The following is a 56,375-nucleotide window of genomic DNA, read 5'->3' on the forward strand; positions in this document are numbered from 1 at the left end:
AATGCGTCGCGCATAGCAGTCATTGGCGGTGGACAGAGCGGCGGTGAAGTCGTGGAAGCGCTGCTGAACTCAAAATCGACCCTGAAGGAACTAAACTGGTTCAGCCGCCGGCATAATTTCGAGCCTATCAACGACACCGCGTTTTCCAATCAGGTCTTCTCGCCGGAATATGTCTACGCCTATCTCAATCTCAACAGCGACCAGAAGCTGGACGCACTGAAAGCTTCGATCCTGACGAGCGACGGGCTGTCTATTTCGACAATCAACGCCATTTACCGGAGGCTTTACAGCCTGCGCTATCTGGAAAACCGGAACATCGATGCAAAACTTTCGCCCAACCGCGACGTCATCCAGGTGGAAGGTGACAAGGATGGCTACCGCCTGATCGTACGCAATCGTTTCGATGGTGGCGTCGAGGTCGCCCATGCCGATGCAATTGTCCTGGCAACGGGATATCAATTCAAGCTTCCCGACGCATTTGCCGGTTTGGTGGACCGTATTCAGTTCGACCGCCACAATCGGCCCGTTCTGGACGACAGATACTGCCTCAACTGGAGCGGTCCAAAACAGAACCGGATCTTTGCGCAGAATGCCGGGCGGTACAGTCACGGGATTGCTGACTCCCAGCTGAGCCTCATGGCATGGCGCAGCGCGCATATCGTCAATTCGCTGTTGGGCCGGTCGCATTTCGATCTGGAGCCGCACGACTCGCAGGTGAACTGGCTGTCGAGCGGACACGACGCTTTGGGTCAGAACATCGCCGTCGACTATTAGTCCAACTCGCGTTGATGAAAGAGCAATTCCTCTTTTTGCGATTGTGCTGAAACAGCAATCAAACGACTGGACGGTGCGAGAAAAAGGCGGTGATGCCATAAGGCGTCATCGCCGCTCGGCACCTTATCCATGCGAATAGCGTTCGTTCCGCGATCCAGCCGGATGTTCAGTTGTTCCGGTGCGACAGTCAGGCCGGTGCCCCTCGCCTTGAGGTAACTCTCCTTCAAGGTCCAATAGCTCAGAAGCCGCGATTGACGCGCCGGACCGCGCAGCACCGAGAGCATCTCGGACTCTGCCGCCGAGCAAAACAATGAAGATGTCTCGGGTTCAATTACCGTCGTGAGCGCTTCGACGTCGATACCCAGTGCCACGGCGTCCCGGCTGATCGCGAACGCCGCGAACCCTTCCGCGTTGGACAGGTTGAAGGCAATTGCGTCGGACTGCCCGGCAAGAGCTGGTTTGCCGTGCAATCCGGAGACGATGTTCAGATCGGCCATCGGCACGGCCGTATAAAGCGAGAGGACCGATCGCTGCAAGTAGCGCCCGGCCATGAAGGCTCGGGCGTCTTTCTCGAAATGGAAGTTCGCAGCTCGCGCCCGATCGTCGGGGACCAGTGCGACGCTTACTCGGCTCCAGTCCGTATCGGGCGAATAGGCCCACCACCAGATATCAACGTCCGGTCCCACTTGATCGACGTGCGGGATTGGAACACCTGGCAAGTCCGACAGGGGATCGCACGGCAGCGTCATCATCACAGTGTTCTGACGGCGAATGCATTCTGGATCGCACGATTGACGGCAACCGGCAGCAATGACATGTGATTCTCACCGGGATGGATTTCAAATTCCGCCCGTATTGGCTGGCCTGGCAGGCTGTTCAGCCGCTCCATCAGTTCCATGGCATTCACATCGTTCAGCGTGACTTTCTTCTGCTCGAGCCTCTCCGCCTCGTCGGCCGCACCAAGCTGAAACGGCGCCAGTTTGTCGGTTTCATACTCACCGCAAGAGAGGAACAGCCGTGCGTTCTCACGCGTCTGAGGCGCGGCAGCGAATGACGGATAGAATTGATCGATGACACGGTCTTCCCAATAGATCGATGGACTGGCTGCAATCCAGGCCGTAAAGGCCGAGGGCCGAGTAAAGAGGCTGTAGAGCACGAAGAGGCCGCCAAAGGAATGGCCGAAGAGCGCCTGGCGGCTCTGGTCAATCGGATGCGTTGCCTCGACGATCGGCTTTATCTGTTCCTCGATAAACCCCAGGAATTCTTCGGCGCCGCCGGTTTTCACTTCCGGACTATTTTCGAAGAATGGCGGATAGGTCTGACCGGGCGGCGGGCTAAGATCCCAGGAGCGGCGCAGGGGATCGTATGCAGCGTCGAGCGGATAGCCGATGGTCACGACGACTCCGTATCCGACATTGGTACCGCTCGGATAGCTCGCCTGCGCCCGCATGACATCGACTGCCGTGCCGATCACCGCATTGCCGTCCGTCATGTAAAGCACCGGCCAGCCCTGCTCAGGTGCATCGCCGGGCGGAGAATAGACAAATATCCGGTAGACCGCGCCGTTTCGATCGGAAATCACATCGTGACATGTTGTGTGTCCGACCAGGGCGGGCGATGAATTCGGAAATGTTTGCATAGATCCATCGCTATGGGATTTCAGTGCAGGTTCGCTCTGGTGGAGCAGCCCTTGCCGTGTGATTATAAAACATGACTAACCTAGTCAATATTAATTTCATCGTCGAAGCGTCGAGACATACGCAAAAATAAAAGGCCGGTGCGAACACCGGCCTCTGTTTGTTGGTCGTCGTGGTTCAAGCTATCTTCTCTCGAACCGGGAGTTTCCAGCCAGGCCGGATGAAGTGGCACGTATAGCCATTTGGAATGCGCTCGAGATAATCCTGATGCTCGGGCTCGGCTTCCCAGAAATCTCCGGCAGGCGCAACTTCAGTCACCACCTTGGCAGGCCACAGGCCGGAGGCGTCGACATCCTCAATGGTGTCTTTTGCAATCCGCTCCTGCTCTTCGGACGTATAGAAGATCGCCGAACGATAGCTCAGTCCAACGTCGTTGCCTTGGCGGTTACGCGTGCTTGGATCGTGGATCTGAAAGAAGAACTCGAGAATTTGCCGATAGCCGATCCGGTCGGGATCGAAGACGATCTCGATGGCCTCCGCATGGGTTCCATGGTTACGGTAGGTCGCATTCGTCACGTCACCGCCGGAGTAGCCGACACGTGTAGAGATCACACCGTCGTAGCGCCGGAAGAGGTCTTGCATCCCCCAGAAACAGCCGCCAGCCAGCACTGCCCGTCCTTGTGTCATTGGATGTCCTCCATTCTTTGTGATGGAATTTGCAGCACCTTATGCCCTTGAGGCACACTCTGTCACTGCATTGTTTCGCTAGAGATGTCGGGATTGCGGCTTGAGAAGTCAATCCCGGGTGCCGCGAGTTGGGGCTCGCCTTGCGCGATGAATGCAGCCAGAGGCGACGGTTCCCGAGGGTCGGTGTCATACACGCATGGCGAGATCAGCACTGCCACGCCGATCAGGGATAAAATGGCAAATCGCATGATATGTCTCCTTCAAAGTTTAGCCTCGGGCCTGGCGCCCGAGGCATTGCCATCTTCGGTCAGCCCTGCTTTGCAGTCGGAGCCGGCACAGTCTTGGCCGCCTGTTGGCCTTTCGCCTCAGCCAGCAGATCCTGAATGACCTTCTCGGACTCCTCATAGTCGCCTTCGCCGAAATGGTGGTACCTGATCTGGCCCTTGGCATCGATGAAGTAGTGGGCTGGCCAATAGCTGTTGTCGAACGCTTTCCAGATGGCAAAATTGTTGTCGATCGCAACCGGATAGCCGATCTTGAATTCGCCTATGGCCTTTTTGACATTTTCAATCTTGCGTTCGAAGGCGAATTCCGGCGCGTGCACGCCAATCACAACCAAGCCCTGATCCTTGTACTTTTCAGCCCAGGCCCGAACATAGGGCACGGTGTGTATGCAGTTGATACAAGCGAACGTCCAGAAATCGACCAGCACGACCTTGCCGCGAAGCTGCTCTGTCGTGAGCGGTGGCGAGTTCAGCCACTCGACAGCTCCATCGAGTGAAGGAAACTGTCCCTCGACCGGCAGATCGCTGCGGAATGCTTCGCTGGCGTTGAGCGCAAGCTGAGGACCGTAAGTTGTGATCGCTGCAGTAGCTGATGCTGGCTTCTTGGTGTGCAATCCATCGAGCAGCGCCTGTTCGATCTTGGTCGTCCCGACGGTTGAAAGCCGCGCAAGCAAACCCGTATCGGCGCCAAGGCCAATGGCGACCACACCCGCAAGTACGGCGATACCGAGACCGCGGCGCACCCACTCACCCGCACCCAGGGATTGTTTCATGGCCGTGAACACACGGCCGCCGATGAGCAGGGCCAAGCCCAGCGAAGTTGCTGCACCTGCCGAATAAGCAAGCAGAAGCAAGGTCGTCTGAACGTTGGCTCCCTGAAGCGCGGCTCCCGTCAAAACCAGACCCAGAATCGGTCCTGCGCAAGGCGCCCAGAGCAAACCGGTTGCAATACCGAGAACCAGCGAACTGCCGGCTGTGGGCACCGTACCTGGTCCACCCGTCGCGTTCAAAAGCCTGTTGGCAAATGCAACGACGGGCCGCGTCAGGATGGTTGCAAGCTGCGGCGAGACAAGCGTCAAGCCGAAGATCGCGAGCAGCCCGATTGCAGCGTAGCGGCCATATTCATTGGCGTGAACCGCCCAGCTGCCGCCGACCGCCGCCAGCGTCGCAACCAGAGCAAAAGTGATCGCCATGCCTGCGAGCATCGGCAGTGTGCTTTTAACGAACGGCTGTTCTGCGCGCGCGAAAACGAATGGCAGGACGGGCAGGATGCACGGGCTGAGGATTGTCAGCACGCCTGCAAGGTAAGCAATAACCGGTAGGGTCATCATCGTATCCTTTGGATAGTTAAAGGAGCGCCGAAGCGCAGCGGCCGAAGTTCAACCGTTGCGGGGGACAAGACGCCTGCGACGTATCCCGCATGTGTCTCAACCAGCCAAAATTGTGGACCAATGTATCCAGGCGCAACGCGGATACATTGGCTTACAATTTTTCCAAAAGGCCCTCGCCCGTGCGCGAAAAATGCCTGCTAAAGTAGTGCGATCAATAAACGGAAGGCATTGCGCGATGGATCACATCGACCACATTCTGATCGTCGATGACGATCGCGAGATCAGGGAACTTGTTTCGGGTTACCTCAAGAAGAATGGCCTGCGCGTCACCGTGGCCGCAGACGGTCGGCACATGCGATCATTTCTTGAGACTGACTCCGTCGATCTCATCGTTCTCGATATAATGATGCCCGGTGATGATGGTCTGGTCCTGTGCCGCGAACTTCGCGCGGGCAAGCACAAGGCGACGCCAATCCTTATGCTGACGGCCCGAACTGACGAAACCGACCGCATCGTCGGACTGGAAATGGGCGCAGATGACTATCTGGCAAAACCCTTTTCCGCCCGGGAGCTGCTGGCCCGCATCAAGGCAATCCTGCGCCGCACGCGTATGCTCCCGCCCAATCTCCAGATAACCGAGGTCGGCCAGCTTCTGACCTTTGGCGATTGGCAACTCGACACCACCGGCCGGCATCTGCTTGACCGGGAGGGAACGGCAATAGCGCTCAGCGGTGCTGAATACCGCCTGCTTCGCGTGTTTGTCGATCATCCGCAGCGCGTGCTCAATCGGGATCAACTGTTGAACCTCACCCAAGGGCGCGAGGCCGAACTGTTCGACCGGTCTATCGACCTTCTGGTAAGCCGGCTTCGCCAGCGCCTTGGTGATGATGCGCGCGAACCTGCCTACATCAAGACCGTTCGCAGCGAGGGCTACGTCCTCGCAATGCCGGTCGAGATTTCCGAGGTTCGCCAATGAGCATCGGTGCCGTGCTTCGGCCGTTGCGGTTATGGCCGCGCACTCTGGGATCGAGGCTTTTCCTGATCCTGCTGGCTGGTTTGCTGCTCGCACAAGGACTCACCTTCAGCGTCCAGTTTATCGAACGATACATGGCCGCCAAGGCGGTGATGCTCAATACGCTTGAGAACGATGTCGCGACATCGGTCGCTATTTTCGATCGCCTGCCGGCGTCCGAGCGAGCGGATTGGCTTCAGCGCCTTAACCGGGGAACCTATCGATTTGAGTTGGGCACCGGACTTCCCGGCATCGACACCCTGACCGAACAGGGTGCCGGTATCGCGGCGAAGATCAGGCAAGCCGTCGATCAGCGCTTCCCGATAAGATTCCAGTCGATCCCGGGCGATGGCAAACGCCTGCAGGCTCATCTGACCTTGAGTGACGGAAATCCGCTGACAATCGATGTGAATCCGGCACCCATCATGCCGCTGGCGCAGTGGCTGCCATATGTTCTCATCGCGCAGCTGCTTCTCCTCATTCTTTGCGCATGGCTTGCCGTTCGGCTGGCGATCCGCCCGCTCGTAAATCTTGCAAATGCAGCTGACGCGCTCGATCCGAACAAGAAAACGCCGCGGTTGAGCGAGACGGGACCGAGCGAGGTCGCCTATGCCGCAACGGCATTCAACGCCATGCGAGATCGGATCGCGCACTACCTTGAAGAGCGCGTACAGATCCTTGCGGCTATCTCGCACGATCTTCAAACGCCGATAACCCGCATGAAGCTTCGTGCGGAGTTTGCCGAAGAGTCCGTTGAAAAGGACAAACTGGTTCAGGATCTGGCCGAGATAGAGCGCTTGGTCCACGAAGGCGTTGCCTATGCGCGCAGTGCCCATGGAAATACAGAAAAAGCCTCCCGTCTGGACATGGACTCTTTCATGGAAAGTCTTGTCTATGACTATCAGGATACCGGCAAGACCGTGACATTGAGCGGAAAGATCGAAACTGCAATCGTTACCCGGCCGCACGCCCTGCGCCGCATCTTTACCAACCTGATCGACAATGCCCTGAAATTCGGCGGAGGCGCCGAAGTTTCTCTTGAGAAAGACCCTCAAGGTACAGTCATCATCAAAGTGCTCGATCGTGGCCCGGGCATTCCGGAGGATCAACTCAAGGCAGTCCTCCAGCCATTCTTCAGGCTGGAACAGTCGCGGAATAGAGGAACCGGCGGCACAGGGCTGGGATTGGCAATCGCACAGGAACTGACGCTCGCCATTGACGGGATGCTTAACCTGGCAAACAGACCCGGTGGAGGTCTTTCCGCCGAGATAACATTGCCTCAAAAGCCGGTAAACTCATCGCAATAGTTGGACCGCTCATTTGTATCTCAATGTACCGGCCTTGCTTCCTTACACAATTCGTTTCAATTCCCGCCAACCCTGACACATGCGGGATACGTCTCTAGCGCCTTATGCGGGCAATGACTGGCTGCAGTCATTGCTTGAAGCAAATCAACCGTTCAAAGGACCAATACAATGACCCAAGTCGAAAAAGTGCTCTACACAGCCAGAACCCACACCACCGGCGGCCGCGACGGTGGCTCTGGCCGCAGCGATGACGGCCATCTCGACGTCAAATTCTCGACACCCGGCACCGCAGGCAGTGGCACCAATCCGGAACAGATGTTTGCAGCCGGCTGGTCGGCGTGTTTCATCGGCGCCATGGGCCTTGCAGCACGCAAGATGAAGGTAGCCATGCCGGCAGACACTGCCGTCGATGCCGAAGTGGACTTGTGCAATGTCGACGGCGCCTATTTCCTTCAGGCCCGACTCAACGTCAGCCTCCCAGGTCTTGAGCGTGACGTTGCGCAGGCGATCGTCGACGGTGCACACCAGACATGCCCCTACTCCAAAGCCACACGCGGCAACGTCGACGTAGTGCTCAACGTCGTCTAGAAAGCGCAAAGGGCCTGCCCGCGCTGAACAGACAGGCCATCCTGCTACCCATCAGTCTGCATCAACTTCAGCAATGGATACGATGAAAATGTCGCAAGAAATAGACCATCGCCGCCGGGGGCTTCTCGGCATAGCGGCCGCAACTATTGCTGCCGCACCACTCATTCAGCTCACCGGGGCGAACGCGCAGACGGGCACGACGAAAGCGGCGGCGCTGCCCACCATCAAGCCGGGGACGAATACCTCCTTGGGTCCCATCAAGCAGATCGACGCCGGCGTCCTCAACGTCGGATATGCCGAAGCAGGCCCTGCCGATGGCTACCCGGTTATTCTTCTGCACGGATGGCCGTATGATATCTATAGCTTTGCCGACGTCGCTCCTTTGCTTGCCGGCGCAGGCTACCGCGTGATCATGCCGTTTCTGCGCGGCTACGGCACCACGAAATTCCTTTCGGGCGATACGGTCCGAAATGGCCAGCAGGCCGTTGTTGCTGTCGACATCATTGCGTTGATGGATGCACTGAAGATACAGAAGGCAATCATTGCCGGCTTTGACTGGGGTGCACGCACTGCCAACGTTATTGCGGCCCTTTGGCCCGAGCGCTGCAAAGCTCTGGTCTCGGTAAGCGGCTATCTGATCGGCAGCCAGGAGGCGAACAACAAACCGTTGCCACCGAAGGCCGAGCTCGCCTGGTGGTACCAGTACTACTTTGCAACCGAACGCGGCCGCCAAGGCTACGATAGCAACCGGCACGATTTCTCCAAGCTCATCTGGCAGCTCGCATCGCCGAAATGGAACTTCGACGATGCAACGTTTGACCGGTCGGCCGAAGCGTTCAACAACCCGGATCATGTCGCCATCGTCATCCATAACTATCGCTGGCGCTTGAGCCTCGTGGAAGGTGAGCCGCAATATGACGATCTGGAAAAAAGGCTGGCGAAATTCCCGGTGATTACAGTCCCCACAATAACACTTGAAGGTGACGCCAACGGCGCGCCGCACCCGGATCCTGCGGCGTACCGCAGCAAGTTCTCAGGGAAATACGAGCATCGGACAAGTAGCGGCGGTATTGGCCACAATCTGCCACAGGAAGCACCGCGCGACTTCGCTCAAGCCGTCCTTGACGTCGATACCTTTTAAGAAATACTGCGGACTCGCCCAGGCGGGTCCGCAGCATCATTCACTCGGGGCCAGAACGGCCTGCTAATACGCGGGAAATGCTGATTGTTCGCGTGACGCAGGTCACGAGACTGCCAATCGTTATGATGGCCAATGCCACAAGCAGTGACCAGTGGCTCCCGACGAGCCACGTTTCGACGCACTGGACAACGAGACCCGCGGTGAGCACTGCCATGCGGCGCTGTTTCGCCATGATGCCGCTGAAGTCCTGAGCCAATCCCAACGATCCGCCGAAAACCCTGATGTAGGCGGTCAGGGCGGCGAGCAGCGCGCATAGCCACCCAAGCCAGGGGTAGCCCACGGCATATCCAACCGGAACAAGAAACAGCGTATCGCAGATCCTATCCGGAAATTCGTTGTAGAGAGGCCCGCCCGGTGTTTTCTTGCCGCCTTCGATCGCGACCATTCCGTCGAGAAGGTTGCAGATCAGTCTCATCTGCACGCAGGCAGCGGCGCAAAACCAAGTGATCGGATGAATCGTAAACGCGATGAGCGCGCCCCCGATGACCGCAAACACTATCGACAGCAGCGAAATGCTGTTGGCAGTGACGCCCGCTTGCGCCAGATACTTGCTGAGCCTGATGGCCCAGGGAGACGACCGGCTGGAAATCGGGCGGCGCGCGACTTCCTCCTGCAGTTTACTCATTCACTTCCCCCATCTGGCGACCACCCTGGCCGAGATTGCCCTTCTGCAATCGAAATTGAAAGTGGATGCCGGTATTTTTACTGCGCCAATGCGTTGCCGGTTGTACAGTATGCCGATCCTGGGCCGTTTCATTAAGCGGAACCCGCGTTCGAGATGTGCGTTGCACATTGCTCAAGCTTTGAAAGATACCGCCATGATGCAGATTCTTGCGGGACTGATTTTGGCTTTTGCAGTGGTGGGGGCTGCACGTGCCGACGAAGCGGCGTTTCTTCAATCCCTCGAAGGCAAGTGGGAGGGCAATGGCGCGGTACGCATACGCACGAATCTACCGTCGATGACGGTTTCCTGCACCTTCGACTCGGCGACCACGCCTTCGTCATTGGCGCTGGAGGGCCGTTGCACCGGCCTGATGGTCATGTCCCGCGCTGTTGCCGTCAACCTGACATCGAGCGGCGGCAGATACACCGGCTCCTACACCGGATCAGCCACCGGCGTAGCTCGCCTCTCTGGGACAAGGCGCGGAAACGCAATTAACCTAGGTATTCTCTGGGCCAAAAACGTCAATGGCGACCGCAAAGCACAGATAACCATGCGGAAAGTCGGCAATAACGGTATGGTGTTGACGACGACCGACATGGATCCTCGATCACGCACATCCGTTGTCACCAGTGAAATAAATCTCGTGCGCAATTAGCCGGGCGAAATATTCTCCATTCCACGACTGCAGCGTACCGTGTCACAATAATCGCGGGTCAAAAACGGCAGGCTGAAATGCACGATAAATTTCTGTTCGACGGACCGGACGATGCGCCAGTCACCATTCTACTTGCCCATGGTGCAGGAGCACCGATGGATTCAACTTCGATGGAAGCTGCGGCCAAGGCCCTTGCCGCGGCGGGCTTTCGCGTTGCGCGTTTCGAGTTCGGCTATATGGCGTCCCGTCGCACGTCAGGGATACGCAAACCTCCGCCCCGGGCCGAAAAACTCAACCCGGAATACGTTGCGGCCGTTGACGAACTTGGAGCAACAGGTCCGCTGATCATCGGTGGCAAGTCGATGGGTGGACGGGTCGCCAGCATGATCGCCGACGATCTCCATTCTGCCGGAAAAGTTGCCGGTCTCCTCTGTCTCGGCTATCCGTTTCATCCGCCGGGCAAGCCGGACCAACTTCGTACGAAGCATCTCGCCGGGCTGATGACGCCTGCGTTGATCTGCCAGGGCACTCGCGACGAGTTCGGCACGCGAGAGGAAGTTTCGGATTACGCACTCTCGCGCAAGATCGAACTTCGCTGGCTGGAGGACGGCGACCACGATCTCAAGCCTCGCAAGAGCGTATCCGGCTTCACAGCCGCCGATCATTTAAGGACTCTGGCCTCAGCGGTTACAGAGTGGACGGGCCGCCTGGCGCTGTGATGGCGCTTGTCATACGAGCCGCTCCGGATTCACCCTTGATCATTAGTCACGAAACTTGCTTTGTCCCTATTCCTGTCCAATTCCTGCTGTATTGACTGCCGCAAACTGTAGCCATCCGCGCAAAGAGCGCAGAGATTTTCAACCCATCATGTAACACGGAGCCACGATTTGTTTGGTACTCAGAAAGCTATTATCACTCTTGTTTTAGCAGGCAGCATGACGACTGCGGCAATGGCGCAGGAACCAAAGATTGTTGGAACCTATGTCAACGAGTCTGGCGGCACGAAGGTCCGGTTAAGCGAGTGTAACGCCGGCGTTTGCGGCACGATCGTATGGATGAAAAACCCGGTCAACGACGTCAACAATCCCGATGCCTCCAAACACGACCGTCCGGTGGTGGGTCTTCAGGCAGTCACGCTGAAATCAAACGGGTCTGGAGCATATACGGGCTCTCTTTACGATACCGAGAGCGGCAAGACCTATGCGGGCAAGGCAAAATTTTCCGATCAGAGCGTTCAACTCTCCGGTTGCGTGCTTGGCGGCCTCCTGTGCAAAACCCAGACCTGGCGACGCGAATAGGTGACAGGTGCGGCAAAGACGAATGGTCCTTGCCGCACTTTGCGTCCTTTAGGCAGCGACCGAGATGTCGCTTTCGAGAGGAACGGATGCGATGGTCTTGAGAATTTGCGAAGCGATCTGATAGGGGTCGCCCTGTGAGTTCGGGCGACGGTCCTCGAGATACCCGCGGTAGCCATTGTTTACGAAGCTATGCGGTACGCGGATCGATGCGCCGCGATCGGCCACGCCGTAGCTGAATGTATGAATGGACTGCGTTTCGTGCTTGCCGGTCAGGCGCAGATGATTGTCGGGGCCATAGACGGCGATGTGATCGGCGGTTGCACTCTGGAAGGCACTCATCAACTGCTCGAAATACTCTTTGCCGCCGATTTCCCGCATATATTGTGTGGAGAAATTGGCGTGCATGCCCGAACCATTCCAATCGGTATCGCCGAGCGGCTTGCAATGATATTCAACGTCGATGCCATACTTTTCGGTCAAACGCTGCAGTAGATAGCGCGCGAGCCAGATCTCGTCGGCAGCCTTTCTGGAGCCCTTTCCAAAAATCTGGAACTCCCACTGGCCTTTAGCCACTTCGGCATTGATGCCTTCGTGGTTGAGTCCTGCTGCGAGGCACACGTCGAGATGTTCTTCGACGATCTTGCGGGCAATATCGCCAACGCTGCTATAGCCAACGCCGGTATAATACGGGCCCTGCGGAGCAGGATATCCAGCTTCCGGGAAGCCGAGAGGACGGCCATTTTTGAAGAAGAAGTATTCCTGTTCGAATCCGAACCATGCATTTTCGTCATCGAGGATCGATGCGCGCTTGTTCGAAGGATGCGGCGTAACGCCATCCGGCATCATGACTTCGCACATGACAAGAGCACCGTTCTTGCGCTCGCTATCAGGATAGATGGCCACTGGCTTCAACACGCAATCCGAGCTTCTGCCTTCAGCTTGCATCGTGGAGCTGCCGTCGAATCCCCACATCGGCAGATCCTCAAGTGCAGGAAAACTGTCAAACTCCTTGACCTGCGTCTTGCCGCGAAGATTCGGCACCGGCGTGTATCCATCCAGCCAAATATACTCGAGCTTGTATTTTGTCATTTTTTTACCTTCCTTGTCTGAAGGCGTAGCGATCCAGGATATTCCGATGATCGAGTAACGCCAGCTTGCACCATGAGAACAAGAAGCACGTTCCATGCCAATTGGTCTGGCCGTCTCGAATTTCTTCAAAAGTTGCAGCGTCCAGAGGGCCAATCGTCAAAATAAGAACGATTCATGACAGGCGGGCAAACGCAGATATCCTCCCTTCTTGCGTGTGATCGAGACGTTAGCCAGTGAAACGACAACGAGTTCGGAAAAAGCGCCTCGGATTTCGGCGCAGGGTGAACCGAACCGCATTAAAAAGCATCAGAGTGATTTTAATTTGAGCATCGCAAAATCGAATTTGCCCTCAGCGAGAGCACGCGGGAGCCGAATTGGAACATCTCACAATATGATACGTTGATATCAACGTTATAATGCCATAGACTTCTCTGTGGCAGGCTCATCCCTGCGACTGGGCCGCCGGATCGAATACACAACCACCCAAAGGATCGATCATGAACACCACCCATCCACTGACACCCGCAGCGGAGCTCGTGAAGCTGAGCGAGGCGCACTTTCCAAATGAGAGCAGTGAATACCGGCAGGCGCGCAACGCGCTGTTGGCTGAAGAGATCGAATTGCGACGCCACATCGAACGCGTAGCCGAGCAACGACGGGCATTGCCACCCGGCGGCGAAGTCTCCAGGAATTATCGGTTTGAGGGTGAGCACGGCCCTGTGAGTTTCGCCGATCTGTTCAATGGCAAACAGACACTCGTGGCTTATAGTTACATGTTCGGGCCACAACGTATCCGGCCGTGCCCGATGTGCACTTCACAACTCAGCGCTTGGGATGGTGAGGCGCGTGACATCGAACAGCGCGTCGCTTTGGCGGTGATCGCGCGTTCGCCGATCGACCGGCTTGTCGCCTTCAAAAAGGAACGCGGCTGGCACGGCCTCAAGCTCTATTCCGACATGAGCGGCGATTACACCCGCGACTATGTGAGTGCGGAGGATGACGATGTCTCTGCATTTAATGTCTTCACGCGCGGCAATGGCACAATCCGCCACTTCTGGAGCGAGGAAATGGGCGTAGCGACCGCCGATCCCGGGCAGGACCCGCGCGGCGCACCGGACCCCATGCCACTGTGGACCATTCTCGATGCAACTCCCGAAGGTCGCGGCAAGGACTGGTATCCGAAGCTTGAGTATTGAAATGAGCTGGTTCTGGATAAACAAAGCTTCCGATAGAGGCTGTTGAGATTCACGCCGTGATGCGCCGAAAACGGTGGCTTTCGGGCTCGCCCTGCGACGAGCACGGCGCACATAAAGCACGCGAGCACCGGAGGCGCAGAAAGTCGCGTCAGATGACCGCGCAGTAGACTTTACGAGCGGGCTCTCAGAAGTCGACACGCGGCGTATCCTGCATGGGATTTTCAAAAAGCATCCAGAACGAAACGCCGTGAGCCTCCTCATACCAGGCCTCGAAGCGCTCAAGCGCATCATCGATGCCTGACGTTTCGCCAGGCATCTCCGCCTCGTCCGAAGCACGATGGAGCGCAATGACCACTGGCGCAAAATGCGTAAGGATTGCATCCCGCGCTTCACTTTCCGACGACCAGCCCAGCCTCGTTCGCAACAGCGCAAGCGCGCACGCGACGGCGATTTCCTCACCGGTCCGCTCGGCCGGATCACTATCGTCCCCCATTTGCGGCTTTGCCGCCTCGGCGACGGACCGCATCAGGTTCATCCGGCGAAAGGCGAAAGCACGTTCGCGCTCGAGTGCCGCCATGCGGGTTGCCGCTTCCCGCCGATAGGTTGTTTCGGCCGATTGCGCCTTGTCGGCGGCTTGCTGCAGCCGCTCGATATAGGTGGTTACCGTCGTCGTCATCGAGAGCTACCGGAGTGACCGGGCGATGGCGGAAGAGAGTGGGAGTCGAACCCACCAAAGACCGTCTCTCGGCCCCTCCCGGATTTGAAGTCCGGACGCCCCACCGGGGACGATTCTCCTCCAGAAACAGTATTTTCGCCCGTCACACCATCTGTCCGATCGGCGAAGAGATCCAGACGGTTCCGGTTGACGCGGCGAAGGTCACCACGGCGTAGTGTGATGCTATGGTGGTCGAAGAAATCAAGGATCTGGATTGCAACCTTGCGACCATTTTCGACCCGGTCGCGAAATTGCGCGGCGGTAAACCAGCCTTCATTGGAAGCTGTGCTGATCTCGACGATAATGGCAACCATTTCTGCAACCGTGCTTCGCAGGAAGAAATGGTCGTGCGCCACCTCATGCACTTTGCCAATGCGGCTGCCCAGCTTCAGTAGCCGGCGCACCTGCGGTTCCGGCATCGCGAACAACACGGCAATATCGCGGACGCGCGGCGGGCGGAACCGTTCGGCTCCGCCGAGTAGCGGCTCGATCGCATCCCACAGCTGCTCGTCAGCCGGAGCCATCGTCACTTTGTGACCGGAAAGCCGCACCCAGGCTCCATCAAGCGCGATCTCCCCGCCGCGGGCAAGACTATGCAAGGCTGCACGGAACGCAGGTACGGGTAGGCGCAGCTCAAGCTGTGTCCGCAGCCGTTCAATCCCGATCCCCAACAAATCCGGATTGTCGGCATGAAAAATTTCGAGCCGGTCCAGAAGATCTCGCTGGAAGTTCTTCCACTGCCCAAGCGATATGGCGACAACCGCAGCATCGACAGGCAACTGCACCGCGCCCATCAATTCTACCAGCGCATTGACGTCTTCCATCACCAAGGCCCTGTCACGCGCAAACGCCGTAATGTCCAGATAAAATGGCGGCACTGCAAGCAATGCTGCCAGCGCCCGGTCCGGCTCGATCAATTCGTGCGCATCGAGCTGTGTCCTTCGCTCCGGGGTGCGTCGTCTGCGGGCAGGAGCACGCAAATCCAGGAAGCGGCCACCACCAATCGTGCGGCGCGCAGACGTGTCGCGGATGACGTAACGATCGCCAACCGCTGCAGCGATCGACCGGTCAAGCACAAGTTGCACGCGGGTGCGTGTCCCGGGGGCCACTGGCTCATCACTCAGCAAAGCGATGCGAGCGCCTGTCTCGGCCGACGCATGGTGCAGCCGAACCGGGAACCAGTGACCGATCGGCTTGCGTTCGGAGCCGAGCACACGCAATGTCGCGTCAATCCGGCTCGTCGGCGCATGCAGGGTGGGGTCAAGCACCACGTCGCCACGACTGATCGCTGCCTTCGTAATGTCTGCGCCGACGAGGTTGAGAGCACAACGATCACCGGCTCGGCCAACCTCACTCGGCCGGTTCTGTGCGTGGATTGAACGGATGCGGGCGGAAAGGCCAGACGGGCTCACCGTCACATGATCATCGACGGAGATCATTCCCGAAAGGACAGTTCCGGTTACAACGGTGCCCGCCCCCTGGATTGTGAATGAACGATCGACCGCCAGCCGGAAGCGGCCAGTTGCGCGGCGGCGGGCGAACCTGCGTGCAGCGTCAATGATTTCATCGCGCAATGCCGCGATGCCGCGATCCGAAACCGTTGAAACGGCAATGATCGGAGCATCGCGAAGTGCCGTTCCGGCAAGTTCATTTCGTATTTCGATTTCGACCTCGGTGAGCCGTTCTTCCTGCACCAGATCAGCCTTGGTGAGAGCAACGACACCGCGTTCGATACCGAGGAGGTCGATGATAGCGAGATGCTCGCGTGTCTGGGGCATTGCCCCGTCATCCGCAGCAACGACCAGCAGGGCAAAATCGATACCGCTGGCCCCGGCGAGCATGGTGTGGATGAACTTCTCGTGCCCCGGCACATCGACAAAGCCAAGTATCTCAGCCCCTTCTACAGGCATATAGGCAAAGCCGAGATCGATCGAAATACCCCGGGCCTTTTCCTCTTTCAGCCGATCGGTGTCGACATTGGTCAGCGCCTTGACCAGCGATGTCTTGCCATGATCGATATGCCCTGCGGTACCGACGATCATGGCTTGCCCACCTTGTCGATTTCCGGCCCCATATCAAAATTTGCGATGCCGGCGAAATTCGCCGCAAAACCGGCCTCGTCCTCAAGACAGCGCAGATCCAGCACCAGCGCTCCGCGCTCGATACGGCCGATGACCGGCATCGGAAGTCTCCTGAGTGCAGCCGCCAGTTCAGTGAGCATGCTCCCGCTGCTCTCCATCGGCGTCAGGGCCAAGCCTGCGCTCGGCACGGTGGAAAGCGGCAGAGCCCCGGAGCCGATCTGGCTCTCACACGAAATAACGGAAACGCTGAATCCGCCTTGCAGCGCACGCCCTACGATCGGTGCCAGCCGCTGCGCCTGTGCGTCGATGTCGCCCTGTGAACGGGTAAGCAGCCGCATGGTTGGAAGCCGCTCGCTCAAGCTGTCCGGATCGCGATAGAGCTGCAATGTCGCTATCAGCGCCGCAAGGCGGATTTTGTCGACACGCAGCGCGCGTTTCATAGGGTTCTTGTTGATCGTCTCGATGAGTGACTTGCGTCCGACGATGAACCCGGCCTGCGGGCCGCCCAGGAGCTTGTCACCGGAAAAGGTCACGATGTCGGCACCCTCGGCGATCGCTTCGCGTACGGTCGGCTCGTGCGCAAGTCCGAAACGGGTGAGATCCGTCAGTGTGCCGGAACCAAGGTCATTGACCAGGGGAACGTCCTTGCTGCGGGCGATGCCAGCCAGTTCGCTCGCACCCACCTCCTTGGTGAAGCCCTCGATGCGATAGTTGGAGGTATGGACCTTCAGTATCAGGCCAGTATCTGGCCCGATGGCATTGCGATAATCCCGGGCATGGGTGCGGTTCGTGGTACCGACCTCGACAAGACGCGCACCGGCACGCGCCATAATATCGGGCATGCGGAAAGCCCCTCCGATTTCGATCAGCTCACCACGCGAGACGATGGCTTCCCTGCCCGCGGCCAGACTGTTCAGAACCAAAAGGACAGCCGCCGCATTGTTGTTGACGATGGTCGCCTCTTCCGCCCCTGTCAGTTCGCAGATCAACGAACGCAGATGATCATCGCGTTCGCCGCGCTTGCCGCTCTCAAGATCGAATTCGAGAGCAACGGCCTCGCGCATGGCCGCCGTTGCAGCCTCGATTGCCGCTTGCGCCAGCAATGCGCGACCGAGATTCGTGTGCAGTACCGTACCCGTCAGATTAAACAGGGGTCGGAGCGATGACTTGTCACCCGCCTCGAGGCTGGCTAGCGCGGCCGCCATGATGGTTTCCCCGGAGGGGGCGTTATGGCCATTACGCACGTCATCACGTGTCTCCGCCAATGCACTCCGCAAGGCTTCAGTGAGAGCCGGACGTCCAAAACGCTCGATGATGCCAGCGGCCGATGCCGACTTCAGAAGCTGGTCCACTGAAGGAAGGCGGCGCAAGTTGGCATTGCTGTCCATTTCCACCCTCCTAAAAGCCGGCTAACAGCGGGGAAAAACCGCCACGGTGATAAGGCCCCTCCCGCATCAGGAGATCGAGGCTCAGGCTCGCCACATCATCGGCAACGGGATCGGCCGCGGGCTCCCTGTCCTGATACAGTATCTTCGACCAGCCACGACATTCATCGCAAGTCTCGGCCTTGATGATTCCGCCTTGTCCGTCGATCTCCTGATAGCCGATCCCCTTGGTGGAACCGCACAGCACGCATTTGACCCGGACATAGTGCCAAAGCGTGCCGCACAGGGAACATGCGCAAAACCGCGCGCCGTGCGAACCGGGCCACCCGACGACCATCGACGACATCGGAGCGCCACCACAGACGGGACAAACGCCGTCGGCCACCGGCGCCAGCGCGGCCACATCAAGAACGGATGCAAGACGGGCGAAATACACCTGTAGCCCCGCCCACACAAAAACATGCTCGGCAATCGCATCTCCGGGCAATGTGTTGGAGAATAGAGTTTGCGCCATGGCAAGACGTTCGGCAGGATCGGCTGCTGTCACGCGAGCCAGCGCCTTGGCCGCGGCAACCGGCTTTTCGATTGTGGCGGCCGCGGCGAACAGGCGATCGAATAGAGTGCCAATCGCCGGGTCGCCCTCCATCACGCTTCGGTCGAGCGGCGGCATTTCGAACTCGCGTGCACGCGCAATCGTTTCGGCATCGGGGCTCTCCGGCAGAGGCAGATCCGTCTGGATATCGTTTTGGGCTCGGCTAAGTTCGGCGACGAAATTCAGATAGGGTGCCAGATTGCTCGTTTCAGCCAACTGGCGCAGACGCTTCGATCTGAGGGAAAAAAGCGAAGCGGGATCGGGCAGACGCGCAAAGGGCGGTGACGCAATATTCCCAATCGCTGTTGGATCCGGTACGACCGCGCTTTTGCGACTCATAAAACTCCCTCACGAACCCGCCGGGCCACGTGGACCGATGTTGAACGCCCTGTTATTCGGCGGGCGTATTCCCCGATTTGCCTTTTGGTGCCCTGCCGACCAGCTCACGCAACCACTTGCGATGATGCCTCCACGCCCAGCCGCCGGTCACGGAACCGCGGGTCATTGCCCTTATAGTACCGCGCACCCAGATCGCTGCATAGACATGGATGATCCAGACACTGATCGCACAAACAGCAGCAATCGCGTGAATGAGCACAGCCCATCTTTTCTGCTCGATTGTGGTGAACAGCGAGAAATACTGATCCCAGATTATCAGCCCCGTTGTGATCAGCACGATAATCAGAGCCGACATCGACCAGAAGACAAATTTCTGTCCGGCATTGTATTTACCGACGTCCGGCAAGCGTTCTTCATGTCCCGTCAGCACATCCCGAAGCCGCGCGAGCCAGGTGCCATCCTCACGCTTCCACAGATTGGCTTTCCAGAAGCGGAGAAACAGACCGAAAAAGCTGAAAAACAGCAGAACACCGATCCACGGATGAATGATGCGCGTCAACGGGCCTCCACCAAAGAGCCCCGTCAGGAAAAACAGGCTGGGATGGAACAAGGCAAGGCCGGACAACGCCAGGAGCACGAGGCTAACCGCAGTGATCCAATGATTGACGCGCGCACCCGCCGTATACCGGTCGACGATAACGGGCTTGCCCGGATGCACGCTATCGCCCTTCTCCACGTCATAATCCGTGCTCATGGGCGAGGTTCCTCTCCGGTCAGCTTTTCAGCGGCCTCTTCGTCCTCTTCGGAAACCCGGTTCGGACCGGTAACCAGATAGTGCATGAACCCGGCTGCAGCAGCAAAACCGACCACAGCGAGCCCGGCATATTTCGTGACACCCTTCCAGGCCTCGACGATCGGGCTAATCTTCGGATTGTTTGGCAGGTCGGCGTAAATCTCCGGCTTGTCCGCATGATGCAGCACATACATGACATGCGTGCCGCCAACGCCCGGCGGATCGTAAAGTCCCGCATTGGCAAACCCGCGCGATTTCAAATCGGTGATGCGCCCTGCCGCGTGCTCTTTCATCTCATCCTTTGTCCCGAACACGATCGCTTGCGTCGGACATGCCTTGGCGCAGGCAGGTCCCTGCCCGACGGCGATGCGGTCGGAGCAGAGCGTGCATTTGTAAGCAGTATGGTCGACCTGTGAAATGCGCGGAATATTGAACGGGCATCCCTTGATGCAATAGCCGCAGCCAATACAGTTTTCGTGGATGAAATCGACAATACCATTCGAGAATTGCACGATGGCGCCGGGGGCCGGGCAAGCCTTGAGGCAGCCAGGATCCTCGCAATGCATGCAGCCATCCTTGCGGATGAGCCACTCGAGATTGTTCGTTTCCGGGTTTTCCCACTCGGTGAACCGCATCAGCGTAAACATATCCGGCGTCAGGTCGTGCGGGTTATCGTAGACGCCGGTGTTGATTTCCATTTCCGGATGCGTGTCATTCCACTCGATACAGGCCGACTGGCAGGCTTTGCAGCCGATGCACTTGGAGACATCGATGAGCTTTGCCACCTCGGTCTGCCGTTGCGCGGGCGGCGTCACAGTTGACGCCGACCGGCGGATCAAATCCTGATCGCCAAACTTCAGGGGCTCAGGCCGGGTGGTGGGGTTTGGAACAGGCGGGAACATGGGTAACCTCCTATGCCACCGGCCCGGCGATGGGCTCGATATTGACCAGGAACGCCTTGTATTCAGGCGTCTCGATATTGGCGTCACCGACGAAAGGCGTGAGCGAGTTTGGACCGAAGCCCTTCTTCGCTGCCCCCGTGAAACCCCAGTGCAGCGGAATGCCGACCACATGAACCGGCTTGCCGTCGCAGATCAAAGGTTTGATCCGCTTCGTGACGACCACCTTGGCCTTGATCGATCCGCGCTTGGACCACACGCGTACCCAGCCACCTTTGACGATGCCTTTCTCCTTCGCGAGTTCTTCCGATATCTCGACGAAGAATTCCGGCTGCAGGACGGCATTCACCCAGACATGCTTGGTCCAGTAGTGGAAGTGTTCGGTAAGACGGTAGGACGTTGCCGCATAAGGAAACTCCTGCGAAGCGGGTTCGGCAAACTGCGCAAAATCGCCCTTGAATACTCGCGCCGCTGGATTGCCGCGGACCTTCGGAGCGATGAGGTTTGTGACCGGCGACTCGAACGGTTCGTAATGAGCCGGGAATGGTCCATCGCGCATCATGCCACGTACGAAGAGGCGCGACACGCCCTCCGCATTCATGATGAACGGACCGACGTCCTGCGGCTTGGCTGTCGGCGCAATATCCGGCACGTCGTAGCCTGACCATTTCTGACCGTCCCACTCGATCAGCTTGCGGCTGGGGTCCCAGGCCTTGCCATTCAGGTCCGCCGAAGCTCGGTTGTAGAGGATGCGGCGGTTGACGGGCCACGAAAATGCCCATTTCGAGTAGGCTCCGGTCTCATCGGGATCCGACGTATCGCGCCGGGCCATGTTGTTGCCGTTCTCGTTGAAGCAGCCGGAATAAATCCAGCAGCCGCTCGTCGTGGAGCCGTCATCCCGCAACGCGGCGAAGCTTGGCACCAGCTTGCCGGCTTCAACCACCACTTTGGTAGGATCAGTCGGATCCATCACCGGGGCCAGCGCTTTGCCGTTCAGTTCCTTGGCAAGCTCTTCGGCAGTCGGCTCACCCGGATCGGCATAGGACCAGTCGAGATTGACGATCGGATCGGGGAACGCTCCACCCTCCTTGCGGTAAAGGTCCCTGAGACGCGTATAGATCTGCGCCATTATCCAGTTGTCCGTCTTGGCTTCACCGGGAGCCGTACCGCCAGGCCAATGCCACTGCAGCCAGCGTCCGGAATTGGTGAGGGAACCCTCGTCTTCAGCAAAGCAGGTCGAAGGCAGTTGATAGACCTCCGTCTGGATTTGCGAAGGATCAACATCGTTGAACTCGCCGTGATTTTCCCAGAACCGCGATGTTTCCGTATCGAGCGGATCCATCGTCACGAGGAACTTGAGCTTCGACAGCGATGCGGTCAGCTTCGTTCTGTTGGGCGCTGCAAGCAGAGGGTTGAACCCCTGGCAGATGTATCCCGTCATCTTGCCTTGGTTCATAAGTTCGAAAGCGCGCAGCACATCGTAGCCAGGCACGTCGAGCTTTGGCAGCCAGTCATAGGCGAAATGGTTTTCCGGCGTCGCCGCCGGGCCCCACATCGACTTGAGGAAACTGACGAAGAACTTCCTGTAGTTCTGCCAGTAGCTCATCTGGTTTGGCCGGAGTGGCTTGAAGCCGCGTGTCGCCATATAGCTGTCGAAATCCACCTCTTTCTCGGTTGGTAGCGTCATGTAGCCCGGAAGCAGGTTCGACATCAGGCCTACATCGGTCAGCCCCTGGATATTGGAATGCCCGCGCAGTGCGTTCATGCCACCACCGCGCACGCCGATATTGCCGAGGACCAGTTGTAACATCGCCATCGAGCGGATGTTTTGCGAACCCTTCGAATGCTGGGTCCAGCCAAGCGCGTACATGGACGTCATCGTCTTGGTCGGCGTTGAGCATTCCGAGATCATCTCGGCCACCTTGAGAAACTTCTCCTTGGGTGTGCCGCAGATGCGCTCGACCATTTCGGGCGTATAGACAGAGACATGCGCCTTCAACATGTTCCACACGCAACGTGGATGCGTCAGCGTGTCATCGACGACAGCGTAACCGTCATCGCCGATTACATAATCCCAACTCGACTTGTCGTAGTCGCGCTTTGTCTCATCGTAACCGGTAAACAGGCCGTCCTTGTATTCGAAGCCGTCCTTGACGATGAAGGCGGCGTTGGTGAATGCCTTCACATAATCCCACTGCACCTTGCCGTTCTGGATGCAGTAATTCATGACACCGAGCAGGAAAGCTATGTCCGACCCCTGACGGATGGGCGCGTACACGTCGGCAACCGACGCAGAGCGCGTGAAGCGGGGATCGACGACGATAAGCTTGGCACCACGGTTGGCCTTGGCCTCCGTGACCCATTTGAAACCGCAAGGATGCGCTTCGGCGGCATTGCCACCCATGATGACGACAAGATCCGTATTCCTGATATCGGTCCAGGAATTGGTCATTGCACCACGGCCAAATGTTGGGCCCAAACTGGACACCGTTGGGCCGTGTCAGACACGTGCCTGGTTATCGAATACCAGCATTCCGGCGCTGCGCACGACTTTATAGGTGGCAAACGCTGTTTCGTTCGTTGTTGCCGAGGCGGCCAGGAAGCCCGTCGTCGTCCATCGATTGACGGTCACGCCGTCATTGTTCTTCTGGACAAAATTACCGTCGCGATCGTCCTTCATCAACCGGGCGATGCGATCAAGCGCGTCATTCCAGGAGATGCGTTCGAACTTGTCCGAGCCGGGCTTGCGGACCATCGGATATTTCAGGCGTGTCTCGGCCTTGACGAAGTCGAGCAGGGCCGCACCCTTCGGGCACAGCGTTCCACGATTTGTCGGATGGTCGGTGTCGCCCTCGATATGGACGATCTCGGCCTTTTCGCCCTTTTTCAGGTCGCCCTTCGAATACATGATGATACCGCATGCAACCGAGCAATAGGGGCAGGTATTCCGGGTTTCGGTGGTGTTTACGAGTTTGAAAGCGCGGATCGCTTCGGCATGGGCGGCTTCGATCTCGCCGAAGCCAAAGGCACCAAGCGCCGTACCCGCAACACCCGCGCCGGTCGCCGCAAGAAACTGGCGCCGCGAGAGTTCCATGTTCATAGCATGTTATCTCCCTTTAAACCGGCTCTGCCGATAAAGCATGCCGGAGATCAGACACAAACCATTGGCATTTCAATTAAAATCCTACCTGACCATATTTTATTGTCAAATCAATAAGAAGCGATCAAACATGAATGTAATAATCAAATTAAAGTCCGTGCTGTGCCCGTCCCGGCGAACGTCGCTAGTATTTTGATACTGATCGCCTTTTACTGCTCAATTTGCAGACACGCCAACCTACGCAATGACGAATTGACGTTCGGCCTCAAATGGACAAGAATAAAAGCGTGAGCTTACTCGTCGCTCCCGAGTTTCGGGGCAGTCGTCATGGTGCTTTCGACGCAGAATGCCCCCGGGAAACGGCGGGCTTTTTCTGGTGCGTGCCATTCTGTCTTTCGCAAAACTCGAAAAGCTTTCACCACGTACAGTTTAGCTGTCTGCCAATGCCGTTGATGTCATCAAATCGGGAGGGCATGAAATGATCGATCGTCGCGAATTCCTCAAAATCGGCGCCGTAACGAGTGTAATGGCCGCGATACCGGGACGGGTGTTTGCGGGCACCGCTTTTGCCCCGAAGCCTGCCGGTTGGCGGACCTTCGAAATCACAACCCGTATTGAGCCGTCAGGCACCGAGGGCACCGGGCGCGCTTGGATTCCATTGCCTGGTTTCAGCGCCAGCGATTGGAACCGGCCCGAGACAAGTACCTGGACGACCAATGCGACCAGCGCCAGGATCGCACGTAGTCCGGCCAATGACACTGACATGCTGCTTGTCGAATGGAAAGCCGGCAGCGTAGCACCTGCCGTTGAGATCATCAGCCGTGTCGCCACGCGCGATCGTGCCATCGATCTTTCAAAGCCAGTAAACCCCACGCCGCTCAACACTGACGAGCGCGCACGATATCTCGCCGGAAGCCGGCTTGTCCCGACTGATGGCATCGTCAAGGAAACAGCCGACAGTATCGTCGGCAATACCGCAAACGAGATAGATAAGGCGAAGCTGATCTACGATTGGGTGGTTGAGAAGACTTACCGGAATGCCGCCACGCGCGGCTGCGGTTCCGGAGATGTCGTGGCCATGTTGAGGAGCGGCGACCTCGGCGGCAAATGTGCCGACCTGAATGCTCTCTATGTCGGCCTTGCCCGAGCCGCTGGTCTGCCTGCGCGCGATATTTACGGTCTCCGGGTTGCGCCATCCAACTTCGGCTACAAGAGCCTCGGCGCCAAGAACGAGATCGTCACCAAAGCACAGCATTGCCGGGCGGAAGTCTATCTTTCTGACTTTGGCTGGGTGCCTGTTGATCCGGCGGATGTTCGAAAGGTCATGCTTGAGGAGGCGGACGGCGGTCTTCCTGCTGACAATCCCAAGGTGGTTGCGGCGCGCGAGACGTTGTTCGGCGCCTGGGAAGGCAATTGGATCGCCTATAATGACGCCCGCGACGTGATTTTGCCCGGTTCGACCGGGGCAGCGCTCGGTTTCCTGATGTACCCGCAGGCGGAAGTTGCGTCGGTAAGGCTCGATTGCCTTGAACCCGACGCCTTCAGATACACGATCCGGTCACGAGAGATCACGGTCTGACCTGATATCGATTTCGCAAATCGCATGGAGCCCGTATCATGGATGATAGAACGTCATTGTCGTCGGTACGCCTGACCTCGCTGTCCCATGGTGGCGGATGCGGATGCAAGCTGGCACCATCTGTCTTGCAGCAATTGCTTGCGGATCAACCTGCCGCCGGACCGTTTGCCCGGCTGCTTGTCGGAACCGAAACCGGTGACGATGCCGCGGTGTGGCAGCTCGATGACGAAACCTGTGTGATCGCGACGACGGACTTCTTCATGCCGATGGTCGATGATCCTTTCGACTTCGGCCGGATCGCGGCAACCAATGCGATATCCGATGTCTATGCAATGGGCGGAAAACCGATCATGGCACTCGCCATTCTCGGCATGCCGATCGACAAGCTGCCGGCCGAGACAGTGCGCGAGATCCTGAAGGGCGGAAGCGCCATCTGCTCCGAAGCAGGTATCCCTGTTGCCGGTGGCCATTCGATCGATTCTCCCGAGCCGATCTACGGCCTGGCGGTCATCGGCACCTGCCCCATTGCCAGTCTGCGGCGTAACAGCGGCGCCAGGCCCGGTGACACGCTGATTTTGACCAAGGCGCTTGGTGTCGGAATTTACTCGGCGGCGTTCAAGAAAGGCATGTTGCCGGCGGACGCCTATGCCGAACTCATCGCATCGACGACGCACCTCAACCGCATCGGCGCCGAACTCGCCAAGGATGCGGATGTGCATGCCATTACCGACGTCACCGGCTTCGGCATTCTCGGCCATGCCCTTGAGATGGCAAGAGGGTCGAATGTGCATATCTCGCTGCGCGCGGACGATGTTGCCGTGTTTATTCACGGCGCCGAACTCGCAAAGGAGGGTTTCGTCACCGGCGCCTCGCATCGCAATTGGGCAAGCTACGATACAGAAATCGTCTTGCCCGCCGATTTCCCCCTATGGCGGCGTCACCTGCTGACCGATCCCCAGACCTCTGGCGGACTGCTCGTATCCTGCAAGGCGGAACGTGCAGCGGACGTGCTCCAACAGATCACCACTGCGGGCTATCCTGCAGCCAGGATCATTGGTTCGGTCGAGACGGGCGAGCCTGGATTGCACGTCGTTACCTGACGGATCCGCCTTTAATTTCCCAATCTGAGTGCAAGAGTTTTGCAGCAGGTATCTGGTCTCGCGTTCGGAACCAAATCGCCCATCGTCGATTAGGCATGCTGAAGGGAAGGGTAAATCAAGGGAGAGTACCCCATGAAACGCATGCTTCTTCTAACCGCTGCATTGTTATTCGCGGGAGCCAGCCAGGTGATGGCGCAAGATACCGTGATTGTCGAAGTACCGCAGCCGGCACGGGACTATGTAATCGCCAATCCGTCTGAGGACGTCATGATCAAGGAGGATCTTGCCGTCGGTACAGCCATACCCGAGGATGTCAAGTTGGTGCCGATACCTGCCAGCCCGGACTATAGTTATGTTTATGTAAAGAAGCAGCCGGTCATCGTTTCGACGAAAGATCGAAAAGTTGTCTATCTGTCCAATTAATTAGAATTGTATCGATCTGGCGCCTGGAGTAAGCCCGCTACGCAAAGTAGCGGGCTTCGTTATCGAAGTGGAAGCCCAATGCCGCTTGATCCGACTTTAGAAGACATTGTCATTCGCTTGCTGCTGACCGTCGCCGCAGGCGCGATAATCGGGCTAGACCGGGAAGCGAGCGGGCGTGCCGCCGGCTTTCGCACGACGATCCTCGTGGGCCTGGCAGCTTGCGCAGCGATGATTCAGGCCAATTTGCTGTTATCGACGGACGGGAAAGAGCCCGGGTTCTTCGTCAATATCGATGTCCTGCGGCTTCCACTCGGGATTCTGACAGGTGTTGGTTTTATCGGCGGCGGAGCCATATTCAAACGTGGTGACCTCGTTACCGGCGTAACGACAGCGGCAACGCTGTGGGTCATGACCGCAATCGGTCTTGCATTCGGCGGTGGGCAAATTGCTCTCGCCAGCATAGTTACAGCGCTGGCGTTTTTGACGCTATGGGCCTTGAAATGGTTGGACAACCGTATCCCCCGGGAGCAGAGAGCGATATTGTCCATCATCCACACGCCCGGCGAACCTTTGCCGGGTATTGAAAGTGGTATCCGTCCTCTCGGCTATCGCGCGCGTTTCGTGAGAAAGGTTCAAAGCGCAGAAACCGGCCATTCGATTGTTTCATACGAGATTCGCTGGCGCCGGCCTGAAACAGGAGCTCCACCCACCGATCTTCTGGAATTCTTGGAGGACAATTATTCAGTCGACAAATTTGATACGATCAGGGAATCCGATTAATAGAACCCAGCTTGCGCAAAAGGAGTACGTTGTGTCACGCAGGCATACGATGATTATTGGAGTAATCGCACTCGCCGTCGCGATAGCCGCCCTGTTCTGGTATTTCCCGATGGATAACCAACCGCCAGGACAGACACCAGCTCCGCAAATGGGCAATTGAGCCCACGAGCCCGAAGACCGCTGGCCGCGACCCTTCGCCCCTGCATGCATCGTTCAGGAACAATTGCCGCCGATATCGGTTTATCAGGCATGTCAACCAGTAAGGACGATCGAAAATGAAAACGATTGCATCAGCCATGATCGCCATAGGCGCGATCGCCTTTGCGTCCAGTACCGCTTTGGCCGCATGTCCGGACACCACAGGGTCAGTGAAACCTGACGCTCAAACGGGCATCGCCAAGGATGGCAGCAAGGCTCCTCTCGAAAATAGTGCCAACAGCCAGACTCAAACCGGAACAGCAAGTACAGGGACGACAACCAGTAGCAGTGAAGGTCAGACCGCCAAAAAAGATGGTCAGACCATGCCACTAGCCAACAAGGAAGGTGGCGGCGATCCTAATCTTGCTACGTCGCAGCAAGACGTTACGGCCCAACAAAAAGGCGAACAAACGGCGATGGCCAAAGCAGAGGATTGCAAGGAGTAAACGATTGAAGAGGGGAGATCAATCGACCTCCCCTCCGTGTTAAAACCGGCTCGAAATCCATGATTCATGAGCCGGTCATTTGTATGCGCACCTGCTGATTTAATACCAGCGTCCGCGGCCGTACCAGCCGCCTCCACCCAGCAGAAGCAGTATAAGTACTATGATAAGAAGTGTGGTGAGATCCATGGTTGGCCTCCTTGGTTACTTGCGACCGCGCACGCGTTTGGTCTGGCAGAACAACGTTCCGATGCGTGCGATTGTTCCACTGCAAGCCGTTGTGGTTGTTTCGGGAGATCGTTAGAGCAAATTTAGAGCCAGTTCTGTTTCGGGCGATGCAATCCACGCGGAAGGTGGCGAGGCCGATGTCTATCCATCGGACGACGCCACCTGACAAAGTGGTTGGCCGCCAGCCGCGAAACCCGAAGGTCCGGGTGAATTTGTTCAAATCCTTCGGGCTTCGGCTTCGTCCGATGGGAAGGCATCGGCCTCGCCAAACCCCTCGACCTTGTCCCGAATTCTCCCCGGCAGAACGACTCTAAATAGACAAAACCTGCTCTAGGGATGGAATTTTTTGCTTATGAAGCGGGAGCCGCGCAGACCAAAACGCCAGGGTATTTCGGTAGCCCGGCTGATGCCTATCCGGGTACCACAGCAAACGTCGCTATTCACATCTGATGGTGCGAATGAAAATGGCCATGCCAGCACCGACATTCCGTCATGTGATTTGTCGATACCCAATGCTTGCGCAAATCTTCCCGGCCCCGAACATAATAGGCTGATATCGCCGGTTGATCGCCGCGACTGCATTGTCTCGATGCCTCTGGTAGGTTCTAGCGCTCTGATCAGTACCGCTGATCCGGGGGTACAAACCAGATTTAAACACCAGTGAATGCCGTACGAGCGGTACACATAGGCGTGGCCAGCCGCCTCAAACATAGTCCTGTTTCGAGGTCGAGGGCCTTGAAAACTATGCGAAGCCGGATCGTCCCTTGCATAAGCTTCGGTCTCGACGATGCGTCCGCCAATGCCCTCGACATAGACCGACATCCCAATCAAATCGCGACCGACCGCTTCAGCATCCCGGTCGAAGAACCCGAAATTGATCATTCCCTATTCCTGTTCTCGGTTCCAATGGAACCAATTTGTCCTGTGTGACCTTTAGGAGTCGCGGCGGGCAAAAAACACTCACGTTCCCGCAATATTGTAACGGCAATCGCCAATTTACAGGAGGTTCCCATGGGTCGCGGTATTCTACTCTGGCTACTCGGAGTGCCAATTCCAATTATCCTGCTCCTCTTTTTGTTTATGCGATAGGAGAGCGAAATGTCCCCCACCGACCTGCAAGCGGATATTGATCCGTCCCTCGAAACGACTGCGAGCGCCATCAGTTGGGGCCCTATTTTTGCGGGCGCTGTGACCGCTGCAGCCGTAACGTTGCTTCTCACTCTGCTGGGGTCCGGCTTTGGATTGACGATGGTTTCGCCTTGGTCGTCTGAAAATCCTTCAGTCACCACATTCGCCGTTTCCACCGCTATCTGGCTGATCATCGTTCAATGGATTTCAGCTGGAGTCGGAGGCTATTTAACCGGGCGCCTTAGAACGAAATGGACCGGCATCCATACCAACGAAGTATATTTTCGGGATACCGCGCATGGCTTCGTCGCGTGGGCACTGGCGACCCTGTTTGTTGCCGCCGTGCTTGGGACTGCTATTTCCTCGACAATCCATACGGGTGTGCAGGCGGCATCCAATGTTGCTTCGGGCGCTGCGAATGCAGCAACCTCAGCCGCAGGCTCTGCAGCAAACGAGACATCCGTCTCTTACTTTGTGGATAGTCTGCTGCGGCCGGCGTCGCCCGCTTCGGCAACGCCTGCTGGCGCAGCTGACGCAGCTGCGGAGGTTTCACGCATTCTGTTGAACGCTGCAACGACCGGATCTCTCCCTCCCGAAGATCGCACTTACCTCGATCAGTTGGTTGCTTCTCGCAGCGGACTGAGTGAGACAGATGCGAAGGCCCGTGTCGATGCTGTTCTCGCACGGGCGGATGCTGCAAAGAACGCGGCAGTAGAAGCGGCAGACAACGCACGAAAGGCAGCCGCAGCGGCGGCGTTCATCGGGGCTCTCTCTCTGCTGCTCGGAGCTTTTATCGCAAGTGCCGCGGCCGCACTCGGCGGAAGACAGCGCGACGACGATGAAGGTACCTACTTGTCGGCATCCGGCAGAACCTACATCGCACAGTAATACTGGATTGCAAACGCAGTGGCGAGGGTGCGCCCTCGCCACCTGAACTTGGAAGACCGTCCCCTCTCTCTCAGAACAAGAAAATGCGAACACCGCGGAACGCATTTCTATTTAAGGGGTTGAAGAAACCATCACGCTCATTTGGAGATGCCAAATGTCAGTTTTGGAGCACGCAATTGCGGTTGCCGCCCGCGCACACGCTGGTTACCTCGCGGAAGATGGCGAGCCCTACATCTTTCACCCACTGCGCGTGATGATGGCGCTGGATGACGAAGATGAGCGGATCGTCGGGGTTCTGCACGATGTACCCGAAAAGACCGCATGGTCCCTGGATGGTCTCAAGGCCGAAGGTTTCCTCGAGCATATAATCGCTGCCATCGATTCAGTGAGTCGCCGCCAAGGAGAAGACTATTTCGACTTCGTACAACGTACGCGCGAGAACGACCTCGGCCGCCGTGTCAAGATCGCTGATCTGCAAGATAATATCGAGAACGTAAAGTCGCGGCTGGACGATCCGCAAGCGCGAAAGAAGCTGGATAAATACGAAGAAGCACTGAGACGACTTCTATAGCACGTGAACCGCCATGCCATCCACCTTGATCCAAAACGCCACCTATAATGAGGCGACGCGGGTGCTGTCGATCTGGTTTGTGCCCAACGGGAAGCGTTACGACTACCACAATGTCGCGCCGGAGACCTATACGGCCCTCCGCAAGGCCTACTCCAAAGGCCGCTATTTCAATACCCACATCCGCGATCGTTATCCGTTCCGTTTGGTGGAACAACCCGGGCAAAGATAATGGCGCTCCTGGGCGAACCGCGCACGTTTTTGTGAACGCCATAGTCCAGGCCGCAACGTGATTGGACTTCGTGATCCTTTGGAGTCACTTTTGTCCTCGGGGTATTATGGGCGGACCAACTATTGTCAGAATAGGAGGCCAAAATGAAGCATCATGCCCTTGAACAACTGCAGATCGTCGCCGAGGTCGATCAGGACTACCCTCGCCAAACCCTGTCAAAAAGCCAACGTCTCGAGCGCTGGGCAGCGCTCCTTGAACAGAATCCCGAGCGGCGCCTCTCGACGTTGCATCAGACGGAATATCAACCTGCCAGTCAGCGCTCGACCATGCGTGGTGAGGGCTCACCCATCTCGGTGGCGTTCGACGATCCTGTCCTGCGCGCCGCCGGATTGGAAAACGACAGCTATGGGGAAGCCAAACGGTTCTTCGAACTGTCTGACCGCCAGTTGCACAATGTCATTTGCTATTGCCATTTCGGCGCGACAGTAAATGCCGCGACAGCTGCCTATTACATCCGTCGGCTCGTGCCTACAGGGACAAGGCGGGGCATGCTGGCTCGGTTGCGCGAGATGTTTGTCGGTTAAAACCGTCGGCGCTTCAAGGTCTTCTTTAGAGCGGCTCGCTCGCGAGCCGCCACTTAATCTTTGCGTTGCTGATGGTCCACGGAAAATAGACAGGAACACCCTTACCCAATGGCAAAATCATCGTGCCTTTGTCGATGTGCTGACCCTCACTTCCTGATTGGCAAACGAGTTTCCATTAAGGTCCTGTTTAGGTTAATATTTTTCTTCATACCGCACCTAATTACCAATTAAGTTCTGTTCACTGGACTTCATAATCACCTAAATCTTTTTAGCTATGAAGCTCGTCTTGGCCGGCCCATGGTTTCGTCGACGATATCTTTGCGACCTCGAAATCGCAAATGTGGCTCATTTCGCCGCGACTAACCGGACGTGCGAGCCGTTCGCTCTAAGTTGCGCAAGCACCATCGGCCAGACCGAGAACTCGCCTTTTGCCGCCTTTTCGGTGAGGGACCTCAAATAGCCGCCGGCGGAATTGATCTGCTCGGCGCGTTCGAGGATACACGCGATGGCGATTGCAGCATTTTCCTGTCCCAGGATCTCGCAGGCTTCCTCGTACGCCGAGGGGCTGACGCCAAGCATCGAGCGGACGACTACGGCCGCCGCCATCAGATCCGGCCAGTTTGTGATACCGCTCCTCGCATAGCCCGCGATTTGCGGACAAGCTTGGCGCACAAGACCAAGCGGAACTGGTTTGACGTTGTGGAGCCCGGCATCTGCACCATCCCCCCCTCCCCTCTCCAAGTGGATGGTAATTGTTTCATCGCCCCGTGTCGCAATAGTCTCCTCGTTTCCAGATTCTGGTGCAGTTTTTGCCCCTTGGGTTTCTCTAAAGCCGGGTTCAAGATCAGAAGTGGATTGGGTATTTGAATTATGTTTGTGGCGCTCAGAATGAGACTCTTTGGCGCTTGTTTTTTGAGAATTAAGCTTATCTTCCAATAGATTGGATATCTCCAGCTGGAGACATTCCAGTCCATCGACAGCTGGTTCCAGATCGTCAATCGTTGCCTGGCGCGGAATGTCGTCGATGACCGCACGAAACCGTGAGTATTGGGCGCTCCAGTCGATGTGTGACAGTTCCTCAAAGCCAAGTTCGATCAGCTTGACGACATCACGGCGCAGCAGCGTGACGCGCTCCTTCATCAGCTTCAGTTGCAGCCGCTCCGAACGCACCTGTTCGGCTAAAGCTTCAAATTCAGCCGCACGTGAGACCAATGGTGCCAATGAGAAGCCGAATGCCTCGCCGCCCTCCCCTGCCCTCGCCTTACGGGCGTAGCGCTTGCCATTGGGGCTGTCCTTGCGAAAGATCAGCCCGGTTTCCACCAGCGCACTCAAATGCCGCCGTAGCGTCGCCGGCGCCATTCCATGCGCGCGCAGCGAAAGTTGCACATTTGATGGAAACACCACGAGGCCATTGGCCTCACAGAGCTCCGTCTGTGGATAGAATGTCAAAAGCGCGTTCAAAACGACGAGCGCCCGATCGGAGATCCCGATCAGCGCCCTCGCCTCACACAGGCTGCGAAACAGCTTCCATTTGTCGATCGACGCTTCCGGATCGATCTCCTGCGCCTGTGCCTGCGTTGCCAGCATGCCAAGCGACAGTGACCGCCGCCCGAAGGGCGTCGTGAATGCATTCCCCGTCTGCATTGTCTTTCACCTTTCTAAAGGCAAAAGAAGTCCACTCGCCAAAACGACGTCAAAAAGTCTTGACACTGATTCGGGGAAATGCGATTCTCGATCCTGCTAGAGATATGAGAGAAGCCTTCCGAGACAGCAATGTTGAGGTGGGCTTTTTTCTTTTGCGGATTAATCTCCTGTTTTGGTTGCTTGCGACCCCTGGAAAGCCCGATAGAGCTCGTCGAGGTTGTCTGCAATGTATGCGCCGAAGCGTGAGGCATTCTTCGCCTTCAAAGCCAATGTGAATGCCTTGCCGCTATCCTTGATTTCCACCTTCACGGATTTGTCCTGTGCCGCCCAGGCTTTGGCCGCCGGCGCCGCAGCCTTCGCCGGCCGCTTCGATTTTACCAGGAAGTCCGACAGCAAAGTGAACCGTGCGTCACCGGTCTCGGCAGCGAAATCATCCGATCTTGTAAAGTCTGCCGCCTTCTCGGCGTTGCCCGGTACCTGCAACAGCTTCGACAGCTGCCACCAACGGTCCCGCCCGGTCGCCCTGGCCGAGCCGATCGCGAGTATGATCGCCTCGGGAACATAAGCCGCGACCGACTGCATCTTCGAAAATGTCGTGGCATCCAGGGCAAGCGCAGACTTGATGACAGACTGATCGTAGCCGAGGTCGGCGAGACGCTTGGCAAACAATGTGCGTTCGATGAAGGACAGGTTCGATCGGGCAGCGTTCTCCTGGCCCTGAGCAATCACATGGTCCTGATCGGCCATTGGCTTGACGACGGCACGAACCTGTCGTCCGAGCTGTCTGGCGACTTTGACGCGGCGATGTCCGAAAACTACCTGATAACGGCCCGAAACGGCGGGATGGGGACGCACCAGTATGGGCGAGTCCTGGCCCCGCTCCTTCACGGCGACCAACAGTTCCTGAAAAGCCTCGTCGTCATCGTCGATCCGGTCCGATACGAAAGAACCGTCGATGAGTTCCGGGTCGAGTTCGACAACGCTGCCTTTGGCGAGTTCTTCGAACGAACTCTTGATCGAACGCGAAGCACCGCTGACGACATAGGACAATGCGTCATTGCGCTCTGGCTTTGCCGGCGCCGGGTTCATCACGCTGCTAAAAATGTCTTTACGGGCCATCTATCTGCTCCCGTTTCGGATTAAGAAACTGATTTCACAGGCAAAATGCATCGTTTTTACCGCCGTAAACCTGCTTGTCATATCAGCGCCCCCACGCTCTGTGAACGAGGGCTGTAATTTCTGAATTCACAGCGTCCAGCGATTCAATAGCGCGTTCATAGGTCGTGCGCGTGAAGCTCGTTTTCTCGACTTCGTAGAGTGTCTGCTTGGTCAGGCCCGCATCCGACACCGCCGTCGATTTCAGCATTGGATTGGTAAGGATCTCCTCCGCCAGCATGGACTGCATGAACCCGACCATCTGCGCTTGCGGGATATCCATCGGCTCATAGCGTGTGATAAGATAGCGGAACCAATCGAGTTCAACACGTGCTCCGGCTTGTTTGACCGTCTTGAGGATGCCACCAAGCATCAGCAGGAATTGCGACATCGACATGAGGTCGAGCATCTGCGGATGCACGGTGATCAATACGGATGTCGCAGCCGACATGGCCGTCAGTGTCAGATAGCCCAGTTGCGGCGGGCAATCGATGACCACAACATCGTAGCGGCCGTCTACTTCCTCGAGCGCACTGGCGATACGGGTGAAGAACTGCCTGCCCTCGCGCGAAACTTTGTCCTGCATGGCAAGCGGCGTGTCGTACTCATATTCCTGCAATTCGAGATTGGCAGGAATGATGTCGAGGCCAGGAAAATTGGTAGGAAGAATCACTTCCGATATGGGCCTGCGCTCGTCGTCGTAACGGATAGCTTCGTAAAGCGACAGGTTCCGGTCGAGCTCCGGCTGGAACCCGTGCAGCGCCGACAGCGAGGCTTGTGGATCGAGATCGATGGCAAGGATGCGGTGGCCGGTCAGCGCCAGATATTGCGAGAGATGCGCCGCTGTCGTCGTCTTGCCCGATCCGCCCTTGAAGTTGACGACAGCGATAACCTGCAGCTTGTCGCCCTGCTTGCGGTGCGGCACATACTTCTTCACTTCCGTGCGGCCGTTGCGGTCGAGATAATGCCGCAGCTCCAGCATCTGCTCAGCAGTATAGGAACGGCGACCTGACGATACCTGGGCAGGGACCGGACCTTTTCCTTCGAGGTGCAGGCGCTTGAGATTATTCTGCGTCACGCCAAGATAGTGGGCTACCTCGGCCATGGAGAACTGCCGCAATGTCTTCTTCGCATTCGGTGGAAATTTTTCCATCCGAAGCTGATTCAGCCGGCGAGAAATCTCCGCACCCTGATCGAGGATCTTGTCATCGAACTCGAACTTTGGCAGAGGCATTGCGATGTTCATCGGAATCGAAACCTCTAATAGCGCTTTTTCAAAGCAATCCTTTTAAGAACCGCTATTAAGCTCCGATTCGATTGATCCGGCAAGAATTTTTAGGTTAACAAAAGGTTAACGCGCGTGAAGCTAACAACTTTACTGCACAATCCCTGTTTCGATAGATGAATCCCAGAGTAGTACGGGATTTGTTTTTGCTCGATAAATCCGCCAATTTTACCGCAGTAAATATCGGCGGATCATGCGGCGAGGGCTGCCTATAAAACTACTCCTCTGCCGCGTTCTTGCGGGATTTATCGTCTTCCACCAGTTCGTACCACATCGCATTCAGTACAGCGAAGGCGGCGGCGAAGGGCAATCCGAGAAGCCAGGCGAAATACCACATGTCCTTGTCCTTTCGTTAGTAGGCGTGACCGCTCTCGTCGTTGATTGCATCTTCATCGACCTTGCCCCAGAGCACGTGATAGACCCAGCTCGTATAGGCGACGATCAGCGGAATGAAAATCACCGTGACGACCAGCATGATGAACAGGGTCAAATGGCTGGACGATGCGTCCCACACGGTCAGGCTGGACCTCGGATCGAGAGAGGACGGGAGTATAAACGGAAACATCGAGACGCCCACTGTCGAGATGATGCCGAAGATAGACAGCGCGCTCGAAAGGATCGTCGCGATCTCCCACCTTGCCCTCAGCCCGACAAGCGCGCCAGCTGCGCCAATGAAGCCGAAGATCGGGGCCAGCAGAAGCACCGGATAGCTGCCATAATTGGCAAACCATGCACCGCTTTCTTCAATGACAGTTTTCATAAGCGGGTTCGATACGCCTGTAGGGTCGACAGGGCTGGTTATGCGGTAACCGCCGTCTCCGGCCCATACCCACAGCCCGGCAAGGCCGAACAGACCGATCGTGATCAGCGCTGCACCACTGCCATATCCGCGGGCACGCTCCGCCACGGGTCCTGAAGTCTTCAACACGAGCCATGCACCGCCATGCATGACCAGCATGGCCACCGAGAGGAGACCGCACAGCAGCGCGAACGGGTTCAGCAGGCCGAAGAACGAGCCTTCGTAGAAGATGCGAAGATCGTTGTTGAAACGGAAGGGAACGCCCTGCAAGATATTGCCCATGGCCACACCGAAAATCAGCGCCGGCACAAAGCCGCCGATGAACAAGGCGCAATCCCAGGCAGCACGCCAGGTATCGCTATCCCGCTTCGACCTGTACTTGAAGCCGACGGGGCGCAGGATAAGCGATGCCAGTATGATGAACATGGCGAGATAAAAGCCCGAGAAGGACACCGCATAGAGCGGCGGCCAGGCCGCGAAGATCGCACCCCCGCCAACAATGAGCCAGACCTGGTTGCCTTCCCAGATCGGACCAATCGTATTGATGACGATGCGCCGTTCCATATCGGTTTTTGCCACGAACGGCAGCAGCGTACCGGTGCCGAGATCGAAACCATCGGTGATGGCGAACCCGATCAGGAGGACGCCGATCAGCAGCCACCAGATCATCCGCAGGGTATCGTAGTCGAGAAGTTCGCTGAGGATCATGATCGTTTACTCCGCTGGCACGATATTAGGGGAAATCAGCTTCGCTTCCGGCTCGAAGTCGGGTTCCGGTCCCTTGGCGATTGCTTTCAGCATCAGGCCCATCTCGACGATGAAGAGCGTTGTGTAGATCACGACGAAACCTCCGATGGTGATAAGCAGCGACGTTGCACCCAGATTGGAAACCGCAGCGGCCGTCGGCAACACGCCCTCGATGACCCAGGGTTGCCGGCCAAACTCCGCAACGACCCAGCCAAGCTCCGCGGCAACCCAGGGGAGGGGGATCGCAAACACCGCGATACGCAGCAGCCAGGGATAGGCATCGATCTTGCGCCGTATGGACAGGATGAAGAATGTCGCCGTGAGAAGGATAAAGAATATACCGAGCCCGACCATGATGCGGAACGACCAGAACAGCGTGGGTACATTTGGCACAGTGTCCCATGCTGCCTTCTCGATCTGGTCGTCGGTGGCTTGCCGCGGATCGTCCACATAGCGTTTCAACAGAAGCGCGTATCCGAGATCGGCGCCATTCGCTTCGAATGCCTCGCGCACCTCGGCCGGGACAGTCGTCGTGCTGCCTGCCTCCCGTATGCGCTGGAGCGCATCATAGGCAATCAAACCCTGGCGTATCCTCGATCTAGCATGGTCGACCAGTTCTTCGATGCCGGGAATGACCGTCGTCAGCGACCGCGTGCCGATCAGCCCCATGACCCAGGGGATGTGCACGGCATAGTGCGTCTCGCGTGCTTCCTGGTCGGGAAACCCAAAAGCCGTGAACGCAGCCGGGGCAGGCTCGGTCTTCCACATCGCCTCGATCGAGGCGAGTTTCATTTTCTGGTGTTCGGTGGAGAGATAGCCGCTCTCGTCGCCGAGAACCACGACCGAAAGCGCCGAGGCAAGGCCAAACGAAGCAGCAACAGTCATTGAGCGCTTGGCGATCTCGATGTGCCTGCCTTTGAGGGCATACCAGGCCGAGACACCGAGTACGAAAATCGATGCCGTGACGTAACCCGCAGACACGGTGTGTACAAACTTCGCCTGCGCGACTGGATTGAACAAAACCTCATAAAAATCAACGACTTCCATGCGCATCGTCTGCGGATTGAAGGCGGAACCCACAGGGTTTTGCATCCAGCCGTTGGCGATGAGTATCCACAGCGCCGAGAAATTCGATCCCGCTGCCACCGCCCAGGTCGCCGCCAGATGTCCGACCTTGGAAAGCTTGTCCCAACCGAAGAAGAACAGCCCGACGAACGTTGCCTCAAGGAAGAACGCCATCAGTCCTTCGATCGCCAGCGGTGCGCCGAAAATATCGCCGACATAGTGGCTGTAATAGCTCCAGTTCATGCCGAACTGAAATTCCATGACTATGCCGGTGGCGACACCGAGGGCAAAATTGATACCGAATAGTACGCCCCAGAATTTGGTCATCTGGCGCCAGATGACGCGGCCGGTCATCACATAGACCGTCTCCATGATCGCCAGAAGGACGGACAGTCCAAGCGTCAAGGGCACGAAGAGAAAGTGGTAGAGAGCTGTGATCGCAAATTGCAGGCGCGACAGCGCCACGATATCGAGTTCCATTGCTTCTGCCGGATCGTTCCGGCCCCCTGTTAGCGGCCTTCACCTGGAGTGAACGCCGAATAAATTCTGCCTCGGTCTTGTCTCAGTCCGGCCGCAGCGCGGCGAGGGCAGCGTCGAATTCCTGTTCTCCGCATCGCGGCGCGCCAACGACGCGCCCGCGTTCGAGAACCAGCAGCCGGTCGGCGATCATCGCCTCCCGCCTGATATGCGTGGCGATGACGACAGAACGGCCTTGCATCTGTGCTCGAAGGCGCTGAAGCACGTCACGGGCTGTATCTCCGTCGAGACCCTCGGTCGGCTCATCCAGCAGCCAGAGAGGCGTGTCGCGCAAAAGCAGCCGCGCCAGCGCCAAACGGCGGGCCTGACCGCCGGAAATCCCAAACCCGCCTTCGCCAAGCATGGTATCCAGACCTGCCGGCAGGGCGGCGACGAACTGTCCAAGGCCTGCTGTAGCAAGAACGTCGAGAAGACGCGTATCGTCGGCACCTCGATCGGCAAGCCGGAGATTGTCACGCAGACTGTCCTGAAAGAGCTCTGTTCTCTGTGTCAGAAGGGTAGCGGGGAGGCATGCGACGCTGCCCACTTTAGCTGCGATCTCGCCAGCGATCAGTGCCAGCAGTGTGGACTTGCCGGCACCGCTCGCCCCGACAAGTGCGAGGCGTTCACCGCGAACAAGCGACAGTGACAGATGCCGAAGCGTCGGGAGGGGTGAGCCATCGTAGCAGACCGAAACGTCCTTGAGTTCAACCGCCAGTTCACCTCGTGGAGAAACCGGTGGTTCGGGGGAGGGGAGGGGGGCGATGTTCGGACCGATGCGCTTTGCGGCAAGCACAGTGCGCCCGAGTTCAACCGCGCCGCGGCGCAGCCCGGCAAAGGGTTCCAGTGCTGCCAGCGCGATCAGCAGACCGAGGGCCGCAACCGGCCCACCGATCACGCCACCACTGGCCAATAGAGCGACCGCATAAAGAGTGCCGCCGAGCAGGATTGCCGAGGCTATGCCGAAACCGGCTGTGACAAACATCTCGATACGATTCAGTGCATCATCCGTTTGCGAAAGGCGACGATCGGAAGCCATGATCGCATTCCGCTGGGCGTCCAGCCGTCCGGCCATGACCAGGTCGATTTGCCCGGCGACAAGATCGATCGTGCGCGAGCGCAGGGTCTCCAAGGCATGAGCGCGGCGGCGCGATGGTTTTGCGGCGAAGCGCGCAGCGATGAGCGGAATGCCGAACCCGGTCAACAGCAGCCACGATCCTGCGGCAAGACCCAACAGCGGATGCATGAGCCCGAGAGCGGCAGCAATGGCGAGCGCCGTGCAAAGCGCGACGGCCGCGGGGACGAGAATGCGCAGATAAAGCGAATCGAGAGCATCGATATCGGCAGTCAGGCGAAACAGCAGCCTTGCCGGACGCTTCAACAGCCTCTGCGCCGCTCGGCGTTGAGCCCAATTGCGGAAAACTTCTGCGCGCAATCCCGCCAGCACACCAAGCGTTGCGTCGTGCGTGGTCAGGCGTTCGCCGTAGCGTGCGGCGGTGCGGGCGAGAGCCAGAAAACGGATCGCTGCGGCGGGCGCAAAAACATCGAAAGCGAATGCAGTGGCTGACGACAGCCCCGCTATTGCCGTGGCGGTAATGAACCAGCCGGAAAGGCCAAGCAGGGCGATACCGGCGAGCACTGTTGCCGCCGCCAGCAGAGCGCCCGCCAGAAGCGCGGCGCGCCACTCAGTGAGGAATAGCGCCAATATGGGTCTGAATGCGCTCCACAGGGCCATCACAACCCCTCCTGCGGTGTTTGAGACGGCAGGATGACAACTCTGTCCATGCGGCTTGCCAGGACAGGATCGTGCGTCGCGACGATGAGCGTCTTGCCGGCTGCGATTCTCAGCAGGCTATCCATGATTTCATTGGCTGTGCTCGTATCGAGATGTGCGGTCGGTTCATCCGCGAGGATCAGCCCTGCATCCGGATTGGCAGCCGCGCGCGCCAAAGCAAGCCTTAAGGTTTCCCCGCCGGAAAGGCCCGATCCGCCTTCACCGATCGGCGCGTTTGCATGCGCATTGGCCACGTCCTGCAGGGCCGCCTTGCCGAGCGCGGCTCCTATCTCATCGGATCCGATTTCCGGGCGGCCCAGCGCTACATTGTCCGCAACCGTACCAGCGAAAATATGCGGCTTCTGTCCGACCCAGGCAATGCCTGTCCGAAGCTCCGCCGCCGTGGCCGGCGTGAGGGGAATGTTTCCAACTGCGATCCGTCCGCTTTCACAAGGCGCGAGTCCGGCGATCAAAGCGAGAAGCGTGGATTTTCCCGAGCCGCTTGGACCCAGCAGCGCAATGTGCTCAGCCGGCAAAACATCGAGGCTGAATTGGTCAAAAACCGCAGAGCCATTGCCCTTGTAGTGGAATGTGATCTTTCCAACCTGGACGCCTGGAACTGCCGCATGGATCGCAATTGTCTGCGTAGCGCCCTTGTCGGCACCCGGCATGACAACGCCATCATCGGACAGCTTGTCCAGGGCTTCGATCGCGGCCTCGCCCGCAGCCCGGTCGTGCCAGACCGAGGACAATTCACGCAGCGGCTCGAAGAAAGCCGGTGCAAGCAAAAGAATGAACAGGCCTTCGGTCAGGCTCAAACGCCCGCCCCAGGCACCGAAATTCAACTGGCCGAGCAGGTGGAAACCAACATAGACGGCGACCATGGCAACACCTAGTGCCGCAAACAGCTCAAGCACCGCGGATGACAGAAACGCTATTTTAAGCACCGCCATCGTGCGTACCCGCAGCGATTGCGCATTGTCGCGCAGGCGATGCGCGGTCAAATCCACGGCGTCCAGTGAACGGATGGTGCCCAAACCGCGCAGCCGGTCGAGCAGGAACGCATTCATGCCGCCCATTTCGACAAGCTGTTTCTCGCTCGCCGCTTTGGCACGCCAGCCGATCAGCGCCATGAAAACCGGAATCAGAGGAGCGGAAACTAACAGGACTATAGCTACCACCCAGGACAACGGCAGGACACAAAGCATAATAGCAACGGGAACAATCGTTGCCTTCAGCCGCGCCGGGCGAAAGCGCGAAAGATAGGGTACGATGGCCTCTGCCTGCTCAGCGAGCACACTCGCCGCGAAGCCGGAAGCGGGTCGTTCCATATCCAGCGGCGAGCGCCGGGTCAGCGCTGCCACAGCCTTGTCGCGTTTCGTGGTCAACACGGTGCGGGCGGCACGAAAAGCGAGCCGGCTTCCAAACGCATCGAGCAGTGCCCGGAACACGCCAATCACAACGACGCCAAGAACCAGCCAGTAGATATTCGCCATTCCTTTGCCGGCAACGATGCTGCCCACACCTGTAGCGAGGAGCAAAGCCTGCGGCAACCACAACAGCGATGCGAGCACCTGAACAATGGGCGCCACCCTCTCGGCGCGTGCAGCGTCAGGAGAACTCGCGGATTTTTCCACTAAATTTGATGACGCGGACCGCAGCGTTGCACTGTCGTTCACAAAATCACTCTGCGTGCGGAGCGCTATCGAGGACGAATGTGCTGCCGGTGCCATCACTTCAACCCTTCTCGGGAGAACGCTTCGACCTGCCGAGGGATACGATCTTGTCCTTCGCCTCCAGCAGTCTTGTGACTTTCGCACCCAGCGTCAATAGGGTCGCCAAGCGGTCCGTCTCAAGTTTCTTGACGTCGTCGTACCAATTAGTCAGTTGCTCGATGAGGCTGTGCATCTCGCCCATCCGTGCCTGCGCGTGGCGTTCTGCGTCGCTTGCCGGCTGCTGCATCAGGATTTCGCGCAAAACAGACAGTGTCGGGTCGACTTCGCGTTTCTTTCGTTCCTCTGCAAGTGTGCGTAGAATCTGCCAGACATCGTCCGGCGTCGTGAAGAAATCGCGGCGATCGTCGGGAAGATGTTTAAGCAGGACAAGGTTCCATGCCTGCAACTCGCGCAAGCTCATCGACACATTCGAGCGGGAAATTCCCAGCGCATCGACGATCTGCTCGGCATTGAGCGGATCGGGCGAGACATAAAGCAGCGCATAGATCTGGCCGACAGTGCGGTTGATGCCCCACCGGCTCCCCATTTCGCCGAAGTGCAGAACGAAGGATTGAACGAGTGGCGGCAGATTCATCGGTTTATCCCGTTGCAACTGTGATTTCAGTAATTACTGAAATTACGATATTTAATAAATCGTAAATTTGCAAGGGGTGGTTTGGGGTGCACAGGAAAAGGGGAGGGGAGGGTCCTGCAGACCGCAGGTTCTTGACCCTCCCCCTTGTGGGGAGGGGCGGACCGCAGGGCCGGGGAGGGGCCCTTTCTAGATATTTGGTCGCCGTCAGGCTTAAGAGACCCGTCCCTGCTGCTGCGCAGCCTCCCTCCCACAAGGGGGAGGGGAAGAGGCGGCACTCTTGGAGCCGGCTCTTGAACCTATGACCGCCGCACCAAAAAACCCGGCCCGATCGGAACGATCGAGCCGGGTTGCAAAGGTGGCGTAGTAGCGTTTTGAGAATTCAGCCTGATGAGTCAGCTGGTGTGGTTTTTCGAGAACCGGAGCGCAGCGGACTTATTGGTCCGTGAGCACCGGAAGCGTAGAAAACCGCATCAGATGCCCATCAGGGTGAAGAAATCAAAAGGCTTAGTTCAGACCCAGCTTCCCGCGCAGCGTCGACAGGTCTTCGGCGAGCGTATTCACGGCAGCAGCCAACACGGCACGGTCATCTTCGGTGAGCTTGTCATAGAGCTCATAGCCGTCGGCCGTCTTGTACTTGGCCAACGTCGTATCGACCTTGTCGAAATTGCCCGATACCTTGGTCACGAAGGCGCTGTCTTCCTTTTCGACCAGCGGACGCACAAGATCGAAAATCTTGCGCGAGCCATCGAAGTTCGCCTTGAAGTCCCAAAGATCGGTGTGGCTGTAGCGATCTTCTTCACCGGAAATCTTGGTCGCCGCAACTTCTTCCATAAGCACGGCCGCACCACCGACAACCTTCTCGGGTGGCAGCGTCAAATCTGTAATGCGCTTGTTGAGCTCGGTCACGTCGGCCATCAGCTTGTCGGCGAATGGTCCGAGGTCCTTGGTGCTGTTTTCTGAAAAGAGGCCGTATTCGATACGGTGGAAACCGGTGAACTCCGGATCCTTCTCCGCCTTTTCATGGTCGTCGGCGCGTGAATCGATCGAGCCGTCGAGATCGCTGAACAACTCTGCGATCGGCTCGATCGCTTCGTAGCTCATGCGCGTGGAACCGAAGAGCGACTTGGCCTTGTCCACATCGCCCGCCTTGACCGCGTCGGTGAATACTTTGGTATCAGCGACGAGTTTTTCAGCGTGCTCCGACACGTAGATCTTGTAGTCGGCAATTGGTTGAACGAGATCGAGCGGTGCAACCTCGGCATTTGCCATTCGCGGCAAAGCCGCGGCTGCAAGTGCCAACAGGCTGGCAGATAGTACAAGTTTGAGTTTCATCCTTAGTCCCCTTAAGATTTGCGGACCACGTCGTGACCCGCTGCTTCCAATAATGTCCGGCCGACAAAATCGCTTTCGTCCTGCGGTCCGGGTGGCGTGAAGAAAAAGCCGCCGCCAATCGGCTTGATGTATTCCTCGAGCGGCTCGCCATCGAGCTGGCGCTGCACCGTGATGAAGCCCTTCTCCAGATCCGCCTGATAGCAGATGAACAGGAGCCCCTGTTCGAGCTGGCCGGATTTGCTCACCCCGTTCGAATAGTTGAAGGGGCGGCGAAGAATGAGGTTTGCTTCGGAGGCCTGCGTGCGAAAATTGGCAAGCCTTATATGCGCGTCGAGCGGCGTTATCGTCCCTTCCGGATCCTTGGAATAGTCAGGCACATCGTGCTCGGTACTTCCGCCGCCATGCGGTGCGCCCGTCGCCTTCTTGCGGCCGATGATGCGCTCCTGCTCGCCGAGCGGCGTGCGGTCCCAGCGTTCGACGAAATTACGGATGATGCGCACCGCCTGATAGGATCCGCCGCGCGTCCATGCGGGCTCCGCGCCGTTTTCCGGTACCCAGACGATTTTGTCCATCAGCGCAGCATTGTTGGCATCGGGATTGGCCGAACCGTCCCGGAAGCCGAGGAAATTGCGCGCGCTTTCATGAGTTCCGTCCGGTTTCGGCGGCAGGACAGGCACCGAGCCTTCCTGTTTCCAGCGAAGCACCATCAGATCGGGCAGGTTTTTCAGGACGTCGCGCAGGGCGTGGATGTTCGTGTCCGGCGTGTTAGAGCTGATCTGCAACGCCAGGTCGCCGTGGCACAAATCGGCATCCAGCGCATCATTGCGGAAGGCCTTCATGCGCGAAAGACGCGCAGGTTTGTGCGGCGCCAGCCAATAGCGGTCATCGAAGAACGAAGAACCGAGCGAAACAGTAATCGTCAGATTGTCAGGCGGAATCACCGGCCCCAGCAGTCCTGAATCTGCCGGTGGCAGCTTGTCGTCCAGTTCTGGCGGCGTGCCGCCTTGCATCAGGAAGGCGATGCGGCTCGACAGCGTCCGGAACAGCCGCTCCACGTCTGCAGGCGTTTTCGCCAGTACGTGAAACGAGGCGATCATGCCCGCCGCCGGGCGCGGTGTGACGATGCCCGCCTGATGCAGACCGTAGAATGACTGACGCTCCTGCGTCTTGTCGCTGACGGGCGCATCGGTGACCTGTCCGCCCTGCTTTTCCGCCGCCCGTGCCGTGGTCAGTCCGGTGGTCAGGGCGCTGCCTGCAGCACCGACACCGAAAAGCACGTTGCGCCGTGTTGTCACCAGTTTGTTGTCGTTGGTTGTCATCGCCGTTACTCCAGTCCTACGGCCGCATTGAGCTTGCCGATCGCCTCGGCCAGCCCTTGCATCTTCTGCGCCAGTGCCTTGCGGCTATCCGCGTTCACCTTGTCGTAGGCTGGATAACCGTCCGGACCCTTGAGCGCAGTCAACGCGCCGTTGGTCTCTGTCAGGCGGCTGTCGATATCGGCCACCACCTGTGGCGCGGCCTGCACCGCAACGGGCTTCAAGAGCGCCATCATTCGTGAAACCCCGGCAATATTGGCCTCGAAGTCCGCAAGATCGGTCTGCGCGTAGTGATCTTCACCCGCGGCGATCTTCGTATCGGCAATCTGCCCGACAAGCCGCCCCGCGCCCTTGGCGATCTGCTCGGGCGGAATGCGCAGGCCGCGTATCCGGTCCTTCAGCGCCGTCACGTCGGCCAGTAGCTTCGCCGAGACTGGCGCCAGCCCGTCAAGGCTGTTCTTGGCGTAGAGACCGTATTCCACGCGATGGAAGCCGGTGAACCCCGGATCCTCCTCGCGCTTTTCGAGATAATCCGCCACCGGATCGATTGCATTGTGGAGATCGGCAAAGAGGTCAGCCATCGGTTCGATCTGCTTGTAGGGAGCACGCGCCTTCTGGTAGGATTCCCGCGCCTTCTCGAGATCGCCGGCCTTGACTGCGTCGTCGAGAGCCTTCGTCGCCTTCACCAGCGAATTCGCCTGCATCACCATGAACACCTGGAATTCGGCCAGCGGACCGATAAACGATACCAGCGCCGGCCGCGCAGCCTCGGCTTCGGACTCGGCAGATGGCGTGACGTGCAAGGTTCCACGCGGATTGTTGAGCAGGCCGCAGGTGATCTCGTAGGTTCCGGCCTTGAGTTTTGCCTGCATCGTCTGGGTAAAGCCCGGCACGATATTCTCGCGCTCTTCCAGAACCATCACGCCGTCGAGGATTTCCCACTCAAGCGCGCGGTTGGATTTGTTGACGATGGTGAAGGTCGAACGCCCGGCCGGAACCGTAATCTCGTTGGGATCGCATGCGCTGTCGTTGATCGTGACAGTGATTGCCTCGCCTGAACCCGCCGATTTCAAACCTTTCGATGCATAGTAGAAGGCCACGCCGCCTGCAACGACGAGAAGGGCGGCCCCGGCAACCGCCAGCTTCATCAGCTTTTGCGATGAAGGGCGGGGAGAACTGGAGCCGGCGGTTTGCGTCATATAAACTTCTTTCGGTCAATAGGTGGCGATCAATGGGAAGGTTGGGCGGCAGTTGTGCGACTGCCCGCTGGTCGCAGGAACATGAAGATGCTGATGGATAGGAAGGCGACGTAGACGATGATTTCGCCCAGCGTCGGCATATCCTGATAGCCGAACATTCCGGAGAGCAACGTACCCAATGGGCTGCTCACCGGCAGGATGCCGCTCAGGTCGATGACAATCGTCTGGAGACTGTTCCAGACACCCGCCTCGTGGAAATGCCGCAATGTGCCCGCCAATATCCCGGCAGCGACCACCAATATGAAAAGACCCGTCCAGAAGAAGAACCGGCGCAGATTGAGGCGGATACCGCCCATATAGATGCCATAGCCAACCACGATCGACACCAGAATGCCGAGAAGCGCGCCAAGCGGCGCATCGCTGTTGGTGCTCTGCTGGAAAATGGCGAGCAGGAAGAATACCGATTCGAGCCCTTCACGGGCCACAGCGAAGAACACCATGGCGATCAGCGCGGGGGCCTGTCCTGTCGAATGCGAAAAAGCCGAGTCGATCGAATGATGCAGTTCCGATTTGATCGAGCGCGCCGCCTTGCGCATCCAGAAAACCATCGACGACAAAACGATGACGGCAACCAGCCCGACAATGGCCTCGAAGAATTCCTGCGCCTTCTGGGGGAACTCGGCACTGACCATCTGCAGCCCGGCTCCGACGAAGAGCGACAGCGCTATGGCAAGCAGAATCCCGACCCAAACCGCCGGCATCCATTCACCTCGACCAGTCTGCTTCAGATAGCTCGCGACAATGCCCACGATCAGAGCCGCCTCGATGCCCTCACGCAGCATTATCAGGAATGGAACGAGCATAGATCAGACCCTCGGCCAACCATTGACGTCTCTTTGAGACGCGCCTTGGGGCCGCGGGAGTCATAGACTGTCGCGAAAAACGAAGCAATAACAATATATTAGAAGAATTCTAAGGAATAACCGGAGGAAATTTGTCAATTATTCCAATATGTTGATTGTTTCAATCCACAATCGAATGCAACCTGATGTGGAGAAGCACCCCTGCACCGCCACATTCTTTCCACAATTCCTCCAGTGGAGGCGAAATCAACGCGGAACGCTCGCCACGCCGAGCAATTGATCGACCGTGTCTCGATCGCCCGCCAGTTGGTCCGATGAACCATCCCATACGATGCGGCCGCGTTCGAGAATGATCACCCGTTCGGCAAAATCGAGAGCGCTCTGGATGCGCTGTTCGACGAGCAGGATGGTCATCTCGCCGCTCGAGGCGAGTTGCGAAAACGCCGCCATCAGTTCCTCGCATATGACGGGCGCCAGCCCCTCCAGGGGCTCGTCGAGCAGCAGCACAGTCGGCTTGCCGAGAATGGTGCGGGCGGTCGAGAGCATCTGCTGTTCGCCCCCGGAAAGCTTTGCCCCGGAATTCGCCCGCCGCTCGTAGAGTCGCGGGAACATGTCGTAGGCCTCCTGCAACGCACTACGCGGCCGTCCCTTCAACCCGACGAAAAGATTCTCTTCGACAGTCAGCGATGGAAAGATACTGCGTGATTGCGGTACGAAGCCAAGCCCGCTCCAGGCCCGGGCAGAGCTTTCCATATGGGTAAGGTCCGCATCGCCGAGTTTGATCGTGCCGTCATAGCGCCGTGTCTGCCCCGCCAGCGTTGCAAACAATGTCGTCTTGCCGACGCCGTTTCGTCCAAGCACCGCGATGCGCGCACCAGCCTCGGCGGTGAAGGAAATATCTTCGAGGACCCGCGTTGGGCCATAACCGGCGCTCAGACCTTTGACTTCAAGCCGCGCTGCCATTGGCATACCCTCCGAGATAGGCCTCGCGTACCCGCGCGTCATTCGTCGCATCGCCTGGAAGACCGTCGAAGATGATTTCACCGGCCGCCAGCACGATCACCCTCTTGGCAAACCGAAAAACCAGATCCATGTCATGCTCGATCATCAGCACCGCGAGATCGGCCGGCAGTTGCGCCAATGCATTCTCGATCAGGAACGTATCGCTGTGCGGCACGCCCGCGGCCGGTTCGTCGAGCAACAGCACCTTCGGTCGAAGCGCCAGCGCCAGCGCAATTTCCAGAAGGCGCTGTTGCCCATAGGCGATCTCGCTGACCGGAACCCGCCCGAGTGCCGTCAGATTGAGCGTCTCCAGAGTTTCATAGGTTTCACGCATCACGTCCGGCATGGCCTGAAAGGAACCCGCCATTCGGCCGGACTTTCCTTGCCGCTGCAGGATCGCCAGCGCGACATGCTCTTCGGGGGTCATCTCCGCAAAAAGCCGTGTCACCTGAAACGAGCGAACCAACCCGGCGCGCACGCGCCTCATCGGATTGAATCGCGAAATGTCTTCGCCGCCCATCAGGACCTGTCCGGAGTCCGGACGCAAATGGCCGGTTACCAGATTGACGAAGGTGGTTTTCCCGGCGCCGTTCGGGCCGATCAGCGCCACGCGGTCACCCTTGCCCAGCGACAGCGAGACATCGCGCGTAACGTTCAACCCGCCAAAGGCCTTCTGGAGATGATCTACCTCGAAGAGTGGACTCATTTGCCGCCCCGCCTGTATCGCTCAAGGAGGGTCGCGGCCGTCCCATAAAGCCCCTTGGGCGCAAACAACACCACGGCAATCAGCAGTGCGCCGACGATCGTCAGCCAATGGAACGGGTTGGCGGCAGAGACCAGATCTTCGATCCAGACAAAAGCTATCGTGCCGATCAGTGCTCCGTAAAGCGAGCCCACGCCACCGAGAACCAGCATGACGAGCGCTTCGGCGGAATTGGTGAAGCTCAGGCTGTCGAGGCCGACGACCTGTGTCGATACCGCATTGAAGGCGCCGCCGACACCCGCGACCAACCCCGAGATCACATACATCTTGATCAGGGTGAGCTTGACCGAGGCGCCCATTGCACTGACCCGAACAGGATCCTGCCGGATACCCCGACAAAGCATGCCGAAGGGTGACCGGACCAGAATGCGCAGGAGTATGAATACAAGGAGGAGCAGGACGATACCAAAGACGTAGGCGGTGCGGCCCCAGAGATCGAACTCGAAGACTCCGAGGACGGGATCGGGCGAGATGCCGGAGAGGCCATCGCTGCCCCCGGTGTATTCCGATGCCTTGTTGGCCGCCTCGTGGAACAAATGGATGATGGCGATGGACAGCACAAGCTGGGCGAGGCCGTGTCCGCGCAGGATGACGATGCCCGAAATCAGCCCCGCCAAAGCCCCGCCAACTGCGCCGATGGCGATCATGGTGATCGGTTCGGTGATCCCGAAATGTGCCGCCGCGATTCCGGCCGCATAGGCGCCGCTGCCGAAGAGTGCGGCATGACCGAGCGTCGCAACACCGCAATATCCGGTCACCAGATCGAGCGACAGGACCAGCAGCATGATCGCGATCATGCGCGTCAGCAGCGCCAGATTGTTGGGAAACAGGAAGTATCCGGCTATGGCCGCAACCAATATGACGGCGATGCCAATGAGGTCGCGCTGCCAGCCCCTGTTTTGGGCAGGCATTGCAGTAACAGATGCCTCTGCGCTCATTTGGCTCTTCCCATCAGACCGCGTGGAAACACCCAGACGATGGCGATCACCGCGAGATAGAAAAAGAACTCACCATATTCCGGCACGAGATAGCGTCCCGTCGTATCGACGGCCCCGAGCAGCAGGCAGGCGATCAGCGCGCCGGAAATGGAACCCGCACCGCCGACCGAAACGACGACAAGAAACGTCACCATGTAGCGCAGGGCATAATAGGGTTCGACCGGCAGCAGTTCCGCACCGATCACCCCGCCAAAGGCTGCAAGACCAACGGCAAGCGCGAAACTTGCCGCATAGACGATTTTGGTGCGAACGCCGAGCGCCGCCGCCATCGCCGTATTGTCCACCGAGGCGCGCAGTTTGACACCGAAGGACGTGCGCTCGATCAGATACCAAAGCCCCAACGCAACAACCACACCGCAGCCGATGGCAAAGAGCTTGTGAGCCGCGATGGTACGGAAACCGATATCGACGGGACCTTGCAGTCCGGCGGGGAGGGGGATCGTCTTCAGCGTCGGACCGAACACGTAATTGGCAAGGCCGATAATGCAAAAGGTGATGCCGATGGTCATCAGCACCTGCGTCAGCTCCGGTGCGCCATAAATCCGCCGGTAGAGAAAACGTTCCAGCGGAACGGCAATGATGATCGTGCCAAGCACGGCAATCACGATCGCCAGGCCATAGCCAAGCCCGAGATCGCGCGCCGCATAGGAAGCGATATAGCCGCCGATCATGGCGAATGCGCCGTGGGCGAGGTTGATCACCCGCATCAGGCCCATCGTCACCGACAGGCCAATCGAGATGACGAACAGGATCATCCCGTAGGCCAGGGCATCGACGCCAATGCTGAAGAACGTCTGCATCAGATCATTCCGGTTTTGGGACTACTTTGCAGCAGCCAATCCCGGATCCGGCTGCTTCTCAAACGTCTTGATTTCCTTGTTGAAGTAGACGCCGTCAGCACCCTTCGAAACTTCACGCAGATAAATGTTCTGGGTTATGTGGCGCGTGTCGGGATCGATGGAGACCGGACCGCGCGGGCTTTCCCAGGTGAGGCCTTTGACCGCATCGACTGCCTTCTGCGCATCCTGCTTGCCGCCGGTCGCTTCGATCATCTTGCTGATGACATACATGCCATCATAGGCGCTGACGGCCGGGAACGATAACTCGGCCGGGTTGCCGATCGCCTTCTGGGCGGCGGCGACAAATGCCTTGTTTTCGGGTGAATTGTGCGCCAGCGAATAATGGAACGTCGTCAGGATGCCGAGGCCCGCATCGCCAATCGCCGGCAGATCCGACTCCTGTGTCAGGTCGCCCGGCGCGAGAAACTGGATGCCCGCCTGCTTCAGGCCGTTCTCGTTATAGGCCTTGACGAACCCGAGCGTGGTTGGACCCGACGGCAGGAAGGCAAAAACCGCCTGTGCCCCGGAGTTGCGCACCCGCTGCATCACCGGGCTGAAATCATTGGTCGACAGCGGCATGCGGATCGATTCGACAACCTTGCCGCCTTCTTTCTCGAAGGTCGTCTTGAACGCGTTCTCCGCATCGACACCCGGGCCGTAATCGCTGACGACTGTAATTGCCTTCTCCACACCGCGTTCGCGCGCGATCTTCGCCATCGGCGCAGAGGTCTGCCATGTGGTGAATGAAGTGCGGACAACCAGCGGGCTCTTGGTGACGATGGCCGACGTCGCCGCGTTCATGATGACCATCGGCACATTCGCCTGCTTGAGCAGCGGCGTGACCGCCATGGCGTCCGGGGTGAAATAAAAGCCGGCGAGATATTGCACGCCTTCCTTGACCACCAGTTCCTGCGCCAACGCTTTGGACTGGGCCGGGTCGGCTTGCGGCACATCCCGGTAGAGGATTTCAATCGTGTTCTCGCCGATCTTGTCACCATGGGTTGCAATGTAGGCGTCGATGCCCGCCTTGAAATTTTTGCCCTGAATTGCGAATGGTCCCGAGAAGGGACCGACAACGCCGATCTTGATGACTTCGGCATAGGCACCTGCACTCATCAGAATTGATGCGGCGACGGCCAGAATGAGCTTTTTCATGGTTCCTCCCTCAATCGAAAACTGCTTTTTCAGAACATTGCACACGCCCCGCGGTTTCCGAAGCAGGAATGAAACGAAAAGATGCAATTCTCACACAAGACCGAGCGATTCCTATGTAAGAAATGTCGATTCTGGCGCAAGATTTTCCACTCTCAATTGCATTTTAGTTGCGTGTGGTTGAAATCACGCCTTGCCAAGGCTCTCAATCGAACCAAGCAACTTGCTGGCCGAGCGCAGCGCGGTCGTTGTCGTTGCAACCATGGAGGGCAATATCATCCACTCCAAAGTCCATGCGGCACCCGAACGTTCCTGCTCGTGGATCAAGGCGTGGTGCATGCCGGAAACCTGCGTGGCATTGTAGCGGGCGAGCGCAACCAGAAGTTCAGCAAGGACCGGATTTCGCTTGTGCGGCATCGCCGACGACTTGCCGCCCCCGCTCAATTTGAGCTCGGTCGAGCCTTGAGCCAGTAGTGCAATATCCTGGCCAATTTTGCCAAGCGAACCGGAAATCAGCGATAAAAAGTCAGCAAACTCAACGAGAATGTCGCGCTGACTGTGCCATTGCGGCGTATCGTGAAGGCCAAGCACCGCCGCCATTCGATTGCGAACCGCTGGTCCTTTATCCCCCAGTTTCTCCAGCGTTCCTGCCGCGCCGCCGAACTGGATCACCGGGAAATCGAGCTTCAATATGTCCAAGCGCTTGCGATGACGCAGCAGCGGCGCACGCCAGGATTCGATACGGTCCCTGACTGTTATCGCAATGGCAGCCTGCATACGGGTATACCCCATCAAGCCATTGTTCCCAAACGTCTTTTCAAGTTGATCCAGATCGGCGATGATATCGGACAATCCGGTTTCGAGGCGTGTCATTACCGGCTTCAGCCGGATCATCAGGCCCGTGTCGATGACGTCCTGGCTGGTCGCCCCGAGATGCAGGGACGCGCGGTGCTCTAACGGAATAGTCTCGCGTAATTGCCGGATAAGTTCCGGGATGACGACACCGTCCAATGCGACCGCCGATTTGAGCGCGGCTATATCGGGCGAGAAAGCCCGGCACGCCTTTTCGATCGCCTCGGCGGCCGCGTTTTCTATAATATTTTCAGCAGCTTGCGCCTTGGCGAGAGCGATTTCGAACTGAAGCATTGCCGCAATATCGCTCTCCGCCGAGAACCATTGCGCTGCCTCTTCGTCGCCGATCAAACCGGACAGAAATGGATGATCGAAAGGAGAAATACTCATGGCCTATACATCGAAAAAGATGGTTTCCTTGTCGCCTTGCAGATAGATATCAAAGACATAGCTCGATCCATCGCGTTTCGCGATCAGCGTCGGGACGCGATTGCGATGCTCGATACGTTGCAGGATCGGGTCCTTGTCATTCGCCTCTTTCTCGTCGTCGAAATAGATCCGCGTCTGCAACCCTATGTTGATCCCCCGCGCCACGATCCAGACCGTGACATGCGGCGCCATCATACGCCCGTCCTTGAAGGGAACCTGTCCCGGCTTCACGGTTTCGAAGCGATATTCGGCCGTTTCCATGTCCGTCGGACAGCGTCCCCACCCGGTAAAATTGGGATCGGCGCTCCCGCGCAACTCGGATGGACTGTTGTAAAGCCCCTTGCTGTCGGCCTGCCATATCTCAAGCAAGGCGTCACGCAATGGCGTTCCGGTGCCGTCGAAAACCCGACCTCGCAGGCTAATTCGCTCGCCCAGTGTCTTGTCATTGACCATGGAGATGCCAAGATCGTTCTCGTAAACGCCTGTAATCTCAGCAAAATTCGGCGTGCAGCCGATGTGGACGTAAGGTCCGGCCGTCTGTGATGGCGTTTCCTTGAGGTAGCCCAATTGTTGCACCATCAGTTGCCCTCCATGCGGTTCTCGAACAGGGTCGAGCGGCGGCCGCGCAACACGATGTCGAATTTATAGGCGCGTGCATCCATCGGAATGGTGTTGTTCATATCGAGCGCCGCGATGAGCTGTTCTATCGCTGCCTTGTCCGGAATGGATTTGACGATCGGGCAGTTCCAGATCATCGGATCGCCCTCGAAGTACATCTGGGTGATCAACCTCTGCGCGAAACCATGGCCGAAAACCGAGAAGTGGATATGCGCCGGGCGCCAGTCATTCACGCCGTTCGGCCAAGGGTATGCGCCCGGCTTGACCGTGCGAAATCGGTAGTAGCCGTCATCGTCTGTGATCGTCCGACCGCACCCGCCAAAATTGGGATCGAGCGCCGCAAGATATCCCTCGCGCTTGTGCCGGTAGCGTCCGCCGGCATTGGCCTGCCAGAATTCCAGGAGTGCGCCGGCAACACCCTTGCCGCGCTCGTCTACAACTCTGCCGTGAACAATAATGCGCTGCCCGATCGCGCTCTCGCCGGGCTTCGCATAATTGTAGATAAGATCGGCGTCGAGCTCGCCCAGCATCGAATGGCCGAACACCGGCCCGGTGATCTCCGATAGCGTATTGTCAAATGAAATCAACGCTCTCTGCGGCGAACGCACGACGCTCGTCTTGTACTCTGGCGTATAGGCGGGCGGATGCCACTGCCTGTCCCGCTGAAAGAATGCGCCGGTTTCCGGCTTCCTGTTGGACATTGTCTGCCTCCCGTCAGGCTGTCTTTTCTGCCGCAGCTAGGTCTTTATAGACCTGCTTCGCCAGTTTAATCGCATGGTTGGCCGCTGGAACACCCGCGTAGATTGCAACGTGCAGAAGCGCCTCGCAAATATCGTCCTGGGTCGCGCCCGTGTTGGCGGTCGCCTTGATATGCATGACCAGTTCCTCGTCCTGGCCCAATGCCGCCAACAGCGCGATGGTTACAATCGAGCGCTGCCGCTTTGTCCAGCCCGGCCGCGACCAGACATGACCCCAAGCAGCTTCAGTGATAAGCTCTTGAAATGGCTCGTCAAAGTCCGTCTTGTTTGCCTCTGCACGATCGACATGCGCGTCGCCGAGGACAATCCGCCGCGTCGCCATGCCTTCGGCATAGCGATGGGAAGGAACGTCTGCAGGCGTCATGCTTTCTCTCCAAGTTGGAACTCGTCGATGAATGCTCGTATCACCGCCGTCAGCGCTTCCGGTTGCTCCACGCATGGGATATGTCCGGCATCCTTGATCACCTCGTAACGTGAACGGGGAATGAGCTTCGCCAGCGAAAGCACAACTTCCGGTGGCGTCGACCCATCCTGATCCCCGACGACGCAAATAGTCGGGACCGTGATGCGCGAGGCTTCGGTTGTAAAATCGGCATCGCGCAACGCAGCACACGTCCCGATATACCCTCCGATGGCCTGGCGGGTCAGCATATTGCGATACCCGGCAAGTTCGTCGCGACGCTGCTTGTGGAAGGGAGGAGTGAACCATTTTTCGAGCACACCATCCGCAATCGCTTCAATGCCCCCTTGCTCAAGCGCCACGATGCGTGCAGTCCACATCTCCGCCGAGCCGATCTTATGGGCAGTATCGCAAAGGATAAGTGCACGCACCAGATCCGGCCGCGCCGCATAGAGCCCTTGTGCCACCAGCCCGCCAACCGACAGGCCACAGATAATCGCGTTCCTGACCTCGAGATAATCAAGGAGGCCTGCAATGTCAGCGGTGTGATCATTAATGGAATACGGTGTCGTACCAATATCCGAGAGACCATGTCCGCGCATGTCATATGTCACGATGGCGACATCGCCGACGAGCCGCAGAATGACATCGCGCCAGATACGGAAGTCGGTCCCGAGCGAATTGGCAAAGACCAGCACAGGCTTGCCTTCCGGCGCGCCGATTAATTGGTAGTGCAGAGCTACACCGTTGATCGAAACGAATTGCACAGAAGCCTCCCATT

The 56,375-nt window shown here is 57.9% G+C and carries 55 protein-coding genes, 1 tRNA gene and 2 pseudogenes (1 of these 58 only partly in view); 19 read left to right on the forward strand and 39 right to left on the reverse strand.

Annotation, left to right across the window (positions count from 1 at the left end):
- On the forward strand, positions 1-774 hold the 3' portion of the coding sequence (locus tag C7476_RS14220; protein ID WP_425373987.1) for a lysine N(6)-hydroxylase/L-ornithine N(5)-oxygenase family protein. It extends 573 nt beyond the left edge of the window; 774 of the gene's 1,347 nt are visible here — the last part of the coding sequence; its start codon lies off the left edge, out of view; it ends in the stop codon at positions 772-774.
- Here C7476_RS14220 and C7476_RS14225 read toward each other — a convergent pair.
- From C7476_RS14225 to C7476_RS14245, 5 genes and pseudogenes are all read right to left on the reverse strand, one after another.
- Positions 771-1,526, reverse strand: a complete 756-nt coding sequence (locus C7476_RS14225; protein ID WP_114430567.1) for a 4'-phosphopantetheinyl transferase family protein — start codon at positions 1,524-1,526, stop codon at positions 771-773. The genes C7476_RS14220 and C7476_RS14225 overlap by 4 nt on opposite strands.
- Positions 1,526-2,413: an alpha/beta hydrolase gene (locus tag C7476_RS14230; RefSeq protein ID WP_114430568.1), complete on the reverse strand. Its 888-nt coding sequence runs from the start codon at positions 2,411-2,413 to the stop codon at positions 1,526-1,528. The genes C7476_RS14225 and C7476_RS14230 overlap by 1 nt, the downstream gene beginning before the upstream one ends.
- 175 nt (positions 2,414-2,588) lie before the next feature.
- Positions 2,589-3,098 carry a peptide-methionine (S)-S-oxide reductase MsrA gene (gene msrA / locus C7476_RS14235; protein ID WP_114430569.1) on the reverse strand — a complete coding sequence of 170 codons (510 nt, stop codon included), beginning with the start codon at positions 3,096-3,098 and terminating at the stop codon, positions 2,589-2,591.
- Between the two features lie 62 nt (positions 3,099-3,160).
- On the reverse strand, positions 3,161-3,346 hold the full coding sequence (locus C7476_RS14240; RefSeq protein ID WP_114430570.1) for a hypothetical protein: 186 nt from the start codon (positions 3,344-3,346) through the stop codon (positions 3,161-3,163).
- 68 nt (positions 3,347-3,414) lie between these two features.
- Positions 3,415-4,710, reverse strand: a pseudogene (locus C7476_RS14245) (cytochrome c biogenesis protein DipZ); the annotation flags it as partial.
- A gap of 238 nt (positions 4,711-4,948) precedes the next feature.
- On the opposite strand from C7476_RS14245, the gene C7476_RS14250 reads away from it, so the two are divergent.
- From C7476_RS14250 to C7476_RS14265, 4 genes are all read left to right on the forward strand, one after another.
- A complete protein-coding gene (locus C7476_RS14250) occupies positions 4,949-5,689 on the forward strand; it encodes a response regulator (RefSeq protein WP_114430571.1) in 741 nt (246 codons plus the stop codon).
- Positions 5,686-7,032 (forward strand): ATP-binding protein, encoded by a 1,347-nt coding sequence (locus C7476_RS14255; RefSeq protein ID WP_114430572.1) that lies wholly within the window; start codon positions 5,686-5,688, stop codon positions 7,030-7,032. Before C7476_RS14250 ends, C7476_RS14255 begins: the two co-directional genes overlap by 4 nt.
- Positions 7,033-7,200: 168 nt before the next feature.
- On the forward strand, positions 7,201-7,620 hold the full coding sequence (locus C7476_RS14260; RefSeq protein ID WP_114430573.1) for an organic hydroperoxide resistance protein: 420 nt from the start codon (positions 7,201-7,203) through the stop codon (positions 7,618-7,620).
- Between the two features lie 88 nt (positions 7,621-7,708).
- On the forward strand, positions 7,709-8,761 hold the full coding sequence (locus C7476_RS14265; protein ID WP_114430669.1) for an alpha/beta fold hydrolase: 1,053 nt from the start codon (positions 7,709-7,711) through the stop codon (positions 8,759-8,761).
- A 40-nt stretch (positions 8,762-8,801) separates the two neighbouring features.
- Here C7476_RS14265 and C7476_RS14270 read toward each other — a convergent pair whose 3' ends face one another.
- Positions 8,802-9,446, reverse strand: coding sequence for a CDP-alcohol phosphatidyltransferase family protein (locus C7476_RS14270; protein WP_114430574.1), 645 nt, complete (start codon positions 9,444-9,446; stop codon positions 8,802-8,804).
- Between the two features lie 61 nt (positions 9,447-9,507).
- Between C7476_RS14270 and C7476_RS14275 the strand changes: the two genes are divergently transcribed.
- The 3 genes from C7476_RS14275 to C7476_RS14285 all read left to right on the forward strand — a co-directional run bounded on the left by C7476_RS14275 (position 9,508) and on the right by C7476_RS14285 (position 11,438).
- Positions 9,508-10,140: a hypothetical protein gene (locus C7476_RS14275; protein WP_342633342.1), complete on the forward strand. Its 633-nt coding sequence runs from the start codon at positions 9,508-9,510 to the stop codon at positions 10,138-10,140.
- Between the two features lie 77 nt (positions 10,141-10,217).
- A complete protein-coding gene (locus C7476_RS14280) occupies positions 10,218-10,859 on the forward strand; it encodes an alpha/beta hydrolase family protein (RefSeq protein WP_114430576.1) in 642 nt (213 codons plus the stop codon).
- A 216-nt stretch (positions 10,860-11,075) separates the two neighbouring features.
- Entirely contained in the window at positions 11,076-11,438 is a 363-nt protein-coding gene (locus tag C7476_RS14285; RefSeq protein WP_114430577.1) for a DUF2147 domain-containing protein, read from the forward strand.
- Between the two features lie 48 nt (positions 11,439-11,486).
- Here C7476_RS14285 and C7476_RS14290 read toward each other — a convergent pair whose 3' ends face one another.
- Entirely contained in the window at positions 11,487-12,527 is a 1,041-nt protein-coding gene (locus C7476_RS14290) for a glutamine synthetase beta-grasp domain-containing protein (RefSeq protein ID WP_114430670.1), read from the reverse strand.
- A gap of 497 nt (positions 12,528-13,024) precedes the next feature.
- On the opposite strand from C7476_RS14290, the gene C7476_RS14295 reads away from it, so the two are divergent.
- Positions 13,025-13,723: a DUF899 family protein gene (locus C7476_RS14295; RefSeq protein WP_114430578.1), complete on the forward strand. Its 699-nt coding sequence runs from the start codon at positions 13,025-13,027 to the stop codon at positions 13,721-13,723.
- A 184-nt stretch (positions 13,724-13,907) separates the two neighbouring features.
- Here the strand turns inward: C7476_RS14295 and C7476_RS14300 are convergent, their stop codons facing one another.
- The 8 genes and pseudogenes from C7476_RS14300 to fdnG all read right to left on the reverse strand — a co-directional run bounded on the left by C7476_RS14300 (position 13,908) and on the right by fdnG (position 23,627).
- On the reverse strand, positions 13,908-14,399 hold the full coding sequence (locus tag C7476_RS14300) for a hypothetical protein (protein WP_114430579.1): 492 nt from the start codon (positions 14,397-14,399) through the stop codon (positions 13,908-13,910).
- Positions 14,400-14,425: 26 nt separating this feature from the next.
- Positions 14,426-14,521, reverse strand: a tRNA-Sec gene (locus C7476_RS28160).
- 126 nt (positions 14,522-14,647) lie between these two features.
- Positions 14,648-16,480, reverse strand: a pseudogene (gene selB / locus C7476_RS14305) (selenocysteine-specific translation elongation factor); the annotation flags it as partial.
- Positions 16,477-17,907, reverse strand: coding sequence for an L-seryl-tRNA(Sec) selenium transferase (gene selA / locus C7476_RS14310; RefSeq protein WP_114430581.1), 1,431 nt, complete (start codon positions 17,905-17,907; stop codon positions 16,477-16,479). The gene selA and the pseudogene selB, both read right to left, overlap by 4 nt.
- A gap of 10 nt (positions 17,908-17,917) precedes the next feature.
- On the reverse strand, positions 17,918-18,835 hold the full coding sequence (gene fdhE / locus C7476_RS14315; protein WP_114430582.1) for a formate dehydrogenase accessory protein FdhE: 918 nt from the start codon (positions 18,833-18,835) through the stop codon (positions 17,918-17,920).
- A 52-nt stretch (positions 18,836-18,887) separates the two neighbouring features.
- Positions 18,888-19,589, reverse strand: a complete 702-nt coding sequence (locus C7476_RS14320; RefSeq protein WP_114430583.1) for a formate dehydrogenase subunit gamma — start codon at positions 19,587-19,589, stop codon at positions 18,888-18,890.
- Complete coding sequence (gene fdxH, locus C7476_RS14325; RefSeq protein WP_114430584.1) at positions 19,586-20,530, reverse strand: formate dehydrogenase subunit beta; 945 nt, start codon at positions 20,528-20,530, stop codon at positions 19,586-19,588. Before fdxH ends, C7476_RS14320 begins: the two co-directional genes overlap by 4 nt.
- 10 nt (positions 20,531-20,540) lie before the next feature.
- Complete coding sequence (gene fdnG, locus C7476_RS14330; protein ID WP_114430585.1) at positions 20,541-23,627, reverse strand: formate dehydrogenase-N subunit alpha; 3,087 nt, start codon at positions 23,625-23,627, stop codon at positions 20,541-20,543.
- A gap of 481 nt (positions 23,628-24,108) precedes the next feature.
- Between fdnG and C7476_RS14335 the strand changes: the two genes are divergently transcribed.
- The 6 genes from C7476_RS14335 to C7476_RS14355 all read left to right on the forward strand — a co-directional run bounded on the left by C7476_RS14335 (position 24,109) and on the right by C7476_RS14355 (position 28,153).
- Complete coding sequence (locus tag C7476_RS14335; protein WP_114430671.1) at positions 24,109-25,206, forward strand: transglutaminase-like domain-containing protein; 1,098 nt, start codon at positions 24,109-24,111, stop codon at positions 25,204-25,206.
- 38 nt (positions 25,207-25,244) lie between these two features.
- Positions 25,245-26,306 carry a selenide, water dikinase SelD gene (gene selD, locus C7476_RS14340; protein WP_114430586.1) on the forward strand — a complete coding sequence of 354 codons (1,062 nt, stop codon included), beginning with the start codon at positions 25,245-25,247 and terminating at the stop codon, positions 26,304-26,306.
- Positions 26,307-26,438: 132 nt separating this feature from the next.
- A complete protein-coding gene (locus tag C7476_RS14345) occupies positions 26,439-26,729 on the forward strand; it encodes a DUF1236 domain-containing protein (protein ID WP_114430587.1) in 291 nt (96 codons plus the stop codon).
- Positions 26,730-26,807: 78 nt separating this feature from the next.
- Positions 26,808-27,509, forward strand: coding sequence for an MgtC/SapB family protein (locus C7476_RS14350; protein ID WP_114430588.1), 702 nt, complete (start codon positions 26,808-26,810; stop codon positions 27,507-27,509).
- A gap of 31 nt (positions 27,510-27,540) precedes the next feature.
- The gene (locus tag C7476_RS29110) at positions 27,541-27,669 is read left to right on the forward strand and encodes a hypothetical protein (RefSeq protein WP_281032701.1); all 129 of its coding nucleotides are present in this window, start codon (positions 27,541-27,543) and stop codon (positions 27,667-27,669) included.
- A gap of 115 nt (positions 27,670-27,784) precedes the next feature.
- Positions 27,785-28,153: a hypothetical protein gene (locus C7476_RS14355; RefSeq protein WP_114430589.1), complete on the forward strand. Its 369-nt coding sequence runs from the start codon at positions 27,785-27,787 to the stop codon at positions 28,151-28,153.
- Positions 28,154-28,708: 555 nt separating this feature from the next.
- On the opposite strand, the gene C7476_RS14360 is transcribed toward C7476_RS14355, so the two are convergent.
- Positions 28,709-29,260: a DNA-3-methyladenine glycosylase gene (locus C7476_RS14360; RefSeq protein ID WP_114430590.1), complete on the reverse strand. Its 552-nt coding sequence runs from the start codon at positions 29,258-29,260 to the stop codon at positions 28,709-28,711.
- A 216-nt stretch (positions 29,261-29,476) separates the two neighbouring features.
- Here C7476_RS14360 and C7476_RS14365 point away from each other — a divergent pair, with 216 nt between their 5' ends.
- From C7476_RS14365 to C7476_RS14380, 4 genes are all read left to right on the forward strand, one after another.
- The gene (locus C7476_RS14365) at positions 29,477-30,394 is read left to right on the forward strand and encodes a hypothetical protein (RefSeq protein ID WP_114430591.1); all 918 of its coding nucleotides are present in this window, start codon (positions 29,477-29,479) and stop codon (positions 30,392-30,394) included.
- Between the two features lie 154 nt (positions 30,395-30,548).
- The gene (locus C7476_RS14370) at positions 30,549-30,965 is read left to right on the forward strand and encodes an HD domain-containing protein (RefSeq protein WP_114430592.1); all 417 of its coding nucleotides are present in this window, start codon (positions 30,549-30,551) and stop codon (positions 30,963-30,965) included.
- Positions 30,966-30,978: 13 nt separating this feature from the next.
- Positions 30,979-31,194 carry a KTSC domain-containing protein gene (locus C7476_RS14375; RefSeq protein ID WP_114430593.1) on the forward strand — a complete coding sequence of 72 codons (216 nt, stop codon included), beginning with the start codon at positions 30,979-30,981 and terminating at the stop codon, positions 31,192-31,194.
- 143 nt (positions 31,195-31,337) lie between these two features.
- A complete protein-coding gene (locus C7476_RS14380) occupies positions 31,338-31,778 on the forward strand; it encodes a hypothetical protein (RefSeq protein WP_114430594.1) in 441 nt (146 codons plus the stop codon).
- Between the two features lie 345 nt (positions 31,779-32,123).
- Here C7476_RS14380 and repC read toward each other — a convergent pair whose 3' ends face one another.
- The 23 genes from repC to pcaD all read right to left on the reverse strand — a co-directional run bounded on the left by repC (position 32,124) and on the right by pcaD (position 56,361).
- A complete protein-coding gene (gene repC / locus C7476_RS14385; RefSeq protein WP_114430595.1) occupies positions 32,124-33,422 on the reverse strand; it encodes a plasmid replication protein RepC in 1,299 nt (432 codons plus the stop codon).
- Between the two features lie 159 nt (positions 33,423-33,581).
- Positions 33,582-34,541 (reverse strand): plasmid partitioning protein RepB, encoded by a 960-nt coding sequence (gene repB / locus C7476_RS14390; RefSeq protein WP_114430596.1) that lies wholly within the window; start codon positions 34,539-34,541, stop codon positions 33,582-33,584.
- An 82-nt stretch (positions 34,542-34,623) separates the two neighbouring features.
- Positions 34,624-35,823 (reverse strand): plasmid partitioning protein RepA, encoded by a 1,200-nt coding sequence (repA, locus tag C7476_RS14395; RefSeq protein ID WP_114430597.1) that lies wholly within the window; start codon positions 35,821-35,823, stop codon positions 34,624-34,626.
- Between the two features lie 256 nt (positions 35,824-36,079).
- Positions 36,080-36,199: a cytochrome bd-I oxidase subunit CydX gene (gene cydX / locus C7476_RS14400; RefSeq protein ID WP_114430598.1), complete on the reverse strand. Its 120-nt coding sequence runs from the start codon at positions 36,197-36,199 to the stop codon at positions 36,080-36,082.
- A gap of 15 nt (positions 36,200-36,214) precedes the next feature.
- Complete coding sequence (gene cydB, locus C7476_RS14405) at positions 36,215-37,369, reverse strand: cytochrome d ubiquinol oxidase subunit II (protein ID WP_114430599.1); 1,155 nt, start codon at positions 37,367-37,369, stop codon at positions 36,215-36,217.
- A gap of 6 nt (positions 37,370-37,375) precedes the next feature.
- Positions 37,376-38,953 carry a cytochrome ubiquinol oxidase subunit I gene (locus tag C7476_RS14410; RefSeq protein ID WP_114430600.1) on the reverse strand — a complete coding sequence of 526 codons (1,578 nt, stop codon included), beginning with the start codon at positions 38,951-38,953 and terminating at the stop codon, positions 37,376-37,378.
- A gap of 82 nt (positions 38,954-39,035) precedes the next feature.
- Positions 39,036-40,724, reverse strand: a complete 1,689-nt coding sequence (gene cydC / locus C7476_RS14415) for a thiol reductant ABC exporter subunit CydC (RefSeq protein ID WP_114430601.1) — start codon at positions 40,722-40,724, stop codon at positions 39,036-39,038.
- Positions 40,724-42,496, reverse strand: a complete 1,773-nt coding sequence (gene cydD, locus C7476_RS14420; RefSeq protein WP_114430602.1) for a thiol reductant ABC exporter subunit CydD — start codon at positions 42,494-42,496, stop codon at positions 40,724-40,726. The genes cydC and cydD overlap by 1 nt, the downstream gene beginning before the upstream one ends.
- A gap of 4 nt (positions 42,497-42,500) precedes the next feature.
- Complete coding sequence (locus C7476_RS14425) at positions 42,501-43,073, reverse strand: GbsR/MarR family transcriptional regulator (protein ID WP_112531168.1); 573 nt, start codon at positions 43,071-43,073, stop codon at positions 42,501-42,503.
- Positions 43,074-43,577: 504 nt separating this feature from the next.
- The gene (efeO, locus tag C7476_RS14430; protein WP_114430603.1) at positions 43,578-44,405 is read right to left on the reverse strand and encodes an iron uptake system protein EfeO; all 828 of its coding nucleotides are present in this window, start codon (positions 44,403-44,405) and stop codon (positions 43,578-43,580) included.
- An 11-nt stretch (positions 44,406-44,416) separates the two neighbouring features.
- Positions 44,417-45,724 (reverse strand): iron uptake transporter deferrochelatase/peroxidase subunit, encoded by a 1,308-nt coding sequence (efeB, locus tag C7476_RS14435; protein ID WP_114430604.1) that lies wholly within the window; start codon positions 45,722-45,724, stop codon positions 44,417-44,419.
- A 5-nt stretch (positions 45,725-45,729) separates the two neighbouring features.
- Entirely contained in the window at positions 45,730-46,920 is a 1,191-nt protein-coding gene (gene efeO, locus C7476_RS14440; protein ID WP_114430605.1) for an iron uptake system protein EfeO, read from the reverse strand.
- A 29-nt stretch (positions 46,921-46,949) separates the two neighbouring features.
- Positions 46,950-47,783 carry an iron uptake transporter permease EfeU gene (efeU, locus tag C7476_RS14445; RefSeq protein ID WP_114430606.1) on the reverse strand — a complete coding sequence of 278 codons (834 nt, stop codon included), beginning with the start codon at positions 47,781-47,783 and terminating at the stop codon, positions 46,950-46,952.
- A 246-nt stretch (positions 47,784-48,029) separates the two neighbouring features.
- The gene (locus tag C7476_RS14450; RefSeq protein ID WP_114430607.1) at positions 48,030-48,752 is read right to left on the reverse strand and encodes an ABC transporter ATP-binding protein; all 723 of its coding nucleotides are present in this window, start codon (positions 48,750-48,752) and stop codon (positions 48,030-48,032) included.
- Positions 48,730-49,491 (reverse strand): ABC transporter ATP-binding protein, encoded by a 762-nt coding sequence (locus C7476_RS14455; protein WP_114430608.1) that lies wholly within the window; start codon positions 49,489-49,491, stop codon positions 48,730-48,732. The genes C7476_RS14450 and C7476_RS14455 overlap by 23 nt, the downstream gene beginning before the upstream one ends.
- The gene (locus C7476_RS14460) at positions 49,488-50,486 is read right to left on the reverse strand and encodes a branched-chain amino acid ABC transporter permease (RefSeq protein WP_114430609.1); all 999 of its coding nucleotides are present in this window, start codon (positions 50,484-50,486) and stop codon (positions 49,488-49,490) included. The genes C7476_RS14455 and C7476_RS14460 overlap by 4 nt, the downstream gene beginning before the upstream one ends.
- Positions 50,483-51,346, reverse strand: a complete 864-nt coding sequence (locus C7476_RS14465) for a branched-chain amino acid ABC transporter permease (RefSeq protein ID WP_114430610.1) — start codon at positions 51,344-51,346, stop codon at positions 50,483-50,485. Before C7476_RS14465 ends, C7476_RS14460 begins: the two co-directional genes overlap by 4 nt.
- 21 nt (positions 51,347-51,367) lie before the next feature.
- Entirely contained in the window at positions 51,368-52,540 is a 1,173-nt protein-coding gene (locus tag C7476_RS14470; RefSeq protein WP_114430672.1) for an ABC transporter substrate-binding protein, read from the reverse strand.
- A 183-nt stretch (positions 52,541-52,723) separates the two neighbouring features.
- Positions 52,724-53,779: a 3-carboxy-cis,cis-muconate cycloisomerase gene (locus C7476_RS14475; RefSeq protein WP_114430611.1), complete on the reverse strand. Its 1,056-nt coding sequence runs from the start codon at positions 53,777-53,779 to the stop codon at positions 52,724-52,726.
- Between the two features lie 3 nt (positions 53,780-53,782).
- The gene (gene pcaG / locus C7476_RS14480; RefSeq protein WP_114430612.1) at positions 53,783-54,397 is read right to left on the reverse strand and encodes a protocatechuate 3,4-dioxygenase subunit alpha; all 615 of its coding nucleotides are present in this window, start codon (positions 54,395-54,397) and stop codon (positions 53,783-53,785) included.
- Positions 54,397-55,137: a protocatechuate 3,4-dioxygenase subunit beta gene (gene pcaH, locus C7476_RS14485; protein ID WP_114430613.1), complete on the reverse strand. Its 741-nt coding sequence runs from the start codon at positions 55,135-55,137 to the stop codon at positions 54,397-54,399. Before pcaH ends, pcaG begins: the two co-directional genes overlap by 1 nt.
- A gap of 13 nt (positions 55,138-55,150) precedes the next feature.
- A complete protein-coding gene (pcaC, locus tag C7476_RS14490; RefSeq protein WP_114430614.1) occupies positions 55,151-55,558 on the reverse strand; it encodes a 4-carboxymuconolactone decarboxylase in 408 nt (135 codons plus the stop codon).
- Entirely contained in the window at positions 55,555-56,361 is an 807-nt protein-coding gene (gene pcaD, locus C7476_RS14495; RefSeq protein ID WP_114430615.1) for a 3-oxoadipate enol-lactonase, read from the reverse strand. The genes pcaC and pcaD overlap by 4 nt, the downstream gene beginning before the upstream one ends.
- Positions 56,362-56,375: the final 14 nt, after the last annotated feature.

The organism is Phyllobacterium bourgognense (genome assembly GCF_003337575.1).
GTDB classification, from domain to species: domain Bacteria; phylum Pseudomonadota; class Alphaproteobacteria; order Rhizobiales; family Rhizobiaceae; genus Phyllobacterium; species Phyllobacterium bourgognense.

What these genes read in the sequence shown, in the direction of transcription:
- C7476_RS14345 (WP_114430587.1), top strand. Translation starts at nt 26,439, where the DNA reads ATGAAACGCATGCTTCTTCTAACCGCTGCATTGTTATTCGCGGGAGCC.
- C7476_RS14425 (WP_112531168.1), bottom strand. Translation starts at nt 43,073, where the DNA reads ATGAATCTGCCGCCACTCGTTCAATCCTTCGTTCTGCACTTCGGCGAA.
- fdhE (WP_114430582.1), bottom strand. Translation starts at nt 18,835, where the DNA reads ATGAGTCGCAAAAGCGCGGTCGTACCGGATCCAACAGCGATTGGGAAT.
- C7476_RS14255 (WP_114430572.1), top strand. Translation starts at nt 5,686, where the DNA reads ATGAGCATCGGTGCCGTGCTTCGGCCGTTGCGGTTATGGCCGCGCACT.
- C7476_RS14280 (WP_114430576.1), top strand. Translation starts at nt 10,218, where the DNA reads ATGCACGATAAATTTCTGTTCGACGGACCGGACGATGCGCCAGTCACC.
- C7476_RS14360 (WP_114430590.1), bottom strand. Translation starts at nt 29,260, where the DNA reads ATGATCAATTTCGGGTTCTTCGACCGGGATGCTGAAGCGGTCGGTCGC.
- repB (WP_114430596.1), bottom strand. Translation starts at nt 34,541, where the DNA reads ATGGCCCGTAAAGACATTTTTAGCAGCGTGATGAACCCGGCGCCGGCA.
- cydD (WP_114430602.1), bottom strand. Translation starts at nt 42,496, where the DNA reads ATGGCACCGGCAGCACATTCGTCCTCGATAGCGCTCCGCACGCAGAGT.
- efeU (WP_114430606.1), bottom strand. Translation starts at nt 47,783, where the DNA reads ATGCTCGTTCCATTCCTGATAATGCTGCGTGAGGGCATCGAGGCGGCT.
- C7476_RS14380 (WP_114430594.1), top strand. Translation starts at nt 31,338, where the DNA reads ATGAAGCATCATGCCCTTGAACAACTGCAGATCGTCGCCGAGGTCGAT.
- C7476_RS14285 (WP_114430577.1), top strand. Translation starts at nt 11,076, where the DNA reads ATGACGACTGCGGCAATGGCGCAGGAACCAAAGATTGTTGGAACCTAT.
- C7476_RS14450 (WP_114430607.1), bottom strand. Translation starts at nt 48,752, where the DNA reads ATGCCAATGGCAGCGCGGCTTGAAGTCAAAGGTCTGAGCGCCGGTTAT.
- efeO (WP_114430603.1), bottom strand. Translation starts at nt 44,405, where the DNA reads ATGAAACTCAAACTTGTACTATCTGCCAGCCTGTTGGCACTTGCAGCC.
- C7476_RS14230 (WP_114430568.1), bottom strand. Translation starts at nt 2,413, where the DNA reads ATGCAAACATTTCCGAATTCATCGCCCGCCCTGGTCGGACACACAACA.
- C7476_RS14250 (WP_114430571.1), top strand. Translation starts at nt 4,949, where the DNA reads ATGGATCACATCGACCACATTCTGATCGTCGATGACGATCGCGAGATC.
- C7476_RS14460 (WP_114430609.1), bottom strand. Translation starts at nt 50,486, where the DNA reads ATGAGCGCAGAGGCATCTGTTACTGCAATGCCTGCCCAAAACAGGGGC.
- C7476_RS14300 (WP_114430579.1), bottom strand. Translation starts at nt 14,399, where the DNA reads ATGACGACGACGGTAACCACCTATATCGAGCGGCTGCAGCAAGCCGCC.
- C7476_RS14290 (WP_114430670.1), bottom strand. Translation starts at nt 12,527, where the DNA reads ATGACAAAATACAAGCTCGAGTATATTTGGCTGGATGGATACACGCCG.
- selA (WP_114430581.1), bottom strand. Translation starts at nt 17,907, where the DNA reads ATGGACAGCAATGCCAACTTGCGCCGCCTTCCTTCAGTGGACCAGCTT.
- C7476_RS14410 (WP_114430600.1), bottom strand. Translation starts at nt 38,953, where the DNA reads ATGGAACTCGATATCGTGGCGCTGTCGCGCCTGCAATTTGCGATCACA.
- C7476_RS14320 (WP_114430583.1), bottom strand. Translation starts at nt 19,589, where the DNA reads ATGAGCACGGATTATGACGTGGAGAAGGGCGATAGCGTGCATCCGGGC.
- C7476_RS14355 (WP_114430589.1), top strand. Translation starts at nt 27,785, where the DNA reads ATGAAAACGATTGCATCAGCCATGATCGCCATAGGCGCGATCGCCTTT.
- C7476_RS14475 (WP_114430611.1), bottom strand. Translation starts at nt 53,779, where the DNA reads ATGAGTATTTCTCCTTTCGATCATCCATTTCTGTCCGGTTTGATCGGC.
- C7476_RS14240 (WP_114430570.1), bottom strand. Translation starts at nt 3,346, where the DNA reads ATGCGATTTGCCATTTTATCCCTGATCGGCGTGGCAGTGCTGATCTCG.
- C7476_RS14260 (WP_114430573.1), top strand. Translation starts at nt 7,201, where the DNA reads ATGACCCAAGTCGAAAAAGTGCTCTACACAGCCAGAACCCACACCACC.
- repC (WP_114430595.1), bottom strand. Translation starts at nt 33,422, where the DNA reads ATGCAGACGGGGAATGCATTCACGACGCCCTTCGGGCGGCGGTCACTG.
- cydC (WP_114430601.1), bottom strand. Translation starts at nt 40,724, where the DNA reads ATGGCCCTGTGGAGCGCATTCAGACCCATATTGGCGCTATTCCTCACT.
- pcaC (WP_114430614.1), bottom strand. Translation starts at nt 55,558, where the DNA reads ATGACGCCTGCAGACGTTCCTTCCCATCGCTATGCCGAAGGCATGGCG.
- pcaG (WP_114430612.1), bottom strand. Translation starts at nt 54,397, where the DNA reads ATGGTGCAACAATTGGGCTACCTCAAGGAAACGCCATCACAGACGGCC.
- C7476_RS14225 (WP_114430567.1), bottom strand. Translation starts at nt 1,526, where the DNA reads ATGATGACGCTGCCGTGCGATCCCCTGTCGGACTTGCCAGGTGTTCCA.
- C7476_RS14350 (WP_114430588.1), top strand. Translation starts at nt 26,808, where the DNA reads ATGCCGCTTGATCCGACTTTAGAAGACATTGTCATTCGCTTGCTGCTG.
- C7476_RS14270 (WP_114430574.1), bottom strand. Translation starts at nt 9,446, where the DNA reads ATGAGTAAACTGCAGGAGGAAGTCGCGCGCCGCCCGATTTCCAGCCGG.
- C7476_RS14470 (WP_114430672.1), bottom strand. Translation starts at nt 52,540, where the DNA reads ATGAAAAAGCTCATTCTGGCCGTCGCCGCATCAATTCTGATGAGTGCA.
- C7476_RS14295 (WP_114430578.1), top strand. Translation starts at nt 13,025, where the DNA reads ATGAACACCACCCATCCACTGACACCCGCAGCGGAGCTCGTGAAGCTG.
- fdxH (WP_114430584.1), bottom strand. Translation starts at nt 20,530, where the DNA reads ATGTTCCCGCCTGTTCCAAACCCCACCACCCGGCCTGAGCCCCTGAAG.
- efeB (WP_114430604.1), bottom strand. Translation starts at nt 45,724, where the DNA reads ATGACAACCAACGACAACAAACTGGTGACAACACGGCGCAACGTGCTT.
- msrA (WP_114430569.1), bottom strand. Translation starts at nt 3,098, where the DNA reads ATGACACAAGGACGGGCAGTGCTGGCTGGCGGCTGTTTCTGGGGGATG.
- cydB (WP_114430599.1), bottom strand. Translation starts at nt 37,369, where the DNA reads ATGATCCTCAGCGAACTTCTCGACTACGATACCCTGCGGATGATCTGG.
- repA (WP_114430597.1), bottom strand. Translation starts at nt 35,823, where the DNA reads ATGAACATCGCAATGCCTCTGCCAAAGTTCGAGTTCGATGACAAGATC.
- C7476_RS14370 (WP_114430592.1), top strand. Translation starts at nt 30,549, where the DNA reads ATGTCAGTTTTGGAGCACGCAATTGCGGTTGCCGCCCGCGCACACGCT.
- cydX (WP_114430598.1), bottom strand. Translation starts at nt 36,199, where the DNA reads ATGTGGTATTTCGCCTGGCTTCTCGGATTGCCCTTCGCCGCCGCCTTC.
- C7476_RS14455 (WP_114430608.1), bottom strand. Translation starts at nt 49,491, where the DNA reads ATGAGTCCACTCTTCGAGGTAGATCATCTCCAGAAGGCCTTTGGCGGG.
- C7476_RS14465 (WP_114430610.1), bottom strand. Translation starts at nt 51,346, where the DNA reads ATGCAGACGTTCTTCAGCATTGGCGTCGATGCCCTGGCCTACGGGATG.
- C7476_RS14375 (WP_114430593.1), top strand. Translation starts at nt 30,979, where the DNA reads ATGCCATCCACCTTGATCCAAAACGCCACCTATAATGAGGCGACGCGG.
- selD (WP_114430586.1), top strand. Translation starts at nt 25,245, where the DNA reads ATGGATGATAGAACGTCATTGTCGTCGGTACGCCTGACCTCGCTGTCC.
- C7476_RS14265 (WP_114430669.1), top strand. Translation starts at nt 7,709, where the DNA reads ATGTCGCAAGAAATAGACCATCGCCGCCGGGGGCTTCTCGGCATAGCG.
- pcaH (WP_114430613.1), bottom strand. Translation starts at nt 55,137, where the DNA reads ATGTCCAACAGGAAGCCGGAAACCGGCGCATTCTTTCAGCGGGACAGG.
- efeO (WP_114430605.1), bottom strand. Translation starts at nt 46,920, where the DNA reads ATGACGCAAACCGCCGGCTCCAGTTCTCCCCGCCCTTCATCGCAAAAG.
- C7476_RS14365 (WP_114430591.1), top strand. Translation starts at nt 29,477, where the DNA reads ATGTCCCCCACCGACCTGCAAGCGGATATTGATCCGTCCCTCGAAACG.